We start from the raw sequence: 57,671 nt of genomic DNA on the forward strand, positions 1-57,671 counted from the left end.
CTTGCCCATGGCTACAGCTCCAGCGCGTAGCCGAGGCCACGATGGGTGCGGATCGGGTCGGCCGGCACGCCCGCCTGGCGCAGCTTGCCGCGCAGCGTCTTGATATGAGTGTCCACGGTGCGGTCGGCGCTGTCGGCGCTGGCGTCCCAGCCGCGGTCCATCAGCTGCGCGCGGCTCAGGATCGCGCCGGGGCGCTGCAACAGCGCCGACAGCAGCGCGTACTCGTAGCGGGTCAGCGGCAGCAGCGCATCGCCGTAGCGGATGCGGCTGCCCTCCCGATCGATCGCAAACGCGCCATGCGGCTGCCAGCCCGGCTCCACCACGGCGGCCTGGTTGCGGCGACGCAGCCGCGCGCGCACCCGCGCCACCAGCTCGCGCGGGGAGAACGGCTTGGCCATGTAGTCGTCGGCGCCCAGTTCCAGGCCGAGCACGCGGTCGATCTCGTCATTGCGCGCGGTCAGGAAGATCACCGGCACATCGCTGAAACCGCGCAGCGTGCGGCACACCTCGAAGCCGTTGATGTCCGGCAGGCCCACGTCCAGCACCACCACATCGGCCGGGTCGGCACGCAGCCGCGCCAACGCGTCGCGGCCCAGCAGGCAGTGCTCGGGCGCATAGCCTTCGCTGCGCAGTGCGTACAGCACGGTATCGGCAATGGCGGCTTCGTCTTCGACGACGAGCACGCGGGCGGGGGACTCGGACATGGCGCGCAGCATAGCCGCATGCTGGCGCGGCCCGTACACTGCCGCGATGAACTATCGCCACGCCTTCCATGCCGGCAACCATGCCGACGTGCTCAAGCACATCGCCTTGCTGGCGCTGATCGACACCCTCAAGCGCAAGGACACCCCGTTCTTCGTGCTCGATACCCACGCCGGACGCGGGCGCTACCAGCTCGGCGGCGAAGAGAGCCGCAAGACCAACGAGGCCGATGCCGGGGTGATGCGGCTGATGGCCGAGTCGACCCTGCCCGAGGTGGTGGAACGCTATCTGCGCGCGGTGCAGGCCGACAACCAGACCATCGCCCGCCCGGCCACGCCCGGCCAGAAGCCGGCGCGCGCCACCGCCGGCATCCAGATCAACCACTATCCCGGCTCGCCGCTGCTGGCGGCGCAGGCACTGCGCGAGCAGGACCGCATGGCGTTCTGCGAATTGCAGCCGGAGGAGGCCGAGGCGCTCAAGCGCCTGTTCGCCAGGGACAGCCGCGTGCGCGTGCATGCCGGCGATGGCTACGAGGCGATCCGTGCCTTCGTGCCGCCGCGCGCGGGCGAGACCAGGATCGGCCGCGGGCTGGTGCTGATCGACCCGCCGTACGAATCGCAGGACGCCGAGTACCCGCAGGTCATCCACAGCGTGCGCGAGACCCTGGCGCGCTGGCCGCAGGCGATCTGCATGGTGTGGTACCCGATCAAGCTCCGCCGCAGCCTGCAGCCCTTCATGCGCAAGGCTGCCACGCTGCCGGCCAAGTCGGTGCTGGTGGCCGAGCTGCAGGTGCGCCCGGACGACTCGCCGCTGCGCCTGACCGGCAGCGGGCTGTTGATCGTCAATGCGCCGTGGCAGTTCGACCAGATGCTGGCGCCCGCGCTGCCGGTGCTGAAGCAGCATCTCGGCGAGGCCGGTGCTTCGACCCGGCTGGAGTGGCTGCGCCAGGACGCCTGATTCGCCGGCGCCAGACGCCTCCTCGCGCTGGCAAACGCGGCCGCATACTCACGACTGGATCACGGTATCGCTCGGTACAGTGATGAGGGAAGCACTGCCACCCCCTGACGGCCCCCAGCGGCGCACCGGATTCATTCACGGTTGTGCGCTGGGCGGGTGCCAGAATCTTCCGATCTTTAAGGAACACCGGTCATGGCCATTCGCAATCGCATGCCTCCCTGGCATGAAAACTTCAGTCTGCCCAATGGCCGCACGCTTCTGCTCCGCCCGATCCGTCCAGAGGACGGCCCGCCGCTGCAGGGCGCTTTCAGCCTGTTGGGACCGGAGGAAATCCGCGCACGTTTCGTGCGTTCCTCCGCCGAAATCACCCCGGAGATGGTGCAGCGCCTGACCCATCCCAATCCCAAGAGCGAAATCGTGCTGGTGGCCGCCGAGCAGCTGCCGCCGGGTGAAGCCCTGGTGGGCGCGGTGGCGCGTGCGGCGCTGGTGCCGGGCACCCGCCAGGCCGAGTACACCATCCTGGTCAGCAGCTTCGTCGCCGGCCAGGGACTGGGACGGCAGCTGATGCGCAAGCTGGTCAAGTGGGCACGGCGCAAATACCTGGATTGCCTGTTCGGCGACGTGCTGCAAAGCAATGTGCCGATGCTGCAGCTGGCCGAGTCGCTGGGCTTCAAGCCGCAGCCGCATCCGGATTCGCCGGAGTTGGTGCGGATGGTTCTCGAGCTGGATGCCTGAGGGGCTGGGATTCGGGATTCGGGATTGGGGATTCGTGAAGCGGCTTGGGCGGTTGGTCTGCGACTTGGTTGCAGGGCACTTGCCCGCCCACCCTCACGGGACACGCCGCAAGTACGTCCTTGTAGGCTCTTACGCGGCATCCATGCCGCGTAAGGTCCCGCGACGGTGAGCGGGCAAGGACCCGTCGAGATGGCCGGTGTGTTTGGTAAGAGCAGGCACCGTGGTCTGCTGTTCCGACAAGGAAGCGTTCCCCTAACGCTGACCGATCAACGGATACGCCTTTTAAGCAACCAACCAGCCAACTGTCTGGTGCGGTGCCCTCGCCGGTTGCGGGACCGTGTGGCGGCATGGATGCCGCCACCGAGCCTCCACGGACGGATTCACGGCGTGTCCCGCGAGCGGTGAGGACGCCGCGCCCTCGACTCGCCCGGCTTTGATTGTTGATCTGTCACTTGGCTGCAGGGCCCTTGCCCGCCCACCATCGCGGGACACGCCGCAAGTACGTCCCTGTAGGCTCTTACGCGGCATCCATGCCGCGTAAGGTCCCGCGACGGTGAGCGGGCAAGGACCTGTCGAGATGGCCGGTGTGTTTGGTAAGAGCAGGCACCGTGGTCTGCTGTTCCGACAAGGAAGCGTTCCCCTAACGCTGACCGATCAACGGATACGCCTTTTAAGCAACCAACCAGCCAACTGTCTGGTGCGGTGCCCTCACCGATTGCGGGACCGTGTGGCGGCATGGATGCCGCCACCGAGCCCCCAGGGATGGGTTCACGGCGTGTCCCGCAAGCGGTGAGGGCACCGCACCCTCGACCGACTGGGCTTTTGACTGGGTTTTCGATTGGGCTTTTGACTGCGCTTGCGACTGCAACTGGTCCACCGGCGTGCTGGCCCAGGCGGTGCCCGGTACGAGCAAGTCGATAGCTAAAGCAGGACCGTGCAGCGCGCTTCTGCGCAGGTGGCCCGACGCCGGCTTTCACACCGGATGGACCGGGCGTGGTGGGTGCTCTGATAAAATTGCCGGCTGATGCCGTCGCCAACCACCTTCCCCTCTCCGCCGCTGCCCAAGTCCGGCCAGCTCCGCGCCTATTGGCGCGCTCCGTCTTCGCCGACTACGCTGGCCTGGTCGATCGCAAGGGCTGCCGAGGCGCATGCCGGCCCGCTGCTGGTGATCGCACGCGACAACCAGAGCGCGCATCAGATCGAGGCGGATCTGCACGCCTTGCTCGGCGAGCACGCCACGTTGCCGGTGGTGCCGTTTCCCGATTGGGAGACCCTGCCCTACGACCAGTTCAGCCCGCACCCGGAAATCATCAGCCAGCGCCTGGCGGCGCTGCATCGGCTGCCCGCGCTGACCCGTGGGGTGGTGATCGTGCCGGTGCAGACGCTGATGCAGCAGCTGGCACCGCTGAGCTATATCGTCGGCGGCAGTTTCGATCTGAAGGTCGGCCAGCGGCTGGACCTGGATGCGGAAAAACGCCGGCTGGAAAGCGCCGGTTACCGTAACGTGCCGCAGGTGATGGACCCGGGCGATTTCGCGGTGCGCGGCGGCTTGCTGGATGTGTTTCCGATGGGCGAAGCCACGCCGTTGCGGATCGAGTTGCTGGACGAGGATATCGACTCCATCCGCGCCTTCGACCCGGAATCGCAGCGCTCGCTGGACAAGGTCGAGGCCGTCAAGCTGCTGCCCGGCCGCGAAGTGCCGATGGACGATGCCAGCGTGGAGCGCGTGCTGGCCTGCCTGCGCGAGCGTTTCGACGTGGACACCCGGCGCAGCGCGCTGTACCAGGACCTGAAATCGGGTCTGGCGCCGTCGGGCGTCGAGTATTACCTGCCGATGTTCTTCAGCAAGACCGCCACCTTGTTCGATTATCTGGACAAGCGCGTGTTGCCGCTGGTCGCCACCGGTGTCTCCAATGCGGCCGATACGTTCTGGGCGCAGGCACAGGACCGCTACGAACAGCGCCGCCACGACGTGGAACGCCCGCTGCTGACGCCGGACGAGCTGTATCAATCGCCGGATGCCTTGCGCGAGCGGCTCAACAAGCTGGCGCGCATCGAAGTCTGGGCCAGCGATCATCCGCGCATCGACGAGGCCGCCGCGCTGGGCGACCAGCCCTTGCCGCCGCTGCCGGTGGCGGCAAAGGACGCGCCGGCCGGCCAGGCGCTGTCCTCGTTCCTGGGCCATTACCCCGGCCGCGTGCTGGTGGCCGCCGATACCGCCGGCCGGCGCGAGGCCTTGATGGAAGTGCTGGCCGCCGCGCAGCTGAAGCCGGAGGTCGTCGCCGACCTGCCCGCCTTCCTGGCTGCCACCAAGCTGCGCTTCGGTATCACCGTGGCGCCGCTGGAAGACGGCTTTGCGCTGGACACCCCGCAGATTGCGGTCCTGACCGAGCGCCAGCTGTTTCCCGAGCGCGCCAACCAGCCGCGGCGCAGCCGCCGGGTCGGGCGCGAACCGGAAGCGATCATCCGCGACCTGGGCGAGCTGTCCGAAGGCGCGCCGATCGTGCACGAAGACCACGGTGTGGGCCGCTACCGCGGGCTGATCGTGCTCGATGCCGGTGGCATGCCCGGCGAGTTCCTGGAGATCGAATACGCCAAGGGCGACCGCCTGTACGTGCCGGTGGCGCAGCTGCATCTGATCAGCCGCTATTCCGGCGCCTCGGCCGAGACCGCGCCGCTGCATTCGCTGGGCGGCGAGCAGTGGACCAAGGCCAAGCGCAAGGCGGCCGAAAAGGTCCGCGACGTGGCGGCCGAATTGCTGGAGATCCAGGCGCGCCGGCGTGCCCGCGCCGGGCTGGCCTTGCAGGTGGACCGGGCGATGTACGAGCCGTTCGCGGCCGGCTTTCCGTTCGAGGAAACCGGCGACCAGCTGGCCGCCATCGATGCGACCCTGCGCGACCTGGGCAGCAGCCAGCCGATGGACCGCGTGGTCTGCGGCGATGTCGGCTTCGGCAAGACCGAGGTCGCGGTGCGCGCCGCCTTTGCCGCCGCCAGCGCCGGCAAGCAGGTTGCCGTGCTGGTGCCGACAACGCTGCTGGCCGAGCAGCATTACCGCAATTTCCGCGACCGCTTCGCCGACTACCCGATGAAGGTGGAAGTGCTGTCGCGCTTCAAGAGCACCAAGGAAATCAAGGCCGAGCTGGAGAAGGTGGCCAGCGGCGAGATCGACGTGATCATCGGCACGCACCGGCTGCTGCAGCCGGACGTCAAGTTCAAGGACCTGGGCCTGGTCGTGGTCGACGAAGAGCAGCGCTTCGGCGTGCGGCAGAAGGAAGCACTCAAGGCGATGCGCGCCAACGTGCATCTGCTCACGCTCACCGCAACCCCCATCCCGCGCACGCTCAACATGGCCATGGCCGGGCTGCGCGACCTGTCGATCATCGCCACCCCGCCACCGAACCGGCTGGCGGTGCAGACCTTCATCACTGCCTGGGACAATGCGCTGCTGCGCGAGGCCTTCCAGCGCGAACTCAGTCGCGGCGGGCAGCTGTACTTCCTGCACAACGATGTGGAAAGCATCGTGCGCATGCAGCGCGAGCTGTCCGAACTGGTGCCGGAAGCGCGCATCGGCATCGCCCACGGGCAGATGCCCGAGCGCGAGCTGGAGCGGGTGATGCTGGATTTCCAGAAGCAGCGCTTCAACGTGTTGCTGTCGACCACGATCATCGAGTCGGGCATCGACATTCCCAACGCCAACACCATCATCATCAACCGCGCCGACCGCTTCGGCCTGGCCCAGCTGCACCAGCTGCGCGGCCGCGTCGGCCGCTCGCATCACCGCGCCTACGCGTATCTGGTGGTGCCGGATCGGCGCTCGATGACCTCCGATGCGGCCAAACGCCTGGAAGCGATCGCCTCCATGGACGAGCTCGGCGCCGGCTTCACCCTGGCCACGCACGATCTGGAAATCCGCGGCGCCGGCGAGCTGCTGGGCGAAGACCAGAGCGGGCAGATGGCCGAGGTCGGTTTCAGCCTGTACACCGAGCTGCTGGAACGCGCGGTACGCAGCATCCGCCAGGGCAAGCTGCCGGATCTGGATGCCGGCGAGGAAGTCCGCGGTGCCGAGGTCGAGCTGCATGTGGCCTCGCTGATTCCCGAGGATTACCTGCCGGACGTGCATACGCGGCTGACGCTGTACAAGCGCATCTCCAGCGCACGCGATGCCGATGCATTGCGCGAATTGCAGGTGGAGATGATCGACCGCTTCGGCCTGCTGCCGGACCCGGTCAAGCACCTGTTCGCCATTGCCGAACTCAAGCTGCAGGCCAATGCGCTGGGCGTGCGCAAGCTGGACCTGGGCGAGAACGGCGGCCGGCTGGTCTTCGAGGCAAAACCGGCGATCGACCCGGTGGCGGTGATCCAGATGATCCAGAAGCAGCCGAAGATCTACACGATGGACGGCCCGGACAAGCTGCGCATCAAGCTGCCGCTGCCGGAAGGCGCGGACCGCTTCAACGCCGCGCGCGGCCTGCTGACGATGCTGGCGCCAAGATGAGACCGCGCTGCGGTCGGCTGCGCCTGCCTTGGGCGCCGCGCCCGGCCTGATGACGCCAGCACGCGCCGACCGCGTTGCAGGCACTGCGCACAGTGCCGCCGATCCAATGCGGCAGTTCCGCTAAAGCCATGCCCCTTGCGCTGCCGGTACAGGAGGCAGGCGACCTGTCTGGTGCGTCGTTGCTGCGGCCACCGTGCACCGCCTCACGCCGCAGGCACTCAAGAAGCCGACGGGAACGCGGCGATCTGTCCTGCGGGACTGTCCAGGACATTGGTGTCCTGAGCCTGCTTGCGACAAAGCTGAGCAATTAATGCCCAGGCAGTGATGGCCTTCTCAAATTCGTCACTGCACTGAATTTGGCCTAAATATTCCTGTCACGCGCCGATACCTGCATGGACCGGCGTGATCTCCGTGTGCAGCACTGCCCACGCAAGCCCACGCCGGAGCGACCTTCTTCCGCGTCATGGCACGCAACCGTGCGCCATCGCATCGCTTGAGGCATCAATGAACACGCCACTGTCCGATCTACCCGCGCCGCTGACGCTTGCCCTGGAAGGCGAGATGACCATCCGTCGCGCTGCCGAACTCAAGCCGCTGCTGCAGCCGGCCTTGCTGCATCCGGGCGGGCTGCATCTGGACCTGGGGGCGGTCAGCGAGATCGACACCACCGGCCTGCAGTTGCTGCTGGCGACCAAGCAGGCGATCCAGGCCGATGGCCGGCCGTTCTCGCTGACCGATTCCAGCCGCGCGGTGGTCGATGTGATCGAACTGCTCGGCCTGCTCGAAGCGCTGTACCCGCATGCGGTTGCGGGTCTCGGCGAACGCATTCACTAAGGGACCGGCGACACGCATGGACATGAACCAGCTGATGCAGACCTTCCTGGCCGAAAGCCGGGACCTGCTCGAAGACATGGAACGTCACCTGCTCGAAGCCGAGCGTGGCGAATCCTCGCCCGATGCGGTCAATGCGATCTTCCGTGCGGCGCACACCATCAAGGGCTCGGGTGGATTGTTCGATCTGCCGCAGCTGGTCGGTTTCACCCACGTCGTGGAAAGCGTGCTGGACCTGGTACGCGACGATGCACTGACGCTGAGCTCGGAACTGATCGCGCTGCTGCTGGTGTGCTGCGACCACATCCACGCCCTGGTGGAAACCGCGGCCGATCCCGCTCACGCCGATGCCGACGCCCTGACTGCAGAGGCCGAGCCCCTGCTGGCGCAACTGCAGACCTACCTGCAGGTCAGCGCCTGCGGTGTCACTGCCACGGCCGTCCAGCACAACACCCCGGAGAAACAGAGCGGTTACTGGCGCATCACGCTGAAATTGTTCGCCGATGCGCTGCGCTACGGCAATTCGCCGCTCAAGCTGATTCGCAACTTGCGCGGGCTGGGCTCGGTCGAGTCGATCAATACCGATGTCAGCGGGCTGCCGAGCTTCGAAGCGCTGGATCCGGAAGCCAATTACCTGGGCTTCCGGATCCTGCTGCGCAGTGATGCCGACCGTGCCGCGATCGAGGACGTGTTCGAGTTCGTACGCGAGGACTGCGACCTGGAGATCATCTCGGTACCGGCACCGATGGACGCCAGCGCCGTGCTTGCAGACGAGCCGGTCGTGGCTGCGGCCGCGCCGGTTAGCGGCGTGCTGGCGGCCGTGCCGGCCGCAGCGTCGGCACGTCCGCAGCAGGACACCGGCGCACGCAACGCCGACGCGCGCTCGATCCGCGTGGATGCCGACAAGCTCGATCGCATGATCGACCTGGTGGGCGAACTCATCATCGCGGTGGCCGGCACCAACGCCAACGCGCAGCGCACCGGCGATGCACAGCTGCTGGAATCGGCCTCGATCCTGGCCGGCCTGGTGGAAGAGGTGCGCGAAAGTGCCCTGCAACTGCGCATGGTCAAGATCGGCGGCACCTTCAGCCGCTTCCAGCGCGTGGTGCACGACGTGGCGCGCGAACTCGGCAAGGACATCGCGCTGGTCGTGGCCGGCGAAGACACCGAACTGGACAAGTCGGTGGTGGAAAAGATCGGCGACCCGCTCACCCATCTGGTGCGCAACGCCATGGATCACGGCATCGAACCGGCGGAGGTGCGCGTGGCACGCGGCAAGCCCGCACGCGGCACCGTGGGCCTGAATGCCTATCACGACTCCGGCAGCATCGTCATCCAGATCACCGACGACGGTGGCGGTCTGAATCGCGACCGCATCCTGGCCAAGGCGCTGGAACGCGGGCTGATCGAGCCGGGCCGCCAGCTCAGCGACCGCGAGGTATTCGCGATGATCTTCGAGCCGGGGTTTTCCACCGCCGAAAAGGTCACCAACCTGTCCGGCCGCGGCGTGGGCATGGACGTGGTCAAGCGCAACATCACCGCGCTGCGCGGCACCGTGGAGATCGACAGCACCGCAGGCCTGGGCACCACCATTTCGGTGCGGCTGCCGCTGACGCTGGCCATCATCAACGGCTTCCAGGTCGGCGTCGGTAAATCGGTGTTCGTGGTGCCGCTGGACGTGGTGGAGGAATGCGTGGAATTCACGCCCGACTACAGCAGCGACTACATCGACCTGCGTGGCAGCGTGCTGCCGTATGTACGCCTGCGCGAGCTGTTCGCGCTCGGCGGCAAGACGCCTGCGCGCGAGAGCATCGTGGTGATCCGCCAGGGTACCCAGCGCTTCGGCCTGGTCGTGGACACCTTGCTGGGCGAATGGCAGACCGTGATCAAGCCGTTGTCCAGGGTCTTCGCACAGGTCAAGGGCATCAGCGGTTCGAGCATCCTGGGCAGCGGCGATGTCGCGCTGATTCTCGACGTACCCAGCCTGCTGCAGCAATTGCATCCAAACCAGGACGCCCTGGCGGCCTGAGTCACCACACAAGCACTCCCCACATCACCGCCTCGTTCGTTGTTCCCTGACCCCAGGAAGCTGCCGCCATGTCACACCGTCTTCCGATCGCCACGCAGTTGTGGTTCACCGCCGCCCTCGCCCTTGCCTTGCCTGTCGTGGTGGTGGTCGCCGGCTTTGCGCTGACGCTGTCACACGGCGCCCTGCTCGCCGCCAGCGTCTTGGCCGCACTCGTCAGCGGTGCGTTGCTGCTCCATGCGATCCGCATCGCGACCGGCTCGCTGGAGCTTGCCACCACCACGCTGGATGCATTCGCGCGTGGCAACTTCGCCGTCGCCCTGCCGCAGCTGCGCGACGAGCAGGCCTGCGAGGTGCTGCGTGCGCTGCGCAAGGTGCAAGGCAACATCGCCCACGTCAACGAGGAGATCAACCGCGTCTCGCAGGAACACGATGCCGGCGAGATCGATGCACGCATCGACGTGGCGCGTTTCGACGGCGACTTCCGCACCATGGGCGAAGGCATCAACCGCATGGTCGCCAGCCACATCGCGGTCAAGAAGCAGGCAATGGCGTGCGTGGCCGAGTTTGGCCGCGGCAACTTCTCCGCCGAGCTGGAACGCCTGCCGGGCAAGAAGGCCTTCATCAACGAGATCGTCGAGCAGATCCGGGGCAACCTCACCGGCATGGTCGCCGAGGTCAACCGCATGGCGGCCGAGCACGACGCCGGCGATATCGACGTGGTCATCGACACCCAGCGTTTCAGCGGCGATTTCCGCCGCATGGCCGAAGGCATCAATGCGATGGTGGCCAGCCACATCGCGGTCAAGAAGCAGGCCATCGCCTGCGTGGCCGAGTTCGGCCACGGCAACTTCACCGCGCAGCTGCCGTTGCTGCCGGGCAAGAAGCGCTTCATCAACGAAACCCTGGAACAGGTGCGCGGTAACCTCACCGGCCTGATCGCCGAGATCAACCACATGTCGGCCGAGCACGAGGCCGGCGACATCGACGTGGTGATCGACAGCAGTCGCTTCGACGGCGATTTCCGCAGCATGGCCACCGGCATCAACCAGATGGTGGGCGCGCATATCGCAGTCAAGAAACTGGCGATGGGCGTGGTGGCCGAGTTCGGCCGCGGCAACTTCGAGGCACCGCTGGCGCAGCTGCCGGGCAAGAAGGCCTTCATCAACGACACCGTGGAGCGCGCGCGCGGCAACCTGCGCAGCATTTCCGAAGTGATCCAGGTGATGGGCGCAATGGCCGACGGCGACCTCACCCACACCGTGGAAGGCCGCTACGAAGGCGCGTTCGCCGACATGCAGCGCTACGTCAACACCACCATGAGCCGGCTGACCGAGATCGTCGATGAGGTCAACCGCAACGCCGAGAACCTGGCCAGCGCCTCCGAACAGGTCAGCGCCACCGCCCAGGCGCTGGCCCAGGCCGCCAGCGAACAGGCTGCCGGCGTGGAAGAGACCAGCGCCTCGCTGGAACAGATGACCGCCTCCATCGCGCAGAACACCGAGAACGCGCGCGTCACCGACAGCATGGCCGCCAAGGCCGCCAGCGAAGCCGCCGACGGCGGCGACACCGTGCGCGCCACCGTGGTGGCGATGAAGGACATCGCCAAGAAGATCGGCATCATCGACGACATCGCCTACCAGACCAATCTGCTGGCGCTCAATGCCGCCATCGAGGCCGCGCGTGCCGGCGAACACGGCAAGGGCTTTGCGGTGGTGGCGGCGGAAGTGCGCAAGCTGGCCGAGCGCAGCCAGATCGCCGCGCAGGAGATCGGCGAGGTGGCCGGCTCCAGCGTGGACCTGGCCGAAAGCGCCGGCCGCGTGCTCGGCGAGATGGTGCCCTCGATCCGCCGCACCTCCGACCTGGTGCAGGAAATCGCCGCCGCCTCCGAGGAACAGACCGCCGGCGTCAGCCAGATCAACACCGCCGTCGGCCAGTTGAACCAGACCACGCAGTCGGCCGCGGCCAATGCCGAAGAACTGGCCGCCACCTCGGAGGAAATGAGCGCGCAGGCCGAACAGCTGCAGCAGTTGATGGGCTTCTTCCGGCTCGGCAACGGCTCGCGTGCGACGGCATCGCCCAGCAGCAAGCCTGGGCCGCGCCGGATCGCAACGCATGGCAGCAGCACCGCGGTCAGTGCACCGCCGCGTCGCAGCAACGTGCGCCAGATCAGCGCGGTGGCGACCACCGCCGATGCGATCGACGAATCGCAGTTCGCCAGCTTCTGAGGAAACGACGATGCAACCGCACAGCGCAGCCATCACCACCACACGCACCGTTGCGCCGTCATCGACGGCACCGCAGCAATACCTGACCTTTCTGCTGGGCACGGAGATGTTCGGCCTGGGCATCCTCGGCATCAAGGAAATCATCGAATACCGCGCGCCCACCGACGTGCCGATGATGCCGCCGGCCCTGCGCGGCGTGATCAACCTGCGCGGCGCGGTGGTGCCGGTGGTGGATCTGCAGCAACGCTTCGGCCGCAACGCCAGCGCGATCACCAAGCGCAGTTGCATCGTAATCGTGGAGATCGCCCATGGCCATACGCATCAGGTGCTCGGCCTGCTGGTGGACGCGGTGAGCGAAGTGCTGGAGATCGCACCCGACGCCATCGCCGGCGCCCCCAGTTTTGGCGCCGGCATCGCACGCGAATGCATCCATGCGATGGCCAGGATCGGCGAGCGCTTCGTGATCCTGCTCGATGCCGACGCGGTGCTGGGCAACGACGCACTCGCCCAGCTGCCTGTCGCCGAGCTGGCAGCCTGACATGTCCAGCATGCACGCAAGGACTCCCATGCGCCCCACCCTTCTCTCCTGCAGCTGCGCGCTGGACGGCCCCGTGTTGGTCGTCGACGACAGCGTGGTCCAGCGCGAACACGCGATGGCGCTGTGCCGCCAGCTCGGCGCCGTCGCGGTCGATGGCGCGGTCGACGGCCACGCCGCGCTGGCCTGGCTCGGCAGTGCGATTTCACCATCGCTGCTGCTGATCGATCTGGAAATGCCGGGCATGGACGGCGTGCAGCTGCTCGATGCGCTGGCACGCGGCAAGTACAGCGTGCCGGTGGTGGTGGTCTCGCAGCGCGGCGGCGCCTTGATCGATGCGGTGATGCAGCTCAGCCGCAGCGCCGGGGTGCGCGTGCTCGGCGGCATCGAAAAGCCGATGCATCTGCAGGACCTGGCCAATGTGCTGGAGTGCGAACCGGGGCTGGCCACGAACGCGCCTGCGTTTGCACAGCCGGCGATATCGCCGCTGATGTCCAGCGGTGGCGCGGCGGCATCGCGGCTGGACCGGGCCATGCGCCGCGGCGAAATCCGCGTGGCCTACCAACCCAAGCTCGATCTCAGGGATGGTCGCCTGCGCGGTGTGGAAGCACTCGCGCGCTGGCGCCGCCCGCAAGGCGACATGATTGGGCCGGAGCGCTTCATTCCGCTGGCCGAACGCGAAGGCCTGATCCATGCCTTGACCCAGCAGGTGATCGACATGGCGGTCGCGCAACTGGTGGACTGGCGCGCAGAAGGCCTGGAGCTGAGCCTGGCGCTGAACCTGTCGCCCAACCTGCTCGGCGAGCAGGGCTTTCTCGAACAGCTGTGCGGCAAGCTGGGCGACAACGGCCTGAGCCCTGCCGATCTGGTGCTGGAACTCACCGAAAGCGCCATCGTGGAGCCGGCCAATGCCTTGAGCATGCTGGCGCGCCTGCGCCTGCACGGCTTCGGCCTGTCGATCGACGACTACGGCACGGGGTTTTCCTCGCTGCAGCGCCTGGCCAGCATTCCCTTCACCGAACTCAAATTGGATCGCAGCTTCGTGCATGCCGCACATCGCAGCCGCAGTCAGCGCACCGTGCTCGAATCCACGCTGGAACTGGCCCACCGGCTCGAACTCACCGCCGTGGCCGAAGGGGTGGAAACGCCGGAGGACTGGCGCCTGCTGCGCGAGCTGGGCTGCGACCTGGCACAGGGCTACCTGATGGGCTCGCCGATGCCCGGGCCGATGCTGTCGGAATGGTGGCGCGAACACGCCGTGCGCATCGCACGCCTGTGCGGCAACGCACTGCCCAGCGATGCGGATGTCGCCTGACCATGAGCACAGCCACCGCCATCACCGAACAGGAGTTCGGCCGCTTCCAGCGCTTCATCTTCGAAGCGGCGGGCATCAGCATTTCCACCGGCAAGAAAGCCATGTTGTGCGGCCGGCTGGGCAAGCGCCTGCGCGAACACCAGTTCAGCACCTACACGCAGTACCTGCAGTTGCTGGAAAGCCGCCAGGACCGCGCCGAGATCCAGACCGCGATCGACCTGCTGACCACCAACGAAACCTACTTCTTCCGCGAGCCCAAGCACTTCGAGCTGCTGCGCAAGCTGGCCGGCGAACATCGCGGCGGCCTGCCGTTCCGCTGCTGGAGCGCGGCCAGCTCCAGCGGCGAAGAGGCTTACAGCATGGCGATGGTGCTGGACGACAGCTTGCAGGGACGGCCGTTCGAAGTGGTCGGCAGCGACATCAGCACCCGCGTGCTGGCCAAGGCGCGCACCGGGCATTACGCCCTGCAGCGCATCGACGGCATTCCGCAGCCCTATCTCAAGCGCTATTGCCTGCGTGGCCAGGGCGAATACGACGGCACCTTGCTGGTGGAACGCCGCCTGCGCGACCGGGTCAAGTTCGTGCATGCCAACCTCAATACGGCCTTGCCGATGCTGGGCAGCTTCGATGCGATCTTCCTGCGCAATGTGATGATCTATTTCAATGGCCAGACCAAGCGCGAGGTCATCCTGCGTGTGCTGTCCAACCTCAAATCGGGCGGCTATTTCTGCATCGGTCATTCGGAGAGCCTGAGCGAACTCGACATCGATCTGGTCCAGGTGGCACCCTCGATCTTCCGCAAGGCCTGAGCCAAGGATCCGCCGTGTCGACCGTCTTCAACCGCCCTGCCGCCAGCCCCATTGCCCGCACCGATGCCATCAAGGCCATGGTCGTCGACGACTCGGCGGTGGTGCGCCAGGTGCTGGTGGGCGTGCTCAACGACGCGCCCGACATCGAGGTCATCGCCACCGCGGCCGACCCGCTGCTGGCGATCGAGAAGATGCGCAAGCAATGGCCGGACGTGATCGTGCTGGATGTGGAAATGCCGCGCATGGACGGCATCACCTTCCTGCGCAAGATCATGAGCGAACGCCCCACCCCGGTGGTGATCTGTTCCACGCTCACCGAAAAAGGCGCACGCGTCACCATGGATGCCCTGGCCGCCGGTGCGGTGGCCGTGGTGACCAAACCGCGCCTGGGGCTGAAGCAGTTCCTCACCGACTCGGCCGACGAACTGGTCAATACCGTGCGCAGCGCCGCACGCGCCAACGTCAAGCGGCTGGCCGCGCGGGTTGCCGCAGCGCCGCTGGAAGCGGAGGTCAAGCACACCGCCGATGTGATCCTGCCGGCGCAAAGCGGGCGCGCGCTGGCGCAGACCACCGAGCGCATCGTCGCCATCGGCACCTCCACCGGGGGCACCCAGGCGCTTGAGGAAGTACTGACCGCGTTGCCGCGCGTCTGCCCCGGCATCGTGATCGTGCAGCACATGCCGGAGAAATTCACCGCCGCCTTCGCCGCGCGCCTGAATGGCTTGTGCCAGATCGCAGTGAAAGAGGCCGCCAACAACGACCGGGTGATGCCCGGCCGCGCGCTGATCGCGCCCGGCGGCAAGCATCTGCTGCTGCGCCGCAGTGGCGCGCAATATTTTGTCGAAGTGATGGAAGGCCCGCCGGTCAACCGGCACCGTCCGTCGGTGGATGTGCTGTTCCGCTCGGCCGCGCGCGCGGCCGGCAGCAACGCGCTGGGCATCATCATGACCGGCATGGGCGACGACGGCGCCGCCGGGCTGCTGGAAATGCGCCAGGCCGGCGCGCGCACGGTGGCGCAGGACGAACACACCAGCATCGTGTTCGGCATGCCCAAGGAAGCGATCAAACGCGGCGGCGCCGACCGCATCCTGCCGCTGGGCGCGATGGCGCGCGAGATCGTGACGCAGCTGCAGTAGCGCGCCGCACGCGCAAACGGTGCAATTACAACTGCGACTCCAACGGCAACCAGCCCATCACCGCCGCCGCGCCACGCCGCCACACGCTCGCGGCCGGCTCTTGCGACCACACCTCGGGCGGTTGCGCCGCATCGTCGTGCCAGCGCAGCGCGCCCTGCTCCAGGGTCACGCGGTAACTCACCGGCGCACCGATCTTGCGGTTGTAGACCTGCTCCAGCTGCGCGGCCACTGCGCGGTCGTTGAACAGCAGGCCCATCTCGGTATTGAGGTTCATCGAGCGCGGATCCAGATTGAACGAGCCGATGAAGCCGCTGCTGTCGTCCACCACGAACGCCTTGGTGTGCAGGCTGGCCCCGCTGGAGCCGAACAGGCTGCCGTCCGGCTTGCCCATCGGCTTGAGCTCGTGCAGGCGCACGCCTTGCATGAGCAGGGGCACCCGGTAATCGGTATAGCCGCTGTGCACGGCAACCACATCGTTTGCCGCCAGCGAGTTGGTCAACACGCTCACGCGCACATTGCGCCGACGCAACGCGCCGATCCAGCGCATGCCGTCCTCGCCCGGCACGAAATACGGCGAGATCACCTTCAGTTCGCGCTGCGCATGCGCCATTTCGCCGATCAACACCGGCGTCATCCAGTCCGCCTGCGGCGGTGCGCCCTCGGCCTTTTCCGGCGGGTCGGAAACGATGCGCGCCTGGTCCAGCCACTGCACCTGGCGCTGGCCCTGCGTCAACGCCTGCACGCTGGGCGACTGGCGCAGGCGCTGCACATACGGATGCGCGCGTGCCGACTCCAGGCCCGCATCCAGGCTGCCGCGCAAGGCATCCAGCGCCTGCGGCTTGGCGGTCACCAGCGCAGCCAGCGGCAGGGCATTGGGGCTGTTCCAGTACGCATCGAAGACCTGCTCGGCCTGGCCCACGGCCGGCCCCATCAGTGCCGCGTCCATGTCCATGAAATTGGTGTCGCGCGCCGCATCGAAGTATTCATCGCCCACATTGCGGCCACCCACCACCGCCATCCGGCCATCGGCAATCCAGGCCTTGTTGTGCATGCGCCGGTTGATGCTGAACATGCGCAGCACCATCTCCACCCCGCGCATCAGCGTGCCTTCGCGCGCACGGGTGGGATTGAACAGACGGATCTCGATCATCGGGTGGCTGTCCAGCGCCGCCAGCACCGAATCGCTGCCATGGATGTTCATGTCGTCCAGCAGCAGGCGCACGCGCACGCCGCGATCGGCCGCATGCAGCAGTTCGTTGTGCAGCAGGTTGCCGGTGAAGTCGGCATGCCAGATGTAGTACTGCAGATCCAGGCTGCGCCCGGCCGCACGCGCGGTGAGCGCACGCACCGCGAACGCATCGACATTGTCGGGCAGGATCACCATGCCGGTCTGACCGGCATGTGCCTGCTGCAGCGGCGCGACCACCTGATCGATCGGCGTGGCGATCGCCGTGGCAGGCAGCGCGTGGCTCACCGCACCACGCTGACGATCGGCAAAGCGTCCGTAGCCGTACAGCGACAGCACGCTGCCCAGCAGGAGCACCAGCGCACCGATGCCCACCCATTTGATGATTTTTCGCTTCGCCACTGCCGCCCCCGTGTTGCAGAGCGCGGCAGTCTAGACGCTGCACCTGCATGTCGATGTGCAGACGCAAGCGCACAAGCGAGCTCGACAAACGCGCAAAAACAGCGGGTTTCCCGGCGCGGACTGTCGCAACAGTCCGCGCCGGATGCGATGCCGCTTACCAGATCGCAACGCGATCCTTGTCGCCACGCACCATCGCATCGCCCGGCTTGCACTGGAACGCCTGCGCAAATGCCGGCATGTTCGACGGCGCACCATTGGCGCGGAAATTGGCCGGCGCATGCGGGTCGGTGTTCAGGCGCACGCGCAATTCGCCGTCGGTGAAGTTGCGGCGCCACACCGTGGCCCAGTTCATGAAGAAGCGCTGGTCCTGCGTATAACCGTCGATGTCCTTGTTGGCGCCGGGCTGTTCCTTCAATGCCATCTGCAGCGCGTCATAGGCCACGGTCAGGCCACCGAGATCGCCGATGTTCTCGCCCAGGGTCAGCTTGCCTTTGACGTTGACGCCAGGAATCGCCTCATAGCCGTCGAACTGCGCCACCAGCTGGTCGGTGCGCTGGGTGAACAGCTTGCGGTCCGCATCGGTCCACCAGGTATCGAAGTTGCCCTTGGCATCGAACTGGCTGCCCGAGTCGTCGTAGCCATGCATCATCTCGTGCCCGATCACCGCGCCGATCCCGCCGTAATTCAATGCCGGGTCGGCCTTGGGGTCGAAGAACGGCGGCTGCAGGATTGCCGCCGGGAACACGATCTCGTTGCGGGTGGCGTTGTAGTACGCATTGACCGTCTGCGGGGTCATATGCCACTCGCGCTTGTCGACCGGCTTGCCGATCTTGTCCAGCATGTAGCGATAGTTGAATGCCTGCGCGGCCTGCATGTTGGCCAGGAATCCGTCACCCCGGGTCTCCAGGCCCGACCAGTCGCGCCACTGATCCGGGTAGCCGATCTTGGGCGTGAAACTGGCCCACTTCTCCAGCGCGCGCTGCTTGGTTTCCGCGCTCATCCAGTCGAGCTGTTCCAGCCGCGCCTTGAGCGCCACCGAGAGGTTCTGCACCAGCTGCTGCATCTGCTGCTTGGACTCGGCCGGGAATGCGGACTGCACGTACAGCTGGCCCAGTGCCTCGCCCATCGCCTCGTTGACCGCATTCAAGGTGCGCTTCCAGCGCGGCAGCATGTCCTGCTGGCCACGCAGCGTCTTGGCATAGAAATCGAAGTTGGCCTGCTCGAACGGCTTGGCCAGATACGGTGCCGCCTCGTCCACACTGTGGAAACGCAGGTAGGCCTTCCAGGTTTCCACCGGCGTATCGGCCAGCATCGCATCGAGTTCGGCGAAGTAACCCGGCTGGCTCAGCGAGAACGTCCCCGCCGGCACCTTGAGTGCGCTGAAGAACGCCTGCCAGTCGAAATGCGGTGTCACCGCGTTGGCACCGGCCACATCGACCGGGTTGTAGCGCTTGGCCGGGTCGCGCAGTTCGATGCGCGACAGCGAGGCGGCGGCCAGGCGGGTTTCGAACGCCATCACCGCCTTGGCCTGCGTGGCCGCCTGCGCGGCGGGAATGCCGGACAACTCCAGCACGCGCGCGATGTAGGCCACGTACTGCTCACGGATCCTGGCCTGCGCCGGATCGGTGTAATAGCCCTTCTCGGGCAAGCCCAGACCGCCCTGGCCTGCGTAGGCGATCATCTGTTCGGAATGCTTGTAGTCGGCATTGGCGCCGAACGAGAACAGGAAGCCCTGGCCCTTGGCATAGCTGTCGCGCAACCACGCGGCGATGGACGGCGCATCGGTCAGCGCATCGATCGCCTTGAGCTGCGGCTGCAGCGGCGTGATGCCGGCCTTGTCGATCGCCGCTTCGTCCGAGCCGGTGCGCCACAGGTCGGCGATCTTGGCGTCCACCGAGCCGGCCGACAGGTTGCCGCGCGCCAGTTGCTCCACCAACGCGTGCTGGATGGTCAGCGAACGCTCGGCCAGCACCTCGAAACTGCCCCAGCTGGTGCGGTCCGACGGCACCGGGTTGGCCTTGAGCCACTTGGCGTTGACGAAGCCGTTGAGGTCCTGGCACGCGTTGATGGCCGGATCCAGGTCGTTGATGCCGAAGGCCACGATCGGCGCATCGAGCTTGGACACATCGACCCTGGTCGGCGCGGCCGGCGGTGCAGCCGGTGCCGGCCTGGCGGTGTCCTCGGAGCGGCCACACGCCGAGAGCGTCACCGCGATGGCCACCGCAAGCGACAGTGGCGCGAATTTGCTCAACATCTTTCCATTCTCCAAGGCATGCGACCGCGCCATGCGCAGTCAAAAAAGTAGGCAATCAGCGCAGACGCACCAACCACGTCATCATTGCAACGGCACCGCAACGTCCTGACGTCCGCTGCCGCGCCCTATCGAAGAGCACACGTCCCACAACGCGCTACGCGTGGCCTGGGCACATGCCACCGCTGTTGCCGCCGCAGAAACCGCCCCGGCAATCCGGCGCAGCAGCAGCGCCATCGACTGCGGTCATTTGCGCGCGTACAGCGGTGCCATCACCAGGTACACCGGATACGCCAGCACCATCAGCACCAGCGCGACCTCATGCCCGGACGCCGCCTCCGCCCAGGACTCCATCCGTCGCGACGGCCCCCAGAAACCGAACGCCAGCAGCGCCACACCCACGATGCCGACCAGCAGCGCCAGGCCCAGCGCCGAACCGGACACACTGCCCCGGGCCAGCAACGCGAACGCAGCGCCGCCACCGCCCAACAGCAGCCCCAACGTCACCAGATACGCGCGGCAGTAGGTGGCACTCATCTGTTGCCTTTTCCGCTTGCTGGACATCATGTCTCCCCTGCAAGAACCCGCGCATGCGCACCTGCCCGATCCACCAACAGGCGCGCACGCGTGTCAAATCCGCACGCGTCAATCGAGCGCGCGCCGCAAACTCCACGCCATGCTGCGCGCCATGCACGCAGCGTGGCCAGCGGATGCGGCGATTACTTCGCCTTGCCCTGATTGGCCACCGCGTCGGCGGCACGCTTGGCCGCTTCCGGGTCGCCCAGGTAGCGGAAGCTTTGCACCTGCAGGGTGTCGTCCAGCTCGAACAGCAACGGGATGCCGGTCGGGATGTTGAGCTCCAGGATCTGCTCGTTGGAGACCGCGTTGAGGTACTTGTACAGCGCACGCAGCGAGTTGCCGTGCGCGGTCACCAGCACGGTCTGCCCAGCCTTCAACTGCGGTGCGATCGCGTCGTGCCAGTACGGCAGCACGCGCACCAGCGTGGTCGCCAGCGACTCGGTACCCGGCAATGCATTGCGATCCAGCGTGGCGTAGCGACGATCGTGACACGGATGCCCCGGATCGTTGACGTCCATCGCCGGCGGCGGAATGTCGTAGGAACGGCGCCAGATCTTGACCTGCTCTTCGCCGTGCTTGGCCGCGGTTTCGGCCTTGTCCAGCCCCTGCAGGCCACCGTAGTGGCGCTCGTTGAGGCGCCAGCTCTTGGACACCGGCAACCAGTCCTGGTCCAGTTCCTTCAACGCACCCTGCAGCGTATGGATGGCGCGCTTGAGCACCGAGGTGTGCGCCACATCGAACTGCAGCCCTTCGTCCTTCATCAGCTTGCCGGCCGCAGCGGCTTCCTGGCGGCCTTGTTCGGTGAGTTCCACATCCACCCAGCCGGTGAAACGGTTGTCCAGGTTCCATTGGCTCTGGCCATGGCGCAGCAGTACGAGTTTACGGGTCACTACGGTTCTCCGATTGGGGCCGATCAGCCTGCGATTGTAACGGCAGCCAGCGCATCGCAGGCGTGCACGAGACCGCCACGGCCAGCGCGCGATGCTGCGGCCATGCAAACGATCGATCCCGTCTTCGCCGGTTGGGATGGCAGCGTCATCCAGGCGCGACAGTTGCAACAGCAACTGGCACACCGCGTGGTGCTGCAGGACCCGCTCGGCGCAACACCGCAACTGTTCGCCGGCTTCGACGTGGGCTTCGAAGACGACGGCCAGACCACGCGCGCGGCCGCGGTGCTGCTGGATGCAGACACGCTGATGCCGCTGGAAACGCACGTCGCGCGGGTGCCCACGTCGATGCCGTACGTGCCGGGCCTGCTCAGCTTTCGTGAGCTGCCGGCCTTGTTGCAGGCGCTGGCACTGTTGTCGCGCCCCCCGGATCTGGTCTTCATCGACGGCCAGGGCATCGCGCATCCGCGCAAGCTCGGCATCGCTGCGCACTTTGGCGTGGTGACCGGCCTGCCCAGCATCGGCGTGGCCAAGCAACGCCTGGCGGGCAGCTTCGTCGCGCCGGGGCCCGAGCGCGGCGACCACAGCCCGATCCTGCTGGGTGGCACGCAGATCGGCTGGGCGCTGCGCAGCAAGCCACGCTGCAATCCGCTGATCGTCTCGCCTGGCCACCGCGTCTCGATGCAGGGCGCGCTCGACTGGACGCTACGCACCCTGCGCGCCTATCGCCTGCCCGAGCCCACGCGCCTAGCCGATCGGCTGGCCTCGCGGCGCGGCGAAATCGCCCTGCACAGCGCCGCCTCCGGACAGCTGTTCTAGCGCGCGGCGGCCAATCGCGATCAACCGTGCGCGTGCCTGCCTCTGTCGTCTGCAACCGCCCATCTCGGCACGCTCGTTCAGGCCGCCAGCACGCCGCGCAGCGACTGTCTCCGGGACGATCCGTCTTGGTGAAGCGCTCGCCAGGCCGCGCGCGCACATGCAAAGCTGGTGTCCATTCGACTTGATCAGAGCCGCCGCCATGACCACCTTGATCGCTCCCCGCGTGCATGACATCGGCGGGCTGGAAGTGCGCCGCGCCGTGCCCACGCTGCAGGCGCGCAGCGTCGGCCCGTTCGTGTTCGTCGACCATATGGGCCCGGCAGTGCTGGAGCCCGATCACGGCATCGACGTGCGCCCACATCCGCATATCGGCCTGGCCACGGTGACCTTCCTGTGGTCCGGCGAGATCGGCCACCGCGACAGCCTGGGCTCTGACCAGGTGATCCGCCCCGGCGACGTCAACTGGATGACCGCCGGCCGCGGTATCGCCCATTCCGAGCGCACGCCGGCCCCCGAGCGCGCCCGCACGCATGCGCTGCACGGCATGCAGACCTGGATCGCGCTGCCGCGCTCGGCCGAAGAGACCGCGCCCGCCTTCCATCACCACGCCGCCGCCAGCCTGCCGCAGCAACGCCGCGCTGGTGTCTGGCTACGCGTGATCGCCGGCCGCGCGTACGGCGAGGAATCGCCGGTACAGGTGTTCAGCGGCACGCTCAACGTCGCGCTGGATCTGCAGCCGGAGGCGGAGATCGACCTGGACACCGGCCACGCCGAACGTGCGCTCTACATCCTGGAAGGCGAGGCGCAGCTGGATGGCACCGACGTGCCCGCGCGCCACCTGATCGTACCCTCGCCCGGCAGCCGCGGGCGCCTGCGCGCCAGGACGCCGCTCAAGGCGATGCTGCTCGGCGGCGAGCCGCTGGATGGGCCGCGCCACCTGTGGTGGAACTTCGTCTCCAGTTCCAGGGAGCGCATCGAGCAGGCCAAGGACGATTGGCAGGCCGGCCGCTTCGGCCGCATTCCCGGCGACGACAAGGAATTCATTCCACTGCCGCAAACCCCGGCGCCCAAGCCGGTCAACTACCCCTGACCGCAGCCGGCAGCCCGGCAGTGCCGCGCTGCCCACCCAGGTCTCGCAACGGGAGTGCCCGCGCGCACGACCGATTGCAGCCCAACCTGCGAATTGCGCTTGAGCTTGCAGCCCCACCTGTGGTAGTGATGTCGACATAGGTTGGGGACAGGTTGCGTGCGGGCACAGCCGGGCGGGGAGCGCACGGGCTGATGCCGCGACACGGTCAACAACGCTGTCCCTGCGCAGACATCCAACGCCGGGGAACACTTGAATGAAGTCCGCATCCTGCCTTGTCGGCCTGAGCCTGCTGTTGGCCGCCGCCACCGTTCACGCCCAAACCTCACCGGTCTGCCCACCGTTGCCGCCAGCCTCGGGGCTGCAGTGGAGCGAGCTTTCAGGTGCGGACTATCTGTTCTGCAAGGCCTTGACTGCAGACGGTCGCCAGGTGATGGGCGTGATGCTGACCACGCGCGACCCGGCAATGACGCTGGCGCGTGACCGCCGCGCGGAGAAGGGCCAGATCCAGCAGGAAGACTTTTACTGGTACAAGCTCGACTTGGGCGGCCGCGAGCTGCCGGGCATGGAATCGCGCCGCGTCACCGTGGTCGAGCTGGGCAAGAAACGCTATGCACAGCTCTGGATCGACGGCGCCAGCACCGAGGAGCTGGCCTCGATGCAATCGCTGGTGCAGAACATGGATCTGCAGCCCGCCAGCCTGGCCTTGCAGCGCTGACGCAACCGGTAGTGAAGCGCCAGGTCATGCCGACCTGATGCGGTCCGGCGCGCGCCAGCTGCGTACACGCCGTTGCATGCCCGGCGCGTCTGCGCTTGCACATGCCTGCTGCAACCCCCGACGCGTCGCCGTCACCCCGTAGTTGCCGTATCGGCGCGCACCTCGTCGGTGCGCAGCCGATGGAGCGGGCAGATGTCGGCCACCTCCAGCAGGCGGTCACTCACGCCGCTCTCGTACGCGTGGCGCGAGCGGCCGGTTAAAACCGGCCTTCCTGGAAGTCGACGAAGGCCTGCATCAATTCCTGCCTGGTGTTCATCACGAACGGGCCGTGCCGCATCACCGGCTCGTTGAGCGGGCGGCCCGCCACCAGGATCAGCTGCGCGCCGTCGGCACCGGCCCGTAGCGTCAGGCGCTCGCCACCGCCCAGCACCGCCAGTTCCTGCGCCGGCAGCGTACGCGCGGCATCGCCCTCGCCCACCGTCACCGCACCTTCAAAGGCGTAGGCAAACGTGTTGTGGCCGCTGGGCAGCACATAGTCCCAGGACGCCTCCGGTGCCAGTGCGATATCCAGGTACACCGGCTCGGTGGCCGGTTGCACGATCGGGCCGCGCACCTGGCCCACGGCTCCGGCGATCACCTTGACCGTGACACCGGGCGCCGGCTGCGCGACCGGGATGCTGTCCGGTGCGTACTCCTGATACCTGGGGTCGGTCATCTTGTCGCGCGCCGGCAGGTTCACCCACAGCTGGAAGCCGCGCATGCGCCCGGATTCCTGCTCCGGCATTTCCGAATGGATCAGCCCGCGGCCGGCGGTCATCCACTGCACGCTGCCCGGGGTCAGCAGGCCTTCGTTGCCGTGGTTGTCCTTGTGGCGCATGCGCCCGTCCAGCATGTAGGTCACCGTCTCGAAGCCGCGATGCGGGTGGCTTGGGAAACCGCCGATGTAGTCCTCGGCCTTTTCGGTGCCGAACTCGTCGAGCATCAGAAATGGGTCCAGATCCGGCAGCTGCTGGGTGCCGATGACGCGGGTCAGCTTGACGCCGGCGCCGTCGGAGGTCGGCATGCCGCGGATGGTGCGCAGCACATGCGCCGCTGTCGTGGTGGGGGTGATCATTGCGTGATCCCTGTGCAGTGGGTCGGTGCACCAATGATGGGTGCGCCTGCTGCAACGCCCAACCACGGCCGCTGCAACCGATCGTTCCAATCGTCGGCCTCCTATGGCGGGCGCTAGCGCATCGTGTACCCAAATACTCTACGACCAAAGTTTTACCCTGCCGCGGAACGCTGCCATTGACCGCAGCCTGGCACGGGGGGACCCTTGGGCGAATCGTTCCTGAGGGGCATGCATGAAAGGGTTCTCGAAGCTGGCCTGGGGCGCGCTGGCGCTGCTGGCCGCGTTCTGTCTGGGTACCGTAGCGCTGCGGCGTGGCGAGCACATCAATGCGCTATGGATCGTGGTGGCGGCGGTGTCGATCTATCTGATCGCCTACCGCTTCTACAGCCTGTTCATCGCCGACAAGGTGATGCAGCTGGACGTGACCCGCGCCACGCCGGCGGTGGCCAACAACGACGGCCTGGACTACGTGCCCACCAACAAGCACGTGCTGTTTGGCCACCATTTCGCCGCGATCGCCGGCGCCGGGCCCCTGGTCGGCCCGGTGCTCGCCGCACAGATGGGCTACCTGCCCGGCCTGCTGTGGCTGGTGGTCGGCGTGGTGTTCGCCGGCGCGGTGCAGGACTTCGTGGTGCTGTTCCTGTCCAGCCGCCGCAACGGCCGCTCGCTGGGCGATCTGGTGCGCGAGGAAATGGGCCAGGTGCCCGGCACCATCGCCCTGTTCGGCGCCTTCCTGATCATGATCATCATCCTGGCGGTGCTGGCGATGGTGGTGGTCAAGGCGCTGGCCGAAAGCCCATGGGGCATGTTCACCGTCATCGCCACGATGCCGATCGCGCTGATGATGGGCGTGTACATGCGCTACATCCGGGTCGGCAAGATCGGCGAGATTTCGGTGGTCGGCCTGATCCTGTTGCTGGGTGCGATCTGGCTGGGCGGCAAGGTCGCGGCAGATCCGAGCTGGGGCCCGGCATTCACCTTCACCGCCAAGCAGATCACCTGGATGCTGATCGGCTACGGCTTCGTCGCCTCGGTGTTGCCGGTGTGGCTGCTGCTGGCACCGCGCGATTACCTGTCCACCTTCCTCAAGATCGGCACGATCCTGGCACTGGCGATCGGCATTGTGGTGGTCATGCCGGACCTGAAGATGCCGGCACTGACCCAGTTCGCGTCCACCGGCGACGGCCCGGTGTGGAAAGGCGGCATCTTCCCGTTCCTGTTCATCACCATCGCCTGCGGCGCGGTCTCCGGTTTCCATGCGTTGATCGCCTCGGGCACCACGCCCAAGCTGCTCGCCAACGAAGGCCACATGCGCTACATCGGCTACGGCGGCATGCTGATGGAATCGTTCGTGGCGGTGATGGCGCTGGTGGCCGCATCGATCATCGAGCCGGGCATCTACTTCGCCATGAACAGCCCGGCCTCGCTGGTCGGCAGCGACACGGTGGCCGTTGCGGCCAAGGTGTCCGAGTGGGGCTTTGCGATCACGCCCGAGGTGCTGGAAGCCACGGCGCGCGACATCGGCGAGCACAGCATCCTGGCACGCGCCGGTGGTGCGCCCACCCTGGCGGTGGGCATCGCGCAGATCCTGCACCATCTGCTGCCGGGCGAAGACACCATGGCGTTCTGGTACCACTTCGCGATCCTGTTCGAAGCGCTGTTCATCCTGACCGCAGTGGATGCCGGCACACGTGCGGGCCGCTTCATGCTGCAGGATCTGCTGGGCAACTTCATCCCGGCACTGAAGAAGACCGAATCGTGGACCGCCAACATCATCGCCACGGCCGGCTGCGTGGCGCTGTGGGGCTATCTGCTCTACACCGGCGTAATCGATCCGTTCGGCGGCATCCAGACCCTGTGGCCGTTGTTCGGCATCTCCAACCAGATGCTGGCCGGGATCGCGCTGATGCTGGGCACGGTGGTGCTGTTCAAGATGAAGCGCGACCGCTACGCCTGGGTCACGCTGGTGCCGGCGTTGTGGCTGCTGATCTGCACCACGTATGCGGGGCTGATCAAGATCTTCGACAGCAACCCGGCGCAGGGCTTCCTGGCGCAGGCGCACAAGTACCAGGACGCCATCGCCGGCAACACCATCACCGCGCCGGCCAAGACGGTGGCGCAGATGCAGCAGATCGTCACCAATGCCTACGTCAACACCGGGCTGACGGTGCTGTTCCTGTTCGTGGTGGGATCGATCCTGGTCTACGCGGTCAGGACGATCGTGATTGCGCGCCGCAATCCGCAGCGCAGTGATCGCGAAACCCCGTACGTGGCCTTGCAGCCACACCAGATGGCGGACCTGTAATGGGCACCCAACTCGTTCTTGCCAGCCAGTACCAGGTGCATCGCCGCATCTGGCGGCGCCTGATACAGACCGCCCGCCTGTGCTGCGGCATTCCCGATTACGACAACTACGTGCGCCACATGCTGGAAAAACACCCCGATAAGCCGGTGATGGACTACCCCACCTTCTTCCGCGAGCGCCAGGACGCGCGTTACGGCGGCAAGAGCGGGTTTCGCTGCTGCTGACCGGATGACCGGGCAGGTGGCGAGTCGGAATGCAGCAGGGCGCGATGCAAATCGCGCCCTGCTGCGTTGATGGCTTGGGGTTGGCCGCAGGGAGTCCTCTCGCACTCACCAGCGCGGACACGCCGCAAGCACGGGCGGCCGATGGATGGCCTTGCCGATGGATCAGTTGTAGGGCGGGTGATCTGCGGCCTCGCTGCAGGGCCCTTGCCCGCCCGCCGCTGCGGGACACGCCGCAAGGCAGGGCGGATGATGGACGGCCTTGCCGATGGACCAGTTGGAGGGCGGGGTGATCTGCGGCCTGGCCGCCCGGCCTTGCCCGCCCGCCGCTGCGGGACACGCAGCAAGGCCGGGCGGCCGATGGACGGCCTTGCCGATGGACCAGTTGGAGGGCGGGGTGATCTGCGGCCTGGCCGCCCGGCCTTGCCCGCCCGCCGCTGCGGGACACGCAGCAAGGCCGGGCGGCCGATGGACGGCCTTGCGGATGGATCAGTTGTAGGGCGGGTGATCTGCGGCCTGGCTGCAGGGCCCTTGCCCGCCCACCATCGCGGGACACGCCGCAAGTACGTCCTTGTAGGCTCTGGCGCGGCATCCATGCCGCTCAAGGTCCCGCGACGGTGGGCGGGCAAGGACCAGTCAAGAGGGTCGGTGTGCGTGGTTGCGAGCGGGACATGACGTGCGTTGGTCGGATCAGGGGGCATCCGATCAGCTTTCAGGCGCACGCCGAGCAACAGCCAGACTTCAGTAGAGCAACCCAAGACTTCCCAGTGTCTTGAGGTAAGCCTGGCAACACGCAGGTTTGCAACCGACCACCGACCAAGCGTCTGGTGCGGTGTCCTCGCCGGTTGCGGGACCGTGTGGCGGCATGGATGCCGCCACCGAGCCTACATCGACGTACTTGCGGCGTGTCCCGCGAGCGGTGAGGACACCGCGCCCTCGACTCACCGAGCTGTTGACCTGGACTTTGACCTGAGCGTTTGACTGCACTCAAACCACGCTATGGCTCGACAGCTCTGTTATCACAAGTCGATTGCACGATCTGGCCGACTGCGGTTGAAGAACGAGCTGGCTGCAACTTCGCCGCCATCGACACCGCATTCAACATCTCTTGTCAGCAGCGCTCAGCCAGCGCGTTTTTGCGTGAGCCGCTCGAACAACGCCGGTAAATCGCGCATATCGTCGAACACCGCCAGCACGCCAAGCCGACGCAAGGTGTCGGCATGCCCCTGCGGGATATGGCTGGCCCCGGTAAAACCCAGCACCTGCATGCCGGCCGCCAATGCGGCAGTCGCACCGGTGGGGCTGTCTTCGATCACCAGGCAGCGCTCCGGCGCAACGCCCAGGGTGCGTGCAGCCAGTAGATAGACATCCGGCGCCGGCTTGGGACGCTCCACCATATCGGCAGCGAAGACATGCCCCGCCGCACGTGCGGTGAGCCCCACCCGTTCGACCGAGGCGATCACATTGTGGCGGCGGCTGTTGGAGGCCACCGCCAGCGGCAACGGTATCTGTTCCAATGCGTCGCGCACGCCGGCGATCGGCTGCACCTCGGCCTTGATCAAGGCTTCGCTACGCGCCTGGATCTGGGCCAGCAAGGTCTCCGGCAGCTGCACGGCGAAGTGTTCCTGTACGCGCAGCAATACCTCACGCGTGGTCTGCCCGAACGTTGTCCCGAGCAAATGCTCCAACGCCTCGGCCGGCACGAAGGCCGCCAGCGCCTCGCGCATCACCCGGTCGGCCAGTATCTCGCTGTCGACAAGCACGCCATCGCAGTCGCTGATCAGTAATTCGTAGACCATTGCACCCATCTGTTCGCAAAGCACCATTATGCCGGCCGCGTTGTGACCGTTGGCTGTTGTAGATTGCATCCGCGTGTGATGCCCATCCTGGTGCATCGGCACCATGCAGACACCACCCCGGCGAGCGGCCTCAACGGCCGACACCCAGGCGCCGGCGCATGTCACGAAATCTTACCGCGCGTCGTTTGGGCAGCTGGTAGGATCGGCCCGGCTGCGGAAGGACACACCGCAGTGCCACCAGGAATGCGATCAGGAGAAGGAGATTTCGATGCAACCGCGATTCCCCACCCTGCTCGTTCTTGCGACCTCGTTTTTCGCGGTCTCATGCACCGCCTCGCCCGGTGCCAAGGAGCAAACCACCATGTCAGCTACGCTGCACGATCACACCGTCGCCTTCCGCGACCCCGGCCTGAGCGATATCGCCAACGCCATTGCGCACGGTGACGTCGCCCGAATCGGCGCACTCGCACCGACAGTCGACCTCGCCGCACACGGCGATCAGAACGTCACCCTGCTCGAGTGGGCGATCTGGAATGAACAACCCCGCGCCCTGGCCGCATTGCTCGATGCAGGCGCAGACCCGTCGTTGCCGGGCATGGACCAGGAAACGGTCGTGCACATGGCCGCCATGGCGCAGGACGCGGAGTACCTGAAGATCCTGCTGCAGCACAAGGCGCCGATCGACGTGGTCAGCGCGCGCGCCGGCTGGACACCGTTGTTCCGCGCCGTGCAGAGCAAGCGCGATGCGCAGATCGCGCTGTTGATCGATGCCGGCGCCGATCTGCAGCGCGTCGACAACACCGGCAACAGCGTGCTGCACCTGGCCGCCCAAAGCGGCGCGGCAAGTCCGGCAGTGCTGCAATTGCTCAAGGCCGGCGTGGATCCGACGCTGCGCAACGCGCAACAGAAAACCTTCCAGGCGTATTTCTTCACCACCCCCGATCGCCTGCTCAATGCCGCTGGCCAGCAGGTCAGGGCGGACGTGCGCGCATGGTTGAGCGCCCACAACATTCCCGTGGAAAGCAGCCGCTAAGCGGGCTTTTCGCACGACGAACGCAAGGAGCCGCGCATGAGCCCGTCAGATTCCACCCACTCGTCCACGCCATTCGCAGAGTCGATGCGTGGACAGCAACCGCAGCCGGAAGACCGCCAGTTTCCGGCGGTGCTGCAAGACCTCTACGCCACTGCCTCGCAGCGACGCGAAGGCAGCGCTGAAACCTTCGCGCCCCTGCCCAATGGCTGGACGCGCATGGACGACAGCACGCTGCAGCGTGCCGGCATCGACCCCGGCCTGCTGCACGATGCCAAGAGCGGTTTCGATGCCGCGTTCTACCGCAACGACCAGGGCCAGGTGGTGCTCGGCTTCTGCGGCACCGACGAAGGCAAGGACTGGAAGCACAACCTCGGCCAGGGCCTGGGCTTCGACGACGCGCAGTACGCGTCCGCGATCCAGCTTGGCAGCCAGGCCAAGCAGGCGTTCGGCGACCAGGTGGTGATCTCCGGACACTCGCTCGGTGGCGGTCTGGCGGCGGCATCGGCGATGGTCAACGACATCCCCGCCGTGACCTACAACGCCGCCGGCGTCAACGACCGTACGCTGGAACGCCAGGGGCTGGATGCCTCGGCGGCCAAGGACTACGCCAGCAGCGAGTTGATCCGCGGCTACCACGTCCGCAACGAGATCCTCACCCACCTGCAGGAAGACAGCATCCCGCTGAAATGGGCGATGCCCAATGCGGCCGGCCATCAGATCGAGCTGCCGGAACCGGACCCGTTGTCGTTCGGGCAACGCCTGGTGCCGGGCATGATGCTGAAGCACCGCCTGGACCTGCACGGCATGGACTCGGTGATGAAGGCGCAGGACATGCAATCGCCCGGGCAGGCGCAAGGTACCGGCAGCCAGTTGTTCAACGATGCGGTGGTGCGGCTGGACGGCCAGCGCGAGCGCCTGGGCCTGCGCGACGACACCGCGTTTCTCAATACCGCCGCCAGCGTGGCCGCGCGTGCCAGCAGCGACGGTCTGCAGCGGATCGACCACCTGGTGCCCAACCGCGATGGCGACAGCCTGATTGCGGTGCAGGGCCGGATGGACGACCCGGCGCATCTGCGCAGCCATGTGCAGACCGCCTCGGCAGCCAGCGAGCCGGCGCACGGCAATGTCGATCAGTTGCAGCAGCACAACCAGCAGCAGTCGCAGCAGAGCACGCAGCAGGAAGCGCAGCGCCGCGGTCTTCAGCAGTAATCGTGGTCGGGCACCGGCGCTGCCGGTGCCCGACTCGATGTGGTGGTCGCCCCCGCTGGCGAAGGGTTGTCGCCTGGAGGCAGCGGGTGCATCCGGCACTGCGGCAGAGGCGTGGCAACGCCCGCGCGCGCCCGGCAACACGGTCCGACGGCGCGCCAGGCAGCGCCAGGTCCGGTCAGCCCGCGCCTGCCATCGCCCGCAGGGTGATGCCGACCAGATAGGCCAGATACGTGCCGGTGGCGTAGCCCATCGTGCCCAGCAGCACGCCGACCGGCGCCAGGGCCGGGTGGAACGCGGCGGCCACCACCGGCGCCGAGGCCGGTCCACCGATATTGGATTGCGAGCCGATCGCGAAATAAAAGAACGGCACCCGCAACAGGCGGCCCAGGCCCCATAGCAACCCGATATGCACCGCGATCCAGATCAGCCCGAGCAGGAACAGCCATGGCCGGTCCAGCAACGCCAGCAGATCCATCTGCATGCCGATACAGGCGATCAGGAAGTACAGCAGCAGCGAGCCGATCCTGGACGCGCCAGCGCCCTCCAGCGTCCGTGCGCGGGTGAAGCTCAGCAGCAGGCCGATGCTGGTCGCCAGCACCACCACCCAGACGAACGGCGTGTCCAGGCTGAACTGGCTGGACCAGCGCAGGTTGGCCTTGCACCACGCGGCCAGCGGCGAGGCCAGCGCATGCGCCAGCCCGACCCCGCCGAACGCCACCGCCACGATCACCATCAGATCGGCCAGGCTGGGAATGCGTGCGTGTTCGGCCTGGAACTGCGCCATGCGCGCCTGCAGCGCATCCAGCGCGCGGGTATCGGCTCCGCTGCGCGCATCGATGCTGCGTGCGCGCCCGGCCAGGAAGATCAGCGCCGCCATCCACACATAACCGACGCCCACATCCACCACCGCAAACTGCCCGAACGTGGTGGCGTCCACGTTGAAGACCTCGCGCATCGCCAGCATGTTGGCCCCGCCGCCGATCCAGCTGCCCGCCAGCGCGGCCATGCCGGCCCAGGTATCGCCGGCCACCGTGGCCGGATGCAGCCAGCCCATCACCCAGAACGCCACCACCGCCCCCAGCATGATGCTCAGCGATGCGCCCAGGTACATGGCGACCAGCTTGGGCCCCAGCCCCAGGATGGCGCGCAGGTCGACGCTCAAGGTGAGCAGGACCAGCGCGGCCGGCAGCAGCACGTCGCGCGCGATCGGGTTGTACAGGCGGGTATTGGCACCGTCGATCAGGCCAACGGTGTTGTAGATGCCTGGCAGCAGGTAACACAGCAGCAGCGCCGGGACGACGGCGTAGAAGCGGCGCCACGGCCCCTGCTCGCGCGAGGAGGTCCAGAACACCGCGCCCAAGGTGGCGGCGATCAGGCCGAAGACGACGATATCGTTTTGGATCAAGGCAGAACCGGCAACGTTCACTGGGGCGACACTCTCGACTGGGAGCCGCCAACGTGCGGATCCCAGCAAGAATGGCCGATCGCGTGCATCCAGTCGACTGGCCATCCTCGCAACCACGGGGTGCCTACAAAGTGGCCGGATTTACGCAACCGCAGGTTGCCGGGTGCGCGCGATCGCCCCCGCCTGCCCGGGCGGACGGTCAGCGCCGCCTTTCCCCTGCTTGCAGGGTGCCGGCCCGGTCAGCCGTAGCGACGCACCACGCGATCGCCTTCGGCGGTATGCAACACCACGCCGCTGGGCTGACCGGTGGTCAGGCAGTGCAGCTTGGCCATCAATTCGGCATTTTCCAGTGCGCCCTGCTCGCGCAGATAACGCAGCGGCGACCATTGCGGCCGGGTGACCCACCAACCGCCCTGTTCGGGATGAATACGGACAACATAGCGGGACTCGTCCATCAGGGCCTCCGGCCGGTAGATGCAGCGATCGAACGATTGAGGTGGGCAGCGCGGGGAGGCGCAGCGCACCGGCGCTGGGGGTGCCATGGTCCTGCCGGGGATGCCGGCGCGCCCTTACTCAAGGGGCCGCGGGAGAGTGGCCAGGGGCCCCGCGTCCGGCATAGCAAGAATGCTTCTTCGCTTATGCCAATACCGTCGGGCGGACACTGGCATGAAGGTAGGAAAATTCCTACGTGACACCGATCAGGGCGGGCGTTAGATTCGCGCTCGAGCGGCGAACCGACGTCGCAAGTGGCCGTCAACGGGCGCAGACGGCGCGAGGGAATTGGTCGCTCGTGGAAATGCCTCGGGGGAGGAGTCGCATGCATCTGCTCAGGAAGTTCGAGTTTCCGGTCAAGACCGCGATGGTGGTGGGCTATGTCCTGGTGATCAGGGAAGCGATCGTGCTGTGGTCCTGATGCAGCTCTGCCGCCAGGCTGCCGGATAGCGCGCAGCTGCACCCGTCACGGTGTCTCAATCCGCATCCACCCAGCCACGCTGTTGCGCTGCGAGCAGATCGGCGGGCGTGTCCACGTCCAGCGCAAGCGCCGGGGCGCTGACGCAGCCCAAGGTCTGCACGTCCAGGCCGGCGAACAAGCCACGCAGGCCGCTGTCGCCCTGCAGCGGCACGTCGGCCCAGGCCGCGTGCGTGACCACTGCGGGAATGCCGCGCACACCGGCATACCCGCTGGTGGAGCACCCAGAGGCGGCACGGTCGGCCTCTTCGAGCAAGGCGCGCAGATGCGGCGCATCCAGCGCGGGCTGATCGCACCCCAGGATCAGGCTGCGCCGCAGCGAGGTATCGTCCTGCACATGCTGGCGCAGCGCCGCCAGGCTGGAGCCCATGCCGGCGGCCCAGTCGGCGTGGCGCAACACCTCCACCTGCAGTCCCTGCAGGACATCGCTCAGCGCGTCGGCATCGGCGCCCAGCACCACCACGCAGCGGCGTGGCGCCGTCTGCAACGCGATGCGTGCAAAACGCCGCAACAACGGTTCACCGTCGCGCAGCAACAATTGTTTGGAACGCCCCAGCCGGCGTCCTGCACCTGCGGCGAGCAGCAGCGCGACGTGATCGCTGCTCATGCGTCAACTGCCATCGCACGAGGCGAACGATGGCGCGATGCCGGCGGCATTGGAGACCAGTCAAAACCGGCATCGCGCAAAGTCGCGGATAAAGGGCCGGCAATGACGGGCGGCGGCAATCGAGCTGCGTCGCAAGCGACGTCGTCATCGTGATCACGTAGTTCGGTCATGGCGACGTGGCGTGGTTTTGGAGATGCGCCAGCGTAGAGATTCAACTGTGCGCGCGGAGTGACTAAATGCAGCGCAGTCTCCGGCTCGCGCTGGATGGCGCCCCCTGCACCCGACCAATGGCGTGGCGGGCATTGCATTGCGATGTCAGCTCGACGATTGGGGAGACAAGGCCACGGCAGCGCTACGATAAACATCGCAGTGCGTAAGTGTCAGCGCGGGATAAGGCAGTTAATCGCGGCCGCGAGGAGCATGCAGTAAATACATACCCAAGGGCCTATCAACCATCAGCTTTCCACGGCGCCGCACCGCAGCAGAAAACCTCGGCTACGAGCAACAGACCAACGCGATGGCCCACCGCAGATCGAAATCAATGCAAATACGCGATTGCGCCTTGCTGCCCGCTCGCCTGACCGCAACAGCCTCAGCCGGCCAGCGCGGCGGCCTGCCCATCGGCCACCGCCTGGATGGCTTCGGCAATGATGCCCAATGCAATCGTGTGCGGTGAGGAGTGCCCCATGCGCCAGCCCGCCGGCAGCCGCAATCTGGCCAGGGCCGTATCGTCATACCCGAGCGCACGCAGTGCCTGCAGGCGTGCCTCACGCTTCTGGCGACTGCCCAGGATGCCGATGCAGGCGACCCCGGAGGCAAGTCCACGACAGGCGACCTGCAGATCGCTGTCGCCATCGTGCGCAAGGCTGTACAGCGCGGTGTCCGCATCCAGATGCAGATCTTGCAAAGCCTCGCCCAAGGCACGGCGATCGTAGTGGTCCGCAGCCAGTCCGGGCGGCGGTTCGCCGGGACCATGCGGCCGCAGCACGCGCACTTCGATGCCCATCTGGCTGGCGAGTGACACCAGCACCAGCAGCGCAGGATCGGCACCGACCAGCACCAGCCGCAGCGGGGGGCGATGGGTGCGCAGGAATTCGTCGGGACGCAGATCCTGCGTGCTCGCCGGGTAACGGACTGCACCGGTGGTCCGATCCAGCGCGACATGAAACGGGCGACGATGCTGGCGCGCATTGCGCCAGCGTGCCAGATGCTCGCCAAGATCCGGTACCGGCCAGACCAGCACGCCGATACGGCCGCCGCAACTGAGCTGGATATCCAGCACCTGGCTGCCTTCGCCGTAGTCCAGCCAGCGCGGGGTGCCGTCGCGCAAGGCGGCGATGGCTTCGTGCGCCACTGCCGCCTCCACGCACCCGCCCGAGACGTAGCCGGCCACCCGCCCATCGGCACTGATGGCCATCTCGCTTCCCAACGGGCGCGGCGAGGAGCCTTGCACGTCGATCAGCGTGGCGATGGCCACGCGCTGGCCCGCCCGATGCCAGGCGCTGAGCGTCGGCAACAGGTCATCGTGCAACGCGTAGCTTGGCCATGCCGGCCACGCCGGCTCGGCCGGCACCGCGTGCGTGACCGGGGCCACCATCGCACTCACGCGCGCAACAGCTCGGGCAGATGCGGAAGCAGCTTGTCCAGCGTGACCGGGTACTCGCGGACGCGCACGCCGGTGGCGTTGTAGACCGCATTGGCGATTGCTGCGGCCACGCCGCAGATGCCCAGCTCGCCGACACCCTTGGCCTTCATCGGCGACGACATCGGGTCGCTCTCTTCGAGAAAGATCACTTCCTGGTGCGGGATGTCTGCATGCACCGGCACTTCGTAACCGGCCAGATCGTGATTGACGAAAAAGCCCAGCCGCTTGTCGACCGCCAGCTCTTCCATCAGGGCCGCGCCCGCGCCCATCGTCATGCCGCCGATGACCTGGCTACGTGCAGACTTGGGATTGAGGATGCGTCCAGCCGCACACACCGCGAGCATGCGGCGGATGCGCACCTCGGCAGTGGCGATATCCACGCCGACTTCGACGAAGTGCGCGCCAAAGGTCGACAGCTGATGCGTCTTGGAGAGGTCGCCGAACTCGATCTTGTCCTCCACCACCAAGGCGCCATTGGCGGCCGCATCGCCCAGCGCGATGCGCTTGCCGCCGGCACGCACATGGCTGTCGGCAAATTCGGCCTTGGCCGGGTCCAGCCCCAGCTGCTTGGCGACGGCCTCGCGCAGCTTCACCGCTGCGGCGTAGACACCGGCGGTGGCGCTGTTCGCACCCCACTGCCCACCGGAACCGGCCGAGGCAGGAAAACTGGAATCGCCCAGCCGCACATCCACCCAGTCCAGCGGCACGCCCATCATTTCTGCGGCGGTCTGCGCAATGATGGTGTAGGAGCCGGTGCCGATATCGGTCATGTCGGTTTCCACCACCACGCGACCGCCTTGCTCCAGGCGCATGCGCGCGCCGGAGGTCATCACCGGCGCATTGCGGAACGCTGCCGCCACGCCCATGCCGACCAACCAGCGCCCATCGCGGTTGCTGGCCGGCTTGGCCTTGCGCTTGGACCAGTCGAAACGCTTTGCGCCATCTTCCAGGCACTTGACCAACTGACGCTGCGAGAACGGGCGCTGCGGGTTTTCCGGATCCACCTGGGTATCGTTGACGATCCGGAACTTGACCGGATCCATGTCCAGCTTCTCGGCCATTTCGTCCATGGCCACTTCCAGCGCCATCAACCCCGGCGCTTCGCCAGGCGCACGCATCGCATTGCCTTCGGGCAGATCGAGCACGGCCAGGCGTGTGGCAATCAGGCGGTTGGCACCGGCATACAGCAACTGCGTCTGCGCGGCCGCAATCTCGGGCCCGCCCTCGGGCAGGTCGCCGGACCAGCTCTCATGCGCAATCGCGGTGATCTTGCCATCGCGCTGTGCGCCGATACGGATACGCTGCACGGTGGCCGGGCGGTGCGTGGTGTTGTTGAAGATCAGCGGCCGCGGCAACATCACCTTGACCGGGCGTCCGACCTGGCGTGCGGCCAGCGAGGCCAGCACCGCATCGGCACGCAGGAAGAGCTTGCCGCCGAAGCCGCCACCGATATACGGCGACATCAGACGCACGTTTTCGCGCGGAATACCGAGCGTCCTGGCCAGATCGCCCGTGCTCCAGTCGATCATCTGATTGGAGGTCCACACGCTGAGCTTGTCGCCTTCCCACATGGCGATCGATGCGTGCGGCTCCATCATCGCGTGCGAATGGTCCGGCGTGGTGTATTCGGCATCCAGTTGCACCGGGGCTGCCGCGAAGGCGCTATCGAAATTGCCGACTGCGCTGTTCGGCGCCCCGCCCTCCTTGGTGACCTTGGCGCCATCGCGTGCCTTCTCCAGATCGTAGGCACCGACATGGCGGCCGTAGTCGACCTTGATCAGCTGGCCTGCGGCGCGTGCCTGCTCGAAGGTCTCGGCCACCACCACCGCAATGGCCTGGTGGTAATGCTGGATCTCCGGGCCGCCCAGCAACTTGGCGGTGTTGTATTTGCCTTTCTGCAGCTTGCCTGCATTCTGCGCGGTGACGATGCCGAGCACGCCCGGCGCATTGCGCGCAGCGCTCAGATCGATGCTGCGGATGCTGCCCTTGGAGATACCGGCACCGACGACATGGCCGTAGGCGGCACGTCCAGGCAGGTCGTGATGCTCGTAGGCATACGGCGCCTGCCCGGTGGTCTTGAGCGGACCGTCGATACGGTCGACCGGCTTGCCGACGACCTTGAGCTGGTCGATGGGGTTGGTACTGGCGGGAGTGTCGAATTTCATGTCAGGCCCTCGTGTCGGCCAGGATCGCGGTCAAGGTGCGCTCAACCAGCGGCAGCTTGAAGGCATTGTGTTCAGTGGGTTGTGCGCCATCGAGCAGCACGGAAGCAATCGCACGCGCGCCCTGGCGCGACTGCGCTTCGGCCGCCTCGCTGCGCCACGGCTTGTGGGCGACACCGCCGACGCCGACACGCACGCTGCCATCGCGTTGCACGACCGCCGCAACCGACACCAGGGCGAATGCGTACGAGGCGCGGTCGCGCACCTTGCGGTAGACATGCGTGCCGCCGAGCGGCTTGGGCAGGCTTACCGCGGTGATCAGTTCGCCGCGTTCCAGGACGGTTTCCAGGTGCGGCGTCTTGCCGGGCGCACGATAGAACTCGGACAGTGGCACCGCACGCGTCTGTCCATCCGGGCGCACGGTCTCGACAACCGCATCGAGGACGCGCATCGCAATGGCCATATCGCTGGGATGGGTGGCGATGCATTCCTCGCTCACGCCGATCACCGCCAACTGCCGGTTGAAGCCGCCGATGGCCGCGCACCCGCTGCCCGGCAGGCGCTTGTTGCACGGCTGATTGGTGTCGTAGAAATACGGGCAACGCGTACGTTGCAACAGGTTGCCCGCCGTGGTGGCGCGGTTGCGCAACTGCCCCGAGGCACCTGCCAGCAACGCACGTGACAGCACTGCGTAATCGCGACGCACGCGGGCGTCGGCTGCCAGATCGGTATTGCGCACCAGCGCACCGATGCGCAGGCCGCCGTCCGGCGTTTCCTCGATGGTGTCCAGGCTCAGCCCGTTGACGTCGATCAGGTGCGAGGGCGTTTCGATCTGCAGCTTCATCAGATCGAGCAGATTGGTGCCGCCTGCGATGAATTTGGCACCCGGCTGACGCGCCGCCTTGGCCGCTGCATCGGCGGGCGAGGTCGCGCGCTCGTAGCTAAACGCCTTCATGCGCGCTCTCCGGCAACTTCGTTGATCGCATCGACGATGTTGGAATACGCGCCGCAGCGGCAGATGTTGCCACTCATCCGCTCCTGCAATTCCGGCGTGGTGAGCCGGGTCTTGCCGGTGAGATCTTCGGTGACGTGGCTGGGAATGCCGCGCTTGACCTCGTCCAGCACCGCCACTGCCGAACAGATCTGCCCGGGCGTGCAATAGCCGCACTGGTATCCATCGTGCTTGACGAAGGCCGCCTGCATCGGATGCAGCTTGTCCGGCGTGCCAAGGCCTTCGATGGTGGTGATCTTGCCGCCCTGGTGCATCACCGCCAGCGACAGGCAGGAATTCATCCGCTGCCCATCGACGATCACGGTGCAGGCACCACATTGGCCGTGGTCGCAGCCTTTCTTGGTGCCGGTCAGCTGCAGGTGTTCGCGCAGGGCATCCAGCAAGGTGGTGCGATTGTCCAGGGTCAGCGTCACCGGCTTGCCGTTGACTTCGAACGCAACCTGGCTCGATGCATTGGCAGGCTCGACTGCCTGCCGCTGCGACATCGCAGAGGCGGCAGTTGCAGCCATCGATTGGGTTGCGGCAACGCTGGCTGCCGACGCCGTGCCAGCGATCAGTACCTCGCGACGGGTCATCTTGATATCTCTCATGGCTGGCATCTCCAACAATGCTGGCTTATACAGTTCTTAAATAATGTGCAGCGCGGCCGGTCACAATCGCGTGAGCATGCAGCGCGTGTGTGCGGGGGTGAATCGGCGGTATGCCTTGATTCTAGAGCCGCTGCAGGCAGGCATTGGCGGCATGGACGGCATGTGCCTATGAAACGCGCTCATCATTGTTGGCATGCGGTGCGCGCCGGCCTGCGCATCGATCAAGGCGCACCGACAGCGCGCGTGTGTGTGGACAGCGGGTTGCAGCGCTTGCGGTGATGCAAGATGTTTTCTCGACATGCTGGAAGGGATGCCCGCATCCCTGCCAGCTGCGTGGGCGACGACGATCAGAGCCTCTACGCGACGCGCGCTCCGTCATTTTCCGCTTCATCATGAGCGTCAGGCGCAGCCGGGCGCACTGTGTAGAGAACATCCAGGTAGAGAACATCCGGATGCGAACGATCAACTGCAGCGGCAACCCGCGCGTCGCGCGCAGTTGCCAGGCGCGCATGGACAGCGTGCAGGCCCTGGCGTCTCGGCGTGGTACATGCCGACTCGGCGCAGCGGCCGCGCCCGCCCGGTGGCAAGCGCGGCAGTCTGCAACTGCTCCTAGAACTCCAGCACGATCTTTCCAAGGTGGCCGCCTGCCTGCTGCAACGCAAACGCGTCGGCGATCTCGTCCAGCGCGAAGGCGCGATCGATCACCGGCCGCAGCGGCAAGGCGTCCAGCGCACGCACCAGTTGCTGCTGATGCGTGCGGCTGCCGACCACCAGCCCTTGCAGGCGCTGCTGCCGGACCATCATTTCCGCGGTCGGCACCGGACCGGCGGCACCGGTCAACACGCCGATCAAGGCGATATGCCCGCCCACCCGTCCAGCACGGATCGATTGCGCCAACGTGCCCGGCCCACCGACCTCGACCACGTGATCCACGCCGCGTCCGTTGGTGATCTCCCGCACCTGCGCCGACCACTCGGCATGCTGCCGGTAGTTGATCACGTGGTCTGCACCCAGCGCGCGCGCCTTGGCCAGCTTTTCGTCGGACGACGATGTCGCAATGACGGTGGCGCCCATCGCCTTGGCAAACTGCAATGCAAAGATCGACACACCGCCGGTACCGAGCACCAGCACGCTATCGCCGGCCTTGAGTCCGCCATTGACTACCAGAGCACGCCATGCCGTGACGCCGGCCGTGGTCAAGGTGGCCGCTTCGGCATGGCTGTAGCCGGCCGGCGCATGCGTGAACGCGTGCGCAGCGGCCAAGACTGCGGAACGCGCATACCCGTCCACGCCATCGCCAGGCGTGGTGGCAAAACCGGCACGTAGCGGCTCGCCATCCAGCCAGTCGGGAAAGAAGGTGGATTTACCACATGGTCGCCGACGGAGAACTCATCCACCTCCGGCCCGACGGCCTCGACCACACCGGCGCCGTCGGACATGGGGATGCGGCCATCAGCGGTCGGTGCCTGCCCCGACACCACGCCAAGGTCGTGGAAATTCAGCGAGCTTGCGTGCAGCCGCACTCTGATCTGACCGCGTGCCGGCTGCCCGGGGTCTGGCAGCGCAACGGCATGTAATGCGTTCAAACCTGCAGGATGAGCTAAACGAATGGCGCGCATACGGCACTCCCTGTTGTGATCGGCGTTCGGGATAACACGCCGGGCGTTAGCCGCATGCAGTCGAGCTGGCTTTTGGCGCTGCTGTCGGCTGCCGTGTTTCGTCGCATCGTCGAGCACGGTGACAACAGCAGGCTGGACAGCGGCGCGGTTGCACGCCAGGTGAGCGTTCCCGCAGCGCATGAGGCATCAATCACAGATCTGCATTGCACGCCGCGGCGCGAGCGATTCCACGCGGCGCCAACAGCTAGGCTGGCATGGCAATTGCAACCTCCTGCTGTCCAGACAGGTACCTTCCGTGACATCGACCAGCAAGCGACGGCGGCAACGTGCACAACGCATCGCGTTGCACTTTGTGCTGAGCATTTCGTGCCTGCTGCTGCTTGGTTCGGAGTACTGGTCCATCCATGACGAGCGCACCAGCGCGCTGCATGCCGCCGAAGCGCAGTCGTTGAATCTCGCCAATTCGCTGGCGCAGCATGCCAGCGACACCATGACCATCGCCGATGCCGTGCTGTCCGGGTTGGTGTCGCGGGTGGAGCACGACCAGGGCTCGGCCAGTGCGCGACTGGTCATGCATGACTTTCTGGTACATGAGGCGCGTCGCTCGGACCGGTTGCACGGCATCTTCATCTATGCGGCCGATGGCACCTGGATGAGTTCGTCACTGAGCAGCACGCCCAGGACACACAACAACGCCGATCGCGCCTATTTCAAATATCACCGCGACCATCGCGACGCCCTGTCGCTGGTCGGGCCGCCGGTCCAGAGCCGCTCCGATGGTAGCTGGGTGCTCACGTTGAGCCGGCGCCTCAACACGCCCGGCGGCGAATTTGCAGGCGTTGTCCTGGTCACGCTGCAACTGAAGTATTTCCAGAACTACTACAGTAGCTTCGAGGTCGGCCCGAACGGCACCATCGGCATGACCAATGACGATGGCATCGTGCTGGTGCGCCGGCCCGACAAGCCGGGCGTGATCGGCACCTCGATCGCCGGCACCTCGATCTACGTCACCATGCGCGCACGCAGGCACGGCACTGCGACCTATCGTTCGCCGATCGACGGCGTGGAGCGTATTTCCAGTTTCGCGCCGGCGCAGGCATATCCACTGACCGTCTTGACCGGCGTCTCGGTCGATGACGCATTGGCCAATTGGCGCCAATCCGCGCGCCAGCGGATCATGATCGCCACCTTGGGATGCGTGCTGCTGCTGGGCGTGGGCATCTGGCTGGATCTGCAATTGCGCCGCATGCACCGCAACGAGGAAAAGCTCAGCTCCGAAGCCTGGATAGATGCGCTCACCGGCATTGCCAACCGGCGTGCATTCGATCACCGGCTCTCGCGCGCCTTGCAGCAGGCGGTGCATCGACAAGCGCCATTGTCGGTACTGATGATCGATGTCGATCATTTCAAGCTCTATAACGACACCTACGGCCATGTAAATGGCGACGCCTGCCTGCGCCTGATCGCGGGCGCAATCGCCGGCTGCTCACGGCGCAGCGAAGACATTGCCGCGCGTTACGGCGGCGAAGAGTTCGGCATGATCCTGCCGCAGACAGATGCTGCCGGCGCGTTGCGACTGGCCGATGCCATCCGCAGCGCCGTCGCCGCGCTCGGCCTGATGCACATGTCCAGCCCGACCAGCGCGCACGTCACCGTCAGCGTCGGCGCAGCGACGTTCGAACCGGGCGAAGTGCCACTCAGCCCGGATGCCTTCGTGCATGACGCCGATTCGGCGCTGTATCGCGCCAAGCAGAATGGCCGGAATCGCACATCGGCCTAGTGCAGCGGACAGCACCACTGCGCTACGCCGGGTGGGCGCGTCTCGCGCCCGAATCGGCAGGTGCCAGGCGCACACACCCCTGCTGCGCGGCGCTTGCACCCGCCTGGCGATTGCTTGCGAGGGGGTGCCAGCCATGCCTGGTCGAGACTGGTCAGCGGCGCCGTCGTACCGGCCAGGTCAGCCTGCGCGTGCAGCCGCTTTGGAACCACCGGTGTGCAGCGATGCCGCCAATGGCCAGCACGCAGAAGGCCCGCACAAGGCGGGCCTTCCGGAATGACAAACAGGCTGGCTGCCGATCAGAACGGGATATCGTCGTCGGCAAAATCGTCCATCGGTGGTGCCGACTGCTGCTGGGCCGGCTGCTGACGACGCGGGGCATAGTCCTGACCGCCGCCCTGACCACCGCCGCCTTGCTGCTGGCGCGGCGCCTGGCTGCGCTGCGGGCGATCGCCGCCCATGCCACCACCACCACCGCCTTCGCCACGGCCGCCCAGCATCTGCATCTCGTTGGCGACGATGTCGGTGCTGTACTTCTCCACGCCGTCCTGGCCGGTGTACTTGTCGTAGCGCAGCTCGCCTTCGACGTACACCTGCGAACCCTTGCGCAGGTACTCGCCGGCGATCTCGCCCAGCTTGCCGAAGAACACCACGCGGTGCCACTCGGTGCGCTCCTGGTTGTTGCCCTCGCGGTCCTTGCGCATGCTGGTGGTGGCCAGACTCACGCGCGTGATCGCCATGCCGGCCTGGGTGTACTTGGTGTCGGGATCGTTGCCGAGGTTGCCGACGAGGATGACTTTGTTGATGCCGCGGGCCATAGATGCTTCCGAGATGGTGCGCCGGCGCCGATGGGGCGCGGCGGTGAATGTCTTGGCGCCAATGTTACCGCACCTGCCCTGCCCCGGTGCCTGTAGGTCCCCGCAGCGCCGGGCCGGGGAATGCCGCGCCGGCAGGTCGGAATCCGGGCACTCCCGAACCTGTCCGGCGCTGACGCTGCAAGGGTTTGCGGCTGCCGTGAAGACCTCCGGACACGGCCGACGGGACGGATCTGGCCCAGACACCTATAATCGGCGCACATCACGAACGCCTGCGCATGACCATCGCCGAAGACCTCCCCACCGTCCTGGGCCTGCCCCAGATCCAGTCCCTCGCCGCGCCCGACATGGCCGCGGTCGACGCGCTGATCCGCCGCCGCCTGGCCTCGGACGTCGTGCTGATCAACCAGATCGCCGATCACATCATCTCCGCCGGCGGCAAGCGCCTGCGTCCGATGCTGGTGATGCTGGCCGGTCACGCCGCTGGCGGCTCCGGCCCGGAGCACCACCAGTTGGCGGCGATCATCGAGTTCATCCACACCTCCACCTTGTTGCATGACGACGTGGTGGACGAATCGGACCTGCGCCGCGGGCGCAGCACCGCCAATGCGCTGTGGGGCAATGCACCCAGCGTGCTGGTCGGCGACTTCCTGTATTCGCGCAGCTTCCAGTTGATGGTGGAGCTGGATCGCATGGAAGTCATGCAGATCCTGGCCGACACCACCAACCGCATTGCCGAGGGCGAGGTGCTGCAGCTGCTGCACGTGCACAACCCCGACACCGACGAAGCCGCCTACCTGCGCGTGATCGAGCGCAAGACCGCGGTGCTGTTCGCCGCCGGCACCCGCCTGGGCGCGCTGGCCTCGGGCGCGGACGCGCAGGTGCAGCAGCGCCTGTACGACTACGGCATGCAGTTGGGCTTTGCCTTCCAGATTGCCGATGACGTACTCGACTACGCTGCCGACGCAGCCGACCTGGGCAAGAACCTGGGCGACGACCTGGCCGAAGGCAAGGCGACCCTGCCGCTGATCCACGCCATGGCGCACTCGGATGCGGGCACCCGGGAGCGGCTGCGCCAGATCGTCGAACAAGGCGATGCAGCCGCGATGCCGGAAGTATTGGCCGCCATCCACGCCACCGGCGGACTGGACTACAGCCGCCAGCGCGCCGCCGAATACGCAGCCGCCGCCGAACAGGCGCTGGACACCCTGCCTGCCAGCCCGGCGGTCGCCGCATTGCGCGGCCTGGCTCGCTACGCGGTGCAACGCACGCACTGATCCGGGGCTGGACGCCCCGGACGGAAGTGGGCATTTGGGATTGGGGATTCGCAAAAGCGGCTGCTTGTGCTTTCACGACTCCCGGCATGCGATGGCGCAACGACGCTCAGCCCAAAGCCCAGAGCACTAGCTCACAGGAAGATTCGAAGAACGGGACCACGCTGTTGCGAATCCCGAATCCCGAATCACCACTCCCTGCTATCGACCAAACCGCTCATCGAAGAAGTCGCCCAGCATGCGGTATGCACGCGTCGCCGCACGCGGGTTGTACAGGCAGCCCGGCGGGCTGTTGGCATCGGCTTCGGCAAAGCAATGCACGGCCCCACTGAAGTTGACGAACTGCCAGTCCGCGCCGGCCGCAGTCATCTCGGTTTCGAACGCGGCGATGTCCGCCTTGGTCACGCTCTTGTCGTCGGCGCCGTTGAGCACCAGCAGCGGTGTCCTGGCCGAACCGGCGGCCGCCGGGCTGGGTGTGGCGATACCGCCGTGCAGGCTGACCACACCGGCCAGCTGCGCGCCCGCGCGCACCAGTTCCAGCACCGTGGTGCCGCCGAAGCAGAAGCCCACCGCACCGATGCGCCATGCATCCAGCGGCGCCTTGCCGGCCTGCGTCTTGAGCACGTCCACTGCTTTCAGCGCGCGGGCGCGCAGCGTCTGCGGGTCCTTCTTCAGCGCACCGGCAAACTGCCCGGCCTCGCTGTCGTTGGCAGGACGCCGGCCCTTGCCGTAGACGTCGGCAACCAGCACCACGTAGTCGTCGCCGGCCAGTTGCCTGGCCTTGGTGACTGCCGAATCGTTGACCCCGCGCCAGTTCGGCACCATCACCAGGCCTGGGCGCCTGGCGGCACCGGCATCGTCGTAGACCAGCACGCCGCTGAAGGTGTCCTTGCCGATCGTCCATTCCAGCGGCTTGGCCTGCATCGCAGCGGCGGCGGGCAACGCCAGCAACGCCAGCGACGCCAGGACACCGAACACCCCAACGCCACGCCATCTCCATTGCTTGTGCATGTGCCTGCTCCCGGGAAGGTCCGGCGAGTGTAGGCGCTGTTGCCGTGCAGGCCGGGTCATCGCCGGCGACGGCAGAGCGGTTGCGTCGGCGGCCTGCAGCCGCGATCGAAAACTCGAGGCGAATGCCCGCCATCGACCAGCGCGGTCATTGCAGCGCTACTGCACGCCCAGGCCCGGAATCGCGCTGATCGCCGCCGGGTCGAACCCGGCCAGCTGCGCAAAATGGCGGCCGCGCGCGACGTAGTCGCTGTACGCGCCGAAGCTGGGCGCCCCCGGCGACAGCAGCACCACACCGCCCTGCTCGCCCAGCGCCTCGCGTGCCAGCCGCACGGCATGTTCCAGGTCGGCGGCCGCATGCAGGCCGAAACGGCCGCTCTCGGCCAGCGGGGCCAGCAACGCATGGATCCGCGGCCCGTTCGCTCCCATGGTGACGATTTCCAGCGGCGCTTTCTGCGCCATCTGCGCGGCAAACTCCTGCCAGTCCAGCCCACGATCGTGCCCACCCACCAGCAAGGCCACACGACGCTGCGCAAAGCAGGCCAGCGCCGCAAGTGACGCATGCGGCGTGGTGCTGATCGAGTCGTTGACGTAGCTGATGCCGTCCACGCTGCCAAGCAGCTGCAGGCGGTTCGGCAACGGGCGGAAGCTCGCTGCGGCCGGCGCCAGTGCCGCAGCGTCCAGGCCCAAGGCTTCCACCGCAGCCAGCACCGCGCACAGGTTGCGCCGATTGTGTTCGCCCGGCAGCGGCACGTTGGCGGTATCGAACACGGGCTGCTCGGCGCGATACACCACATCGCCGCGCAGGTGCCAGCCATCGGGATGGTTGAACCAGCGCACCTGGCTGTCGGGCAACTGCAGCTGGGTCAGGTGCGGGTCGGCCGCGTTGAGCAAGGCGATGCGCGGGCGGCCTTCGGTGACCAGCGCCAGCTTGTCGCGCACGTAGCGCGCCTCGTCGCCATGCCAGTCCAGATGCTCGGGAAACAGGTTCAGCACCAGCGCCAATTCCGGACGCGCGCCGCTGCGCCCCACTTCACCGGTCTGGTAGCTGGACAGCTCGATCGCCCAATAGCTCGGCGGCGGTTGCGGTGCCAGCACTTCCAGCAAGGGCTGGCCGATGTTGCCGACCAGCGCGGTGCGATGGCCGGCCGCACGCAACAGATGCGCCAGCAGCGCGGTGGTGGTGCTCTTGCCTTTGGTGCCGGTGACGCAGATGGCGCCAGGCACATAACCGTCAGGCTGCGCATGTTCGGCAAACCACAACGCGGTGCCGCCGATGAACTGCGTGCCGTGCACGGTTGCCGCGGTATGCGCCTCGGGGCGATACGGGCTGATGCCGGGCGATTTCACCACCACCTCGAACCGGCCCAGCGCCTGCGCGCTGGCCACGGTTTCCACATGCAACGCAGCATCGGCCAGCGTCTCGAGCTCGCGCGCTTCGTCGGCGTTGCAGAACACCGTCAGCGTTTGCGTCGGCAACGCGGCGCGCAGTGCACGATACGCGGCGCGTCCTTCGCGCCCCCAACCCCATAACGCAACCGCCTTGCCCTCAAGCTGCGAAATTCGCACGCACGCGCTCCCACAGCGCCGACGGAATCCGGTGCTCGCCGTCGATGGCCAGCAACGGCTCCAGCTGCAATTCCTGCTGGTCCAGCTGCGGCTGGATCTCGCGGATGAAACGCAGCACCAGCGCGTCTTCCTTCCATTCGGCACGGCCGGCCAGCACCGCCATTGCCGCGCGCGATTCGCGGCCTTCGCCCACGCATTCGAACGGCTTGTGGTCCTGGAATTCCAGCAGCGCATCGTAGCCGCCGGCCTGGCCTGCATCGTCGAGCAGATTGCGCCCGAAGATGTTGACCAGGCGCGTCTTGGGCATGAACGGTGCCAACGCCAGGAACACGAAATGGCACTTCGGGCAGACCCCGCACCAGCGATGCACCGGGCGCTCGCCCATGATGTGGAAGTTGCGGTTGCAGCTGGAAAAATGCGCGTCGTAGTGGTCGGTCTTGGCGAACTGGCGCGCCACCGCCAGCTCCGACAACGGCCGCAGCAACGAGTAATAGCGCAGGTCGGCCGCCACATGCCGCTGTACGTAGTCGCCGAATGCCTGCTCGAACGCCCAGCCCTTGGACCACTGGTGATTGACCTCGCCGGTGCCGGGAATCTGGCTGCCGTAACTGGCCGAACGCTCGTTGGAAAACACCACCTGGTCCACGCCATTGAGCAAGGCGGACAGCACCAGGATGGCCGAGTTCACCGCGGTGACCGGGATATGCCCGTTCCACGCGCCCTGGCGATTGAGCTCGAACAATTCCGGCGCCAGCACGCGGCCGATATTGAGCACCGGCAGACCGGTGCGCTCGGCGCAGGCACGGATCAGCTGCGAGCCGCCGATCCAGCTCACCGTCTGGTCGATGCCGGCATGCCGCAGGGCTTCGATGCTGACCAGCGAATCCTTGCCACCGCCGATCGCCACCAACGCATGCTCGCGCAGGCCCAGCGCCGGAGCATCGGCCGTTGCCGGTGCGGCCACCGGGAAGCGGATCCTGCCGTGCAGGTTCAAGCCATTGCGGTAGGCGAACTCGCCCAGACCGTGCAGGTAGACACTTTCCACCAGCGCGGCAGTGTCAGCGTCGATGGCGTAACCGTCGATCTGGATGGTCGGCGGTACCGCCGCCTTGAAATAGCTGACGCCGGCGATGAGGTGCAGCAGGCGCAGCGCCTGTTGCACCGCAGCGGCATGCGCGCCGTCCAGCGCGAAGGGTGCACCCGGCACCGCGACGGTCTCGACCAGTTCCGGCCCTTGGTCGAAGGCATACACCAGCGTCGCCACGCCGGTCTGTGCGTCGAGTGCGCAACGCACGAAACGGAAGGTGGAGATCTGGTGTTTGTCGAAAGCGCTCATGGACTACCTGCAGGAACACGTACGCGACGCAGATAACGCCGGCACAGGACATATTCAATCATGGAAAACGGCACCACGGCCCACAGCAACGGCAGGCAACCGAACAGCACCGCCAGCACCAGCACATCCGGGCGTGCGGCCGTCGCATCGCCGGACACCGCGAAGGCGACTGCGAGATACAGCGCCACCACAGGCACATAACTCAGCGCGCTCAACAGCACCGTGCGCACCGCCATCCCGCCACTGCGGCGTGCCGGAGCCCGCGCATCGCGTCGACGTTGCCAACGCCCGGCCAGCCATGCGCCGATACCGGCGGCGACCAACGCGGGCAGCGCCCATTTGAAGATGTCGCTCCACGGCATGCCCAGGCTCAGTTGCTGGAGCGCGGTGGCGAACACGATCGCTCCGCCACCGGCCAGCGTACTGAGCGCAACGAATTCAGCCTGCGGGCGCATCGATCACCTCTTCGCGCGGCAATTCGCGCTGGTTGTAAGTGCTGGCCATCGAGTAGCCGTAGGCACCGGCATCAGCCACCAGCATCACATCGCCCGGTGCGGTGGCGGCAGGCAGACGACGACGCTTGCCGAACACGTCGGAGGATTCGCAGATCGGCCCGACGATATCGAAGCTGCCATCGGCCGGCGCATCGAGCTGGCTGAGGTTCTCGATGTCGTGCCAGGCGTCGTACAAGGCGGGGCGGATCAGTGTGTTCATGCCCGCATCCAGGCCCACGCGCTGCACGCCATCCTTTTCGATCACCTGGGTTACCTGCGCCAGCAGCACGCCGGCTTCGGCCACCAGGTAGCGGCCCGGCTCGATCGCCAGGCGATAGCCCGGATGCACCGCCTTGACCTCGGCCAGGCCCTTGGCCCACACCTCCAGGTCGAACGGCTCGTCCTCGGCACTGTAGGGAATCGGCAGGCCGCCACCGATGTCGATGGTCTCCACCGTGCCGATGCGGCGCGCAAAGCCGGCCAGTTCGTCGTACATCATCCGCCAGTGTTCGCCGGTCTCCACGCCACTGCCCAGGTGCGCATGCACGCCGGTGATGGTGACCTCGAGCGTGCGCGCCACCTCCACGAACTCATCCACCCGCGTGGACGACAACCCGAACTTGGACGCCTTGCCGCCGGTGTTGACCTTCTCGTGATGCCCGTCGCCATGCCCCAGGTCGATGCGCAGCCACACGTTGCGGCCACGGAACACCTCCGGCCAGCGCCGCAATGCTTCGACGTTGTCTACGGTGACGGTCACGCCCAGCGCGAATCCGGCTTCGTATTCGGCCTTGGGCGCGAAGCTCGGCGTGAACAGCACGCGCCGCGGCGACAGCTCGGGCAAGGTGTCGAACACGCGGCGCAGCTCGCCGTGCGAGACGCATTCCAGGCCGAACCCGGCCTGTTCCAGCGCCATCAGGATCGCCGGATGCGCATTGGCCTTGATTGCGTAATAACGCTGATCCACCGCCGCGATCTGCGCCAGCGCCTGCGCGCGGGCGCGCACGGTGGGCAGGTGATAGACGTAACGCGGCGTGCCGGCCCTGGACAGCGTCAGCAGATGCGCGCGCTCGGCATGCCACCACGGCGTGGGCCGCGGGCGCACCGAACCGATGATCTGCCGCCAGCGCGGACCGAACACCTCGCCTTCGCTCACCGGCATCGCGCCGCTGTCGATCAATTCCGCATGCAGGATCGGCAGCAGGCCATCGGCATCGGCTTCGTCGATGACGAAGGTCAGATTCAGGTCGTTGGACGACTGCGAAATCATGTGCACGCGTTCCTGCCCGAACGTGGCCCACACATCGGAAAGCTTGTGCAGCAGCGAGCGCATGCCGCGCCCGACCAGGGTGATTGCCGCGCAGGGAACAATGATCTTGACCTTGCAGATCTGCGACAGATCGGCCGACAACGCGGCCAACACGTCGGTGTTGACCAGGTTCTCGGACGGGTCCAGCGAAACGGTGACATTGGTCTCGGCCGAACCGATCAGGTCCACCGACAGGCCGTGCTTCTTGAACAGCGTAAACACATCGGCCAGGAAGCCGACCTGCTGCCACATGCCGATGCCTTCCATCGACACCAGCACGATGCCGTTGCGGCGGCTGATCGCCTTGACGCCCGGCACCGGCTCGGCATTGCCGTCGATGCTGGTGCCCGGCAGATCGGGGCGCTCGGTATCCAGGATCGCCATCGGCACACCGGAATCGCGGCATGGCTTGATCGAGCGCGGGTGCAGCACCTTGGCGCCGGTGGTGGCGATTTCCTGCGCTTCGTAATAATCCAGGCGGGTCAGCAGCCGCGCGTCCGGCACTTCCTTGGGATTGGCGCTGAACATGCCGGGCACGTCGGTCCAGATTTCCACGCGGCTGGCGCCGAGCAGCGCACCGAAATACGCCGCCGAGGTATCCGAACCGCCACGCCCCAGGATCGCGGTGCCGCCATCGGCGTGCCGCGAAATGAAGCCCTGGGTGATCAACAGGCGGGTGGGCTGCGCATCGAAACGCGCGCGCCAGTCGGCGTCGGACTGCCATTGGCAGGACACCGACAGGCGCTTGGACCATTCGCTCTGATTGGGCTGCGGCGGCAGCGCCGACAGCCACTGGCGCGCATCCAGCCAGCCCATGTCCAGGCCGCTGGCATGCAGGTACGCCGCACCGATGGTGGAAGACAGCAACTCGCCCTGCCCCAGCACCTCGGCCTGCCAGTCCAGCGTACGCGCGGCCGCGCGCGCGTCGCCGACCAAGGCATGCAAGGCGGCCAGGCGCTCGCCCAGCACCGCATCTGCATCCAGCTCCAGCTCGGCCAGGAACTGGCGGTGACGCTGCTCCAGCGCGGCCACGCGCTGCGCGCTGTCGGCGGCGCCATCGGCGATCGCGGTGAGTTCGTTGGTCACGCCCGACAATGCAGACACCACCACCAGCACACGGCCACCGGTTTCCTCGGCCCGTTTGCCCGCCAGTTTTCCAATCGTGTCCCAGCGATGACGACGCGACACCGAGGTGCCGCCGAACTTGAGGACGATCCAACGATCGGTAGAGTGGGGAGCTGACATGGAGATAGGCGTTTAGGATGAGGGGGAAAACGCCCGGTACGCCGGGCGGAACCTCCGATTCTACTGCCAATGTCGCCCGCATGACCCCGCGTGCGGTCACAGCCTGCCGGCGGCCGCTTCCATCACCGCAACGGTTTGCGCTGCAACCATCCACGCGCCTTCCATCGACCGAGATCCATGCCCCATGAGCAAGCATCGCTACCTGCAACTGGATGTCTTCGGCGGCCAGCACGGCAACGGCAATCCGTTGGGCGTGGTCCTCAACGCGCAGGCGTTGTCGTCCGCGCAGATGCAGCAGATCGCCGCGTGGCTGAACCTGTCGGAGACGATCTTTTTCCTGCCGGTCAGCGCGCCCGATGTGGATTACCACATCCGCATCTTCACCCCGCGCGCCGAGTTGCCGTTTGCCGGCCACCCCAGCGTCGGCGCCGCATGGGCGGCGGCAACCCACGGGCTGGTGGCGTTCAAGCCGGACGGCCGGATGCGCCAGCAATGTGCGGCGGGCGTGCTGCCGGTGCAGGTGATCGACCGGCATGGCGCCCTGCTGGTGCGGCTGCAGGCACCGCGTGCGCAAGCGATCGAGACAGGCGCGATCCATGCCGCGGCGTTACGCGATGCCTGCGCGGGTCTGCGCGTGGCCGACCACCCGGCCGCCCTCTGGAACAACGGCCCCGGCTGGTGGCTGCTGGAACTGGCCGACGCGCAGGCGGTACGCCAGGCGATGCCCGATCTGTCTGCGATCACCCGCCTGACCCAGGCCAGCGCGGCCACCGGCCTGGCCATCTACGCGCCGCAGGCCAATGGCGACGCAGACCTGGTGGTACGCGCCTTCTGCCCCGGCGACGGCATTGCGGAAGATCCGGTCACCGGCAGCGCCAACGCCTGCATTGCCGCGCGCCTGCACGGCCAGGGCCGCGTGCCGGGCGAGGCGTCGCGCTATGTCGCCAGCCAGGGCCGCGAGGTCGGCCGCGACGGCCGCGTCCACGTGGAGGTGGATCACCAAGGCGAGGTCTGGATCGGCGGAACGACCAGGCAAGTGATCGAAGGCCGCATCGATTGGTAAGCTGCCGCGCCCTGTTCGCGGATCCGCCACCATGACCACCCGCCGCTTCCTGCAACTGGATGTGTTCTCCGCCCGCCCCGGCAGCGGCAACCCGCTGGCAGTGGTGCTGGATGCCGAAGGCCTGGACGATGCCGCGATGCAGGCCATCGCACGCTGGACCAAGCTGCCGGAAACCACCTTCGTGTTTGCGGCGCCGGACGCGCACAGCAGTTATCGGCTGCGGATGTTTTCGCCACAAAAGGAAGTGCCGTTTGCCGGCCACCCCAGCGTGGGCACCGCACATGCGGTGCTGGAGGCCGGCCTGGCCGCGCCCGACGACGGCGTGCTGATCCAGGACGGCATCGCCGGCCAGTTGCCGCTGCGCGTGGAGCAGATCGCAGGCCACCGCAGCATCGCCATCCGCACCCCGCGTGCACGCGTGGCCGAGCAGGTGCAGGCCGACGACCCGCGCCTGCGCGATGCATTGCGCGGCTGGCCCCTCGGCGGGCTGCCGCCCGCGCTGATGGACGGCGGCCGCACCTGGTGGGTGGTGGAACTGGCCAGCGAAGCGGCACTGCGCGGCCTGCAGCCGGATTGGGAGGCGATCGCCGCGCTGGCCGAATCCACCGGCAGCATGGGCGTGTTCGCCTATGCCGGCGCCGCAGCGCCCGGCGCCTACGATCTGGCGGTGCGCGCCTTCGTCGGCAATGGCCGGCGCTTCGAAGATGCCGCCTCCGGCGCGGCCAATGCGGTGCTTGCCGCCTGGCTGGACAGTCGCAACGCATTGCCCGGCAAGGAACGCCGTTATGTGGTCAGCCAGGGCCGCGAGATCAGCTTCGACGCCTTGCTGGAATTGCGCATCGATGCCAATGGCGACGTGTGGTCGGGCGGCCAGGTGCAGACGGTGATTCGCGGCACGCTGGATTGGGCGTGATCGCCGCCTGATCCTGCGGCTGACGCACGCCTGGGTCGAAACGAAAAACGCTGTGGCCTCCCACAGCGTTTTCGTCATTCAAGCGGCTGATGGAGATCGCCCGAGCACGGCGCGATGCTGCGGCGCTCAGTCGGGACGCACGTCTACGCGCACGCGGATGCGATCGCCCGGGTTGTAGTCGCTACGCGTGTGATAGGTGCGGCCCGCGTATTCGTACGTCACGTCGTAGCCATCGACTCGATCGCGCTCGCGGCGGTAGGACACCGGCTCGCAGACGCTGACATTGCCCTGGTAGTTGCGGTTATTGGCTTCGTAGATCGAGCGGCCTGCCGCGACGCCGGCCATGGTGCCGACGGCGGTACCGACCAGGCGGCCATTGCCGCCGCCGACCTGGCTGCCGAGCACCGCACCGGCGATTCCGCCGATCACGCTGGCCACCCCGCGATTGGACACGCCGGCCTGGCCGTAGCTGCCGCCATCGCGGTAATAGCCATCGTTGCTGGTGTAGTAGCCGTCGGCCGGACGGTTGTAGCAGCGTTCGCTGCTGCGCTCGTTGTACGCATCGGTGACGATGATCGGGTCCACGCGCACCACTCGCGCATATTCGTAGCGACCATCCTCGTAGTTGCCACGTCCGTTGTAGCCGCTGTCATAGCGCTGCGCAGTTGCATTGCCTGCAACGGCCAGACCCACCACCAGAGCACCAAGCACGAGAGTTTTCATTGCAGCAGCTTCACAGGGAGGACACGCAGCCGATGCTCGGCCTGCGCCAGTGAAACCGCCCTGAACCGAACCGCCCCTGCAAAGCCCTATTCAGGTCGCCGCCAGCTGCGTACGCCGGCCACCATCACCGGCGCACGCACAGGGATCACGCCTGGTTGGAAAACTCGCTTTCCAGGCTGATCGGCACCGCACTCAGCGCCTTGGACACCGGGCAGTTCTTCTTGGCGGCGTCGGCCAGCTCGCGGAACTTGGCTTCGTCGATCCCCGGCACCACGGCGGTGAGCTTGAGGCGGATCTGCGACAGCTGCGGGCCGCCTTCCATCGACAGGTCCACGTCTGCACGCGTGTCCAGCGAGGTCGGCGGAAAACCGGCTTCGCTCAGCTGAGCGGACAGCGCCATGGTGAAGCAGCCGGCATGCGCAGCGGCGATCAGTTCTTCCGGGTTGGTGCCCTTCTCGTCGCCGAAGCGGCTGCTGAAGGCGTAGCGGGTCTTGTCCATCAGCCCGCTCTGCGGTGTGCTGAGCTGGCCCTTGCCGGTCTTGAGGTCGCCTTCCCAGTGAGCGGTGGCGTGACGTGAAATACCCATTGCGATCTCCTGCGATGAAAGGAGCGGTCACGATAGGCGAGTGGATGTTATGGCGTGGTGCCTGGATTCGGGATTCGGGATTCGGGAATCGTAAGAGCAGGCTGCGCGCGCGTTCTGATGGCAAGGGCTTTGCGAGCGTCTGCGCGAAGACGCTCGGCCGGCGGCGACCGCGACCGCATTGTGGATGCGCGGTCGCGTCGCCGGGCTGGTTCAACCTAGCAGGGTTTCCAGTACGGCCATGCGTACCGCCACGCCGTTGGCGACCTGGCGCAGCACGCACGATTGCGCGCCGTCGGCGACTTCGTCGGTGATTTCCACACCGCGGTTGATCGGGCCCGGATGCAGCACGGCGGCGTCACGGCCGGCGCGTGCCAGGCGCTCGCGGGTGAGTCCGTAGTCGGCGTGATACTGCTCCAGCGACGGCACCAGGCCTTCTTCCATGCGCTCGCGCTGCAGGCGCAGCATCATCAAGGCGTCGGCGCCGTCCAGCATGGCGTCGAAGTCCTGGCCGACCACGCAACCGTCCAGCATGTCGTCGTCGGGCAGCAGGCTGGCCGGACCGCAGACGCGGATCTCGCCGGCACCCAGCGTGCGCAGTGCATGCAGGTCCGAGCGCGCCACGCGCGAGTGCTTCACGTCGCCGACAATCACCACCTTGAGCTTGGAGAAATCGGTGCCCTTGGCCTGGCGCAGGGTGAGCATGTCCAGCAGGCCCTGGGTGGGATGCGCACTGCGGCCGTCACCGGCATTGATCAGCGCGGTGCCCTCGCCTGCGGCCGCGGCCAGCGCTTCCACCGCACCGTCGTCGGGATGGCGCACCACAAAGCCGCGCACGCCCATCGCCTCGAGGTTCTTCAAGGTGTCGCGTGCGGTCTCGCCCTTGCGGGTCGAGGAGGTCGAGGCATCGAAATTGAGCACGTCCGCGCCCAGCCGCTGCGCAGCCAGGTGGAACGAGCTGCGCGTGCGCGTGGACGGTTCAAAGAACAGCGTGCACACCGCGGTGCCGGCGAGCACGCTGCGCTTGCCTACGCGCCCCACCGCCGCGTCGCGGATCTGGCCGGCACGATCGAGCAGTTGCAGCAGCGTGGTGCGCGGCAGTCCTTCCAGGGTGAGCAGGTGGCGCAGGCGTCCGTCCGAATCGAGTTGCATGGTGGTCATCGCAGGTCGGGAGTGTCAGGGAAGAAGGGTGGCTTGGTCGGGCGCGGCCAACCAGCGTTCGACGATCACCGCGGCCGCCATCGCGTCCAGCGCCTCGGCATCGCGGCGGCGCTTGCGCCCGTCGGCGCGCTCGCGCGCGAAGCGCTGCGCAGCTTCGACCGAACTGGAGCGCTCGTCGATCAGTACCACCGGCAGCGCATAGCGCTCGCGCAGTTGGCGGGCAAAGGCATGTGCGCGCTTGCGTGCGGGTTGATCCTTGTCGTCCAGGGTCAGCGGGTCGCCGACCACCAGGCCGTCGGGGCGCCATTCCTTGTGCACGCGGTCCAGCGCGACCCAGTCAGGGCCATTCGCATGCACAGGAATGACCGCCACTGCACGCGCACCGGCGCCCAATGCGGTACCGACCGCCACGCCGATCCGGCGCGACCCCACGTCGAAGCCCAGCACCGTGCCATCGGGGCGGATCGCGCCCGCCTCAGGCATGCCCGGAATAATCCGTCAGCCGGAACAGATCCACGCCGATGCGCCCGGCAGCGGTCTGCCAGCGATCTTCCAGCGCGGTGGCGAACAGCACATTGGCATCCGACGGCGCGGTCAGCCAGCTGTTCTCGCCCAGTTCGAATTCCAGTTGCCCCGCGCCCCAGCCGGCACAGCCCAGCGCCACCAGCGCATTGCGCGGGCCTTCGCCGGCCGCCATGGCTTCGAGAATGTCGCGCGAGGTGGTCAGGTACACGCCCTGCCCCACTTCCAGGCTGGAATCCCAGTTGCGCGCATCGTCGTGGATGACGAAACCGCGTTCCGGGTGCACCGGCCCGCCGCTGAGCACGACCTGCTCACGCAGGTGGTCGTCGACGGTGTCGATGCCCATCTGCGACAGGACCTCGCCCAGGGTGTACTCGGAGGGCCGGTTGACCAGCACGCCCATGGCGCCGTTCTCGTCATGCTGGCAGATCAGCGCGACGCTACGCGAAAAGGTGGGATCGGACAGCGCCGGAAGCGCGATCAGCAGTTG

General features: G+C 66.9%; 46 protein-coding genes and 1 pseudogene (1 of these 47 only partly in view). 21 read left to right on the plus strand and 26 right to left on the minus strand.

Going from position 1 to position 57,671, the window contains the following annotated elements; genetic code table 11:
- Positions 1-11: 11 nt before the first annotated feature.
- Positions 12-716 (minus strand): two-component system response regulator CreB, encoded by a 705-nt coding sequence (gene creB, locus EO139_RS04555; protein ID WP_180707893.1) that lies wholly within the window; start codon positions 714-716, stop codon positions 12-14.
- Positions 717-750: 34 nt separating this feature from the next.
- Here creB and rlmJ point away from each other — a divergent pair, with 34 nt between their 5' ends.
- From rlmJ to EO139_RS04615, 10 genes are all read left to right on the plus strand, one after another.
- Positions 751-1,659 (plus strand): 23S rRNA (adenine(2030)-N(6))-methyltransferase RlmJ, encoded by a 909-nt coding sequence (gene rlmJ / locus EO139_RS04560; protein ID WP_119128033.1) that lies wholly within the window; start codon positions 751-753, stop codon positions 1,657-1,659.
- Positions 1,660-1,851: 192 nt separating this feature from the next.
- Positions 1,852-2,394 (plus strand): GNAT family N-acetyltransferase, encoded by a 543-nt coding sequence (locus EO139_RS04565; RefSeq protein WP_024939889.1) that lies wholly within the window; start codon positions 1,852-1,854, stop codon positions 2,392-2,394.
- 1,024 nt (positions 2,395-3,418) lie between these two features.
- Positions 3,419-6,889 (plus strand): transcription-repair coupling factor, encoded by a 3,471-nt coding sequence (gene mfd / locus EO139_RS04575; protein ID WP_126969514.1) that lies wholly within the window; start codon positions 3,419-3,421, stop codon positions 6,887-6,889.
- 504 nt (positions 6,890-7,393) lie between these two features.
- Entirely contained in the window at positions 7,394-7,723 is a 330-nt protein-coding gene (locus EO139_RS04580) for an STAS domain-containing protein (protein ID WP_104583126.1), read from the plus strand.
- Between the two features lie 16 nt (positions 7,724-7,739).
- A complete protein-coding gene (locus EO139_RS04585; protein ID WP_126969516.1) occupies positions 7,740-9,749 on the plus strand; it encodes a chemotaxis protein CheA in 2,010 nt (669 codons plus the stop codon).
- Between the two features lie 68 nt (positions 9,750-9,817).
- Positions 9,818-11,974, plus strand: coding sequence for a methyl-accepting chemotaxis protein (locus EO139_RS04595; protein WP_164739727.1), 2,157 nt, complete (start codon positions 9,818-9,820; stop codon positions 11,972-11,974).
- 10 nt (positions 11,975-11,984) lie between these two features.
- Positions 11,985-12,512 carry a chemotaxis protein CheW gene (locus EO139_RS04600; RefSeq protein ID WP_126969520.1) on the plus strand — a complete coding sequence of 176 codons (528 nt, stop codon included), beginning with the start codon at positions 11,985-11,987 and terminating at the stop codon, positions 12,510-12,512.
- A 28-nt stretch (positions 12,513-12,540) separates the two neighbouring features.
- Positions 12,541-13,824 carry an EAL domain-containing response regulator gene (locus EO139_RS04605; protein WP_126969522.1) on the plus strand — a complete coding sequence of 428 codons (1,284 nt, stop codon included), beginning with the start codon at positions 12,541-12,543 and terminating at the stop codon, positions 13,822-13,824.
- A gap of 2 nt (positions 13,825-13,826) precedes the next feature.
- Positions 13,827-14,633, plus strand: a complete 807-nt coding sequence (locus EO139_RS04610; RefSeq protein WP_126969524.1) for a protein-glutamate O-methyltransferase CheR — start codon at positions 13,827-13,829, stop codon at positions 14,631-14,633.
- A complete protein-coding gene (locus tag EO139_RS04615) occupies positions 14,630-15,769 on the plus strand; it encodes a chemotaxis response regulator protein-glutamate methylesterase (protein WP_164739765.1) in 1,140 nt (379 codons plus the stop codon). Before EO139_RS04610 ends, EO139_RS04615 begins: the two co-directional genes overlap by 4 nt.
- A 25-nt stretch (positions 15,770-15,794) precedes the next feature.
- On the opposite strand, the gene EO139_RS04620 is transcribed toward EO139_RS04615, so the two are convergent.
- From EO139_RS04620 to gpmA, 4 genes are all read right to left on the minus strand, one after another.
- Entirely contained in the window at positions 15,795-17,357 is a 1,563-nt protein-coding gene (locus EO139_RS04620) for a phospholipase D family protein (RefSeq protein WP_126969528.1), read from the minus strand.
- A gap of 154 nt (positions 17,358-17,511) precedes the next feature.
- Complete coding sequence (locus EO139_RS04625) at positions 17,512-19,611, minus strand: M13-type metalloendopeptidase (RefSeq protein ID WP_104583147.1); 2,100 nt, start codon at positions 19,609-19,611, stop codon at positions 17,512-17,514.
- A 243-nt stretch (positions 19,612-19,854) separates the two neighbouring features.
- On the minus strand, positions 19,855-20,172 hold the full coding sequence (locus tag EO139_RS04630) for a hypothetical protein (RefSeq protein WP_104648276.1): 318 nt from the start codon (positions 20,170-20,172) through the stop codon (positions 19,855-19,857).
- Between the two features lie 155 nt (positions 20,173-20,327).
- Positions 20,328-21,077, minus strand: a complete 750-nt coding sequence (gene gpmA, locus EO139_RS04635; protein WP_104583120.1) for a 2,3-diphosphoglycerate-dependent phosphoglycerate mutase — start codon at positions 21,075-21,077, stop codon at positions 20,328-20,330.
- Positions 21,078-21,179: 102 nt separating this feature from the next.
- On the opposite strand from gpmA, the gene nfi reads away from it, so the two are divergent.
- From nfi to EO139_RS04650, 3 genes are all read left to right on the plus strand, one after another.
- Entirely contained in the window at positions 21,180-21,893 is a 714-nt protein-coding gene (gene nfi, locus EO139_RS04640) for a deoxyribonuclease V (RefSeq protein ID WP_126969530.1), read from the plus strand.
- 199 nt (positions 21,894-22,092) lie between these two features.
- The gene (locus EO139_RS04645; RefSeq protein WP_119127871.1) at positions 22,093-22,983 is read left to right on the plus strand and encodes a pirin family protein; all 891 of its coding nucleotides are present in this window, start codon (positions 22,093-22,095) and stop codon (positions 22,981-22,983) included.
- Between the two features lie 253 nt (positions 22,984-23,236).
- Positions 23,237-23,698: a hypothetical protein gene (locus EO139_RS04650; RefSeq protein ID WP_104583117.1), complete on the plus strand. Its 462-nt coding sequence runs from the start codon at positions 23,237-23,239 to the stop codon at positions 23,696-23,698.
- A gap of 256 nt (positions 23,699-23,954) precedes the next feature.
- On the opposite strand, the gene EO139_RS04655 is transcribed toward EO139_RS04650, so the two are convergent.
- Positions 23,955-24,812, minus strand: coding sequence for a pirin family protein (locus EO139_RS04655; RefSeq protein ID WP_126969532.1), 858 nt, complete (start codon positions 24,810-24,812; stop codon positions 23,955-23,957).
- A 232-nt stretch (positions 24,813-25,044) separates the two neighbouring features.
- Here EO139_RS04655 and EO139_RS04660 point away from each other — a divergent pair, with 232 nt between their 5' ends.
- Positions 25,045-27,117 carry a carbon starvation CstA family protein gene (locus EO139_RS04660; RefSeq protein WP_104648104.1) on the plus strand — a complete coding sequence of 691 codons (2,073 nt, stop codon included), beginning with the start codon at positions 25,045-25,047 and terminating at the stop codon, positions 27,115-27,117.
- Positions 27,117-27,341 carry a CstA-like transporter-associated (seleno)protein gene (locus tag EO139_RS04665; protein WP_016904074.1) on the plus strand — a complete coding sequence of 75 codons (225 nt, stop codon included), beginning with the start codon at positions 27,117-27,119 and terminating at the stop codon, positions 27,339-27,341. Before EO139_RS04660 ends, EO139_RS04665 begins: the two co-directional genes overlap by 1 nt.
- A 1,118-nt stretch (positions 27,342-28,459) precedes the next feature.
- Here the strand turns inward: EO139_RS04665 and EO139_RS04675 are convergent.
- Positions 28,460-29,164, minus strand: a complete 705-nt coding sequence (locus EO139_RS04675) for an HAD family hydrolase (protein ID WP_164739728.1) — start codon at positions 29,162-29,164, stop codon at positions 28,460-28,462.
- A gap of 241 nt (positions 29,165-29,405) precedes the next feature.
- Between EO139_RS04675 and EO139_RS04680 the strand changes: the two genes are divergently transcribed.
- Positions 29,406-30,170: an ankyrin repeat domain-containing protein gene (locus EO139_RS04680; protein WP_164739169.1), complete on the plus strand. Its 765-nt coding sequence runs from the start codon at positions 29,406-29,408 to the stop codon at positions 30,168-30,170.
- 36 nt (positions 30,171-30,206) lie between these two features.
- Positions 30,207-31,379: an XVIPCD domain-containing protein gene (locus EO139_RS04685; RefSeq protein ID WP_126969536.1), complete on the plus strand. Its 1,173-nt coding sequence runs from the start codon at positions 30,207-30,209 to the stop codon at positions 31,377-31,379.
- Between the two features lie 175 nt (positions 31,380-31,554).
- Here EO139_RS04685 and EO139_RS04690 read toward each other — a convergent pair whose 3' ends face one another.
- From EO139_RS04690 to EO139_RS04725, 8 genes and pseudogenes are all read right to left on the minus strand, one after another.
- A complete protein-coding gene (locus tag EO139_RS04690) occupies positions 31,555-32,805 on the minus strand; it encodes a DUF819 family protein (RefSeq protein WP_119131221.1) in 1,251 nt (416 codons plus the stop codon).
- Between the two features lie 218 nt (positions 32,806-33,023).
- Positions 33,024-33,239 carry a hypothetical protein gene (locus EO139_RS04695; RefSeq protein ID WP_104583112.1) on the minus strand — a complete coding sequence of 72 codons (216 nt, stop codon included), beginning with the start codon at positions 33,237-33,239 and terminating at the stop codon, positions 33,024-33,026.
- Positions 33,240-33,752: 513 nt separating this feature from the next.
- Positions 33,753-34,361: a nucleotidyltransferase family protein gene (locus EO139_RS04700; protein ID WP_126969538.1), complete on the minus strand. Its 609-nt coding sequence runs from the start codon at positions 34,359-34,361 to the stop codon at positions 33,753-33,755.
- A gap of 592 nt (positions 34,362-34,953) precedes the next feature.
- Entirely contained in the window at positions 34,954-35,967 is a 1,014-nt protein-coding gene (locus EO139_RS04705) for an XdhC family protein (protein WP_164739729.1), read from the minus strand.
- A complete protein-coding gene (paoC, locus tag EO139_RS04710; protein ID WP_126969540.1) occupies positions 35,964-38,171 on the minus strand; it encodes an aldehyde oxidoreductase molybdenum-binding subunit PaoC in 2,208 nt (735 codons plus the stop codon). Before paoC ends, EO139_RS04705 begins: the two co-directional genes overlap by 4 nt.
- 1 nt (position 38,172) lies before the next feature.
- Positions 38,173-39,123 (minus strand): xanthine dehydrogenase family protein subunit M, encoded by a 951-nt coding sequence (locus EO139_RS04715; RefSeq protein ID WP_039526229.1) that lies wholly within the window; start codon positions 39,121-39,123, stop codon positions 38,173-38,175.
- Positions 39,120-39,779 carry an aldehyde dehydrogenase iron-sulfur subunit PaoA gene (paoA, locus tag EO139_RS04720; RefSeq protein WP_268980817.1) on the minus strand — a complete coding sequence of 220 codons (660 nt, stop codon included), beginning with the start codon at positions 39,777-39,779 and terminating at the stop codon, positions 39,120-39,122. Before paoA ends, EO139_RS04715 begins: the two co-directional genes overlap by 4 nt.
- Before the next feature lie 600 nt (positions 39,780-40,379).
- Positions 40,380-41,389, minus strand: a pseudogene (locus EO139_RS04725) (NAD(P)-dependent alcohol dehydrogenase).
- 295 nt (positions 41,390-41,684) lie between these two features.
- Here EO139_RS04725 and EO139_RS04730 point away from each other — a divergent pair.
- Positions 41,685-43,169, plus strand: coding sequence for a sensor domain-containing diguanylate cyclase (locus EO139_RS04730; protein WP_104583105.1), 1,485 nt, complete (start codon positions 41,685-41,687; stop codon positions 43,167-43,169).
- Between the two features lie 296 nt (positions 43,170-43,465).
- On the opposite strand, the gene EO139_RS04735 is transcribed toward EO139_RS04730, so the two are convergent.
- Positions 43,466-43,984, minus strand: a complete 519-nt coding sequence (locus tag EO139_RS04735) for a single-stranded DNA-binding protein (protein ID WP_104583104.1) — start codon at positions 43,982-43,984, stop codon at positions 43,466-43,468.
- A 275-nt stretch (positions 43,985-44,259) separates the two neighbouring features.
- Between EO139_RS04735 and EO139_RS04740 the strand changes: the two genes are divergently transcribed.
- Positions 44,260-45,258: a polyprenyl synthetase family protein gene (locus EO139_RS04740; RefSeq protein ID WP_115677625.1), complete on the plus strand. Its 999-nt coding sequence runs from the start codon at positions 44,260-44,262 to the stop codon at positions 45,256-45,258.
- 198 nt (positions 45,259-45,456) lie between these two features.
- On the opposite strand, the gene EO139_RS04745 is transcribed toward EO139_RS04740, so the two are convergent.
- The 5 genes from EO139_RS04745 to EO139_RS04765 all read right to left on the minus strand — a co-directional run bounded on the left by EO139_RS04745 (position 45,457) and on the right by EO139_RS04765 (position 52,216).
- Positions 45,457-46,266, minus strand: a complete 810-nt coding sequence (locus tag EO139_RS04745; RefSeq protein ID WP_164739731.1) for a dienelactone hydrolase family protein — start codon at positions 46,264-46,266, stop codon at positions 45,457-45,459.
- A gap of 156 nt (positions 46,267-46,422) precedes the next feature.
- The gene (gene murD, locus EO139_RS04750; protein ID WP_126969542.1) at positions 46,423-47,832 is read right to left on the minus strand and encodes a UDP-N-acetylmuramoyl-L-alanine--D-glutamate ligase; all 1,410 of its coding nucleotides are present in this window, start codon (positions 47,830-47,832) and stop codon (positions 46,423-46,425) included.
- Positions 47,813-49,168 (minus strand): UDP-N-acetyl-alpha-D-muramoyl-L-alanyl-L-glutamate epimerase, encoded by a 1,356-nt coding sequence (murL, locus tag EO139_RS04755; protein WP_115677627.1) that lies wholly within the window; start codon positions 49,166-49,168, stop codon positions 47,813-47,815. The genes murD and murL overlap by 20 nt, the downstream gene beginning before the upstream one ends.
- On the minus strand, positions 49,165-49,623 hold the full coding sequence (locus EO139_RS04760; protein ID WP_119131216.1) for a hypothetical protein: 459 nt from the start codon (positions 49,621-49,623) through the stop codon (positions 49,165-49,167). Before EO139_RS04760 ends, murL begins: the two co-directional genes overlap by 4 nt.
- Positions 49,607-52,216, minus strand: a complete 2,610-nt coding sequence (locus tag EO139_RS04765) for a bifunctional aspartate kinase/diaminopimelate decarboxylase (protein ID WP_126945139.1) — start codon at positions 52,214-52,216, stop codon at positions 49,607-49,609. The genes EO139_RS04760 and EO139_RS04765 overlap by 17 nt, the downstream gene beginning before the upstream one ends.
- 184 nt (positions 52,217-52,400) lie before the next feature.
- Between EO139_RS04765 and EO139_RS04770 the strand changes: the two genes are divergently transcribed.
- On the plus strand, positions 52,401-53,279 hold the full coding sequence (locus EO139_RS04770; protein ID WP_126969544.1) for a PhzF family phenazine biosynthesis protein: 879 nt from the start codon (positions 52,401-52,403) through the stop codon (positions 53,277-53,279).
- 31 nt (positions 53,280-53,310) lie between these two features.
- Positions 53,311-54,192: a PhzF family phenazine biosynthesis protein gene (locus EO139_RS04775; RefSeq protein WP_126969546.1), complete on the plus strand. Its 882-nt coding sequence runs from the start codon at positions 53,311-53,313 to the stop codon at positions 54,190-54,192.
- 126 nt (positions 54,193-54,318) lie between these two features.
- Here EO139_RS04775 and EO139_RS04780 read toward each other — a convergent pair whose 3' ends face one another.
- The 5 genes from EO139_RS04780 to EO139_RS04800 all read right to left on the minus strand — a co-directional run.
- A complete protein-coding gene (locus tag EO139_RS04780) occupies positions 54,319-54,915 on the minus strand; it encodes a glycine zipper 2TM domain-containing protein (RefSeq protein ID WP_161959972.1) in 597 nt (198 codons plus the stop codon).
- Positions 54,916-55,060: 145 nt separating this feature from the next.
- Entirely contained in the window at positions 55,061-55,501 is a 441-nt protein-coding gene (locus tag EO139_RS04785; RefSeq protein ID WP_104648124.1) for an OsmC family protein, read from the minus strand.
- Between the two features lie 210 nt (positions 55,502-55,711).
- On the minus strand, positions 55,712-56,659 hold the full coding sequence (locus tag EO139_RS04790; RefSeq protein ID WP_104583093.1) for an aspartate carbamoyltransferase catalytic subunit: 948 nt from the start codon (positions 56,657-56,659) through the stop codon (positions 55,712-55,714).
- 15 nt (positions 56,660-56,674) lie between these two features.
- A complete protein-coding gene (gene ruvX, locus EO139_RS04795) occupies positions 56,675-57,142 on the minus strand; it encodes a Holliday junction resolvase RuvX (protein WP_104583092.1) in 468 nt (155 codons plus the stop codon).
- Positions 57,135-57,671, minus strand: the 3' portion of a protein-coding gene (locus EO139_RS04800; protein ID WP_119127835.1) for a YqgE/AlgH family protein. It continues 30 nt past the right edge of the window; 537 of the gene's 567 nt are visible here — the last part of the coding sequence; its start codon lies beyond the right edge, outside the window; its stop codon occupies positions 57,135-57,137. Before EO139_RS04800 ends, ruvX begins: the two co-directional genes overlap by 8 nt.

The organism is Xanthomonas sp. BRIP62411 (assembly GCF_003993525.1).
GTDB classification, from domain to species: Bacteria; Pseudomonadota; Gammaproteobacteria; order Xanthomonadales; family Xanthomonadaceae; genus Xanthomonas; species Xanthomonas euroxanthea.

Coding starts and splice junctions, on each gene's coding strand:
- creB (WP_180707893.1), bottom strand. CDS start 716: ATGCTGCGCGCCATGTCCGAGTCCCCCGCCCGCGTGCTCGTCGTCGAA.
- rlmJ (WP_119128033.1), top strand. CDS start 751: ATGAACTATCGCCACGCCTTCCATGCCGGCAACCATGCCGACGTGCTC.
- EO139_RS04565 (WP_024939889.1), top strand. CDS start 1,852: ATGGCCATTCGCAATCGCATGCCTCCCTGGCATGAAAACTTCAGTCTG.
- mfd (WP_126969514.1), top strand. CDS start 3,419: ATGCCGTCGCCAACCACCTTCCCCTCTCCGCCGCTGCCCAAGTCCGGC.
- EO139_RS04580 (WP_104583126.1), top strand. CDS start 7,394: ATGAACACGCCACTGTCCGATCTACCCGCGCCGCTGACGCTTGCCCTG.
- EO139_RS04585 (WP_126969516.1), top strand. CDS start 7,740: ATGGACATGAACCAGCTGATGCAGACCTTCCTGGCCGAAAGCCGGGAC.
- EO139_RS04595 (WP_164739727.1), top strand. CDS start 9,818: ATGTCACACCGTCTTCCGATCGCCACGCAGTTGTGGTTCACCGCCGCC.
- EO139_RS04600 (WP_126969520.1), top strand. CDS start 11,985: ATGCAACCGCACAGCGCAGCCATCACCACCACACGCACCGTTGCGCCG.
- EO139_RS04605 (WP_126969522.1), top strand. CDS start 12,541: ATGCGCCCCACCCTTCTCTCCTGCAGCTGCGCGCTGGACGGCCCCGTG.
- EO139_RS04610 (WP_126969524.1), top strand. CDS start 13,827: ATGAGCACAGCCACCGCCATCACCGAACAGGAGTTCGGCCGCTTCCAG.
- EO139_RS04625 (WP_104583147.1), bottom strand. CDS start 19,611: ATGTTGAGCAAATTCGCGCCACTGTCGCTTGCGGTGGCCATCGCGGTG.
- EO139_RS04630 (WP_104648276.1), bottom strand. CDS start 20,172: ATGTCCAGCAAGCGGAAAAGGCAACAGATGAGTGCCACCTACTGCCGC.
- nfi (WP_126969530.1), top strand. CDS start 21,180: ATGCAAACGATCGATCCCGTCTTCGCCGGTTGGGATGGCAGCGTCATC.
- EO139_RS04645 (WP_119127871.1), top strand. CDS start 22,093: ATGACCACCTTGATCGCTCCCCGCGTGCATGACATCGGCGGGCTGGAA.
- EO139_RS04650 (WP_104583117.1), top strand. CDS start 23,237: ATGAAGTCCGCATCCTGCCTTGTCGGCCTGAGCCTGCTGTTGGCCGCC.
- EO139_RS04655 (WP_126969532.1), bottom strand. CDS start 24,812: ATGATCACCCCCACCACGACAGCGGCGCATGTGCTGCGCACCATCCGC.
- EO139_RS04660 (WP_104648104.1), top strand. CDS start 25,045: ATGAAAGGGTTCTCGAAGCTGGCCTGGGGCGCGCTGGCGCTGCTGGCC.
- EO139_RS04665 (WP_016904074.1), top strand. CDS start 27,117: ATGGGCACCCAACTCGTTCTTGCCAGCCAGTACCAGGTGCATCGCCGC.
- EO139_RS04675 (WP_164739728.1), bottom strand. CDS start 29,164: ATGGTGCTTTGCGAACAGATGGGTGCAATGGTCTACGAATTACTGATC.
- EO139_RS04680 (WP_164739169.1), top strand. CDS start 29,406: ATGCAACCGCGATTCCCCACCCTGCTCGTTCTTGCGACCTCGTTTTTC.
- EO139_RS04685 (WP_126969536.1), top strand. CDS start 30,207: ATGAGCCCGTCAGATTCCACCCACTCGTCCACGCCATTCGCAGAGTCG.
- EO139_RS04695 (WP_104583112.1), bottom strand. CDS start 33,239: ATGGACGAGTCCCGCTATGTTGTCCGTATTCATCCCGAACAGGGCGGT.
- EO139_RS04700 (WP_126969538.1), bottom strand. CDS start 34,361: ATGAGCAGCGATCACGTCGCGCTGCTGCTCGCCGCAGGTGCAGGACGC.
- paoC (WP_126969540.1), bottom strand. CDS start 38,171: ATGAAATTCGACACTCCCGCCAGTACCAACCCCATCGACCAGCTCAAG.
- EO139_RS04715 (WP_039526229.1), bottom strand. CDS start 39,123: ATGAAGGCGTTTAGCTACGAGCGCGCGACCTCGCCCGCCGATGCAGCG.
- paoA (WP_268980817.1), bottom strand. CDS start 39,779: ATGCCAGCCATGAGAGATATCAAGATGACCCGTCGCGAGGTACTGATC.
- EO139_RS04735 (WP_104583104.1), bottom strand. CDS start 43,984: ATGGCCCGCGGCATCAACAAAGTCATCCTCGTCGGCAACCTCGGCAAC.
- EO139_RS04740 (WP_115677625.1), top strand. CDS start 44,260: ATGACCATCGCCGAAGACCTCCCCACCGTCCTGGGCCTGCCCCAGATC.
- EO139_RS04745 (WP_164739731.1), bottom strand. CDS start 46,266: ATGCACAAGCAATGGAGATGGCGTGGCGTTGGGGTGTTCGGTGTCCTG.
- murL (WP_115677627.1), bottom strand. CDS start 49,168: ATGAGCGCTTTCGACAAACACCAGATCTCCACCTTCCGTTTCGTGCGT.
- EO139_RS04760 (WP_119131216.1), bottom strand. CDS start 49,623: ATGCGCCCGCAGGCTGAATTCGTTGCGCTCAGTACGCTGGCCGGTGGC.
- EO139_RS04765 (WP_126945139.1), bottom strand. CDS start 52,216: ATGTCAGCTCCCCACTCTACCGATCGTTGGATCGTCCTCAAGTTCGGC.
- EO139_RS04770 (WP_126969544.1), top strand. CDS start 52,401: ATGAGCAAGCATCGCTACCTGCAACTGGATGTCTTCGGCGGCCAGCAC.
- EO139_RS04775 (WP_126969546.1), top strand. CDS start 53,311: ATGACCACCCGCCGCTTCCTGCAACTGGATGTGTTCTCCGCCCGCCCC.
- EO139_RS04780 (WP_161959972.1), bottom strand. CDS start 54,915: ATGAAAACTCTCGTGCTTGGTGCTCTGGTGGTGGGTCTGGCCGTTGCA.
- EO139_RS04785 (WP_104648124.1), bottom strand. CDS start 55,501: ATGGGTATTTCACGTCACGCCACCGCTCACTGGGAAGGCGACCTCAAG.
- EO139_RS04790 (WP_104583093.1), bottom strand. CDS start 56,659: ATGACCACCATGCAACTCGATTCGGACGGACGCCTGCGCCACCTGCTC.
- ruvX (WP_104583092.1), bottom strand. CDS start 57,142: ATGCCTGAGGCGGGCGCGATCCGCCCCGATGGCACGGTGCTGGGCTTC.